Consider the following 48,985-nt stretch of genomic DNA (forward strand, 5'->3'; position numbering starts at 1 on the left):
GATTTCCACTCACCCGGCTGCCCTTCCAGGCGCTCGTTCGTAGTGGCCGTATCTCTCAGCGACTTGTATTATAATACAGGATAGTGCTGCGTTTGTCAACACCTTTTTGTAAAAAACTCGATTCCCAGTCAACAAGTTCTCATGCGTCTTTGCGGATCGAACAGCAAGTCGGAATAAGCAAAAAGCCATCAACCGGAATAAAAAATCCAAGTTGATGGCTTTACGATGTCATATGGTGGCGGCACAGAGATTTGAACTCCGGACACTGCGGGTATGAACCGCATGCTCTAGCCAACTGAGCTATGCCGCCAAAATGGTGGGCAGGGATGGATTCGAACCATCGTAATCCGAAGATGACAGATTTACAGTCTGTTCCCTTTAACCACTCGGGCACCTACCCATTTCTTAACAAGCGCGTTAAGAACAGTATTTATTATAGCTGTACTTCACGCACTTGTCAACTACTTTTTAAAAATTATTTGCGGCGCATCCAGACAGGGATGTCAATAAAGCTGTCCGAACCGACCGTGCTGCCGACAGGTTTGTCGGCGGACTGCTGCGCAGATGGCTGCTGGTCCTGTGCTGCCTGCTGATCCTGGACACCGACTGGTTCTTCCGGGGCATCAAAGCCCGTCGCGATAACCGTGACGCGCACCGTGTCCCCCATGGAATTGTCAATGGATGCGCCCCAGATGATGTTCGCCTGCGAATCCGCAGCCTTCTCGATGGCTTCAGAAGCTTCCGTGACCTCAAACATGCTGAGGTTCTCCTCTGCACCTGTGACATTGAGCAGGACACCACGGGCACCATCGATGCTCGTCTCGAGCAGCGGCGATGCGATGGCCGCCTTGGCCGCCTCGACGGCGGCATTCTCGCCTGAAGCCTCGCCAATGCCCATGAGAGCAGACCCCGCATTGCTCATGATGCTCTTGACATCCGCAAAGTCGAGGTTGATGAGGCCCGGCAGGGCGATGAGATCCGAAATACCTTTGACACCCTGACGCAGGACATCATCAGCGATGCTGAAGGCCTGCGTAATTGGCGTTTTCTTGTCAACCACCTGCATGAGACGGTCATTCGGAATCGTAATGATGGTATCGACATGCTTCTTGAGGTTCTCGATACCGGATTCCGCATTGCGGCGGCGCTTCATGCCCTCAAAGGAAAAGGGGCGCGTCACAACGCCAACTGTCAGTGCACCAATCTCACGGGCACATTCCGCCACGACGGGCGCTGCGCCTGTACCCGTGCCACCGCCCATGCCGGCCGTGACAAAGACCATATCGGCACCACGCAGCGTATCGAGGATATCGTCACGGCTTTCCTCTGCCGCTTTCTGACCGATTTCCGGCTGTGCACCGGCGCCCAGTCCGCGCGTCAGTTTCTCACCGATCTGCATGCGCTTCGGTGCCAGCGACTTCAGCAATGCCTGTGCATCCGTATTGACAGCAATGAACTCCACACCCTGCAGGCCGAGATTGATCATGCGGTTTACAGCGTTGCTGCCGCCGCCGCCCACACCGATTACTTTGATTTTGGCCAGTTGATCTAACCCATTGTCATCCAATTCAAACACAGCGTTAACCCCCATCACGAAATATCTGGTAATGCCTGCAAAACTCCTCAGGCAATCGTCCTTTTTTTGCAAAAATACTATACCTCTACCAGTTTACCATCATTTTATCCCGAATGCCATAGCGAACAACAATTTTAATTCCCTGACAAAACAAATTTTTTATTGCGGGGTACTATTCTTCTCTTTTTTCTTGAGGATATGACGACGCAGGACCGCCATATTCTTGAAGATCCGAAAGCCGAATGCCAGGAGCGCTACGTAATAGAGGTCGATTCCCAGGCGGTCGCCAATGTAGACCAGGAAGGCCGCCATCAGGGCATTCGTGAAGAAACCGCTGATGAACACCGCCTGATCGAATGTATCGGCCGCCACGGCGCGCAGGCCGCCAAAGACGGCATCAAGCGCAGCCAGCAGGGCCACCGAGAAAAGCTTTGCATAAGCAAAGGGAATCAGCACGGGGCAGAGATAGCCCAGAATCAGGCCTGCGAGCAAGCCCAGGATTGGCAGGATCATTTTTCTCCCTCCCTCTCAGCAGTCTCGTGTGCATAGGTGTGCTTAAAGGAACCCTTGTATGGCGGCACGTAGACCGCATCACTCGTCTCCACTTCGAGTTTGATGCCCCATACCTTCAGTGTTTCTGCTACGCCGCCGCGCATCTTAAGCGAATTCTCAAGCGTCCCCTTGTCACCGATGGCCCGGATCTCAAATGGCGGTGCTGAACGCACATTGTTGACGGAGAGTGTCGGACCGGCACAGCGGATCTCAGAGGTACCGATCAGGCGCTGTCCATTGACGGATATGGCTTCTGCCCCTGCCGCCCGCAGTTCGTTGATGACGCGCAGCAGATCATCGTCATGGATGAGATACAGGTTGGGATTGTCCCCCGCCTTTGAAGCAGCCGTGCTGTCGTCAAGGCGCACGATGACGCCTTCTCCTTCCATCGCAGTCGTGCCCGAGAGGACGCGCAGTTCTTCCTGCTGCGCATCGGCAGGATTCCCCTGCCCGGACTGCAGCCGCTGCACTTCTTCCTTGAGTGCATCCCGTTCCTTCTCAGTCGCCAGCAGGCGTTCTGAAACGTCTTCGACGCGCTGGTAGGGCACGGAAGCCTTCATATCCTGGGTCGTGCGGAACTGTACGGCCAGCATGAAGCCGAGCACCATACAGACGCAGGCGATGGACCAGCTGCCCTTGCGGATCTTGATCATGGTTTGTCTCCTTCGTTGTCAGTATCAGCAGGCATATCCTTCATGCGGATAAAGGGGGCTTCATAACTGAAGTCAACGTACTCGATGATGTGACGGCTCGTCTTGAGATCGCTGACAAAATCATCGGTCAGGCTGGCTTTCTCATCGAGACGGTCCAGCTGTCCCAGGCGGATTTCCACAGAACCGTTCGTATAAGCCACGACAGCATCAGGCCGCGCAATATTGACTTCTGAGATCTGGTTCAGCGTATCCGCATTGAGATGATTGAGGAAGTACAGAACCTTCCTGACATATTCATCCGTCACATCATCCCCGATGTAGAGATTCGTGAGCTCCATACCCGTGATCAGAGGAATCGGGACATTGTGCAGATTCTTGTAGACCGACAGTACCTTGCCGTTGCGGTCGATATCGAGATATCCGTAATCGCAGGCCATGGTTGCCACAGGCTTGCGTTCCGTCACCTCGATTTCCACGGTATCCGGCAGGCGGCGGCGTACAACAGCGGATTCCACGCGCAGATCATGCAGGAGATTCTGCGTCACGACGTCCGTCTGCAGTTGAAAAAGAGGCTCCCCTTTGTGGATGCGGCCGATGTCCGTAATCTGTTCTTCCGTCAGGTATGTATTGCCGTGGAGCTCCACATGCTTCAAGGTGAAAAGCGGCGTGTAGATGACGATTGCCATGATACCGCCGCAGACAGCCAGGAACAGAAGCCCCCTCAGAAGCCGTCTGAAGCTCCGATGTTTCTTGTGTTCTTGTTCCACCAACTTCTGTTCCCCCCTTTATCCAAAAAAACGCCGGACAAAGCAAAACGTCCGGCGTCCGTTGATTGCCGTCAGGCAATCAGTTCTTGAACCCTGCCATTTCCAGGATGCGTTCGCAAAGCTCCGGGAACTCGATGCCCATCGCCCGGCCTGCATCGGGAACGAGGGAGAGCTCCGTCATGCCCGGTACCGAATTGACTTCGATGACGTACGGCTTTTCCTCTTCACTGAGCATCATGTCAACGCGTGCCACGCCCTTGCAGCCGCAGGCCGTAAAGGTCTTGACAGCCAGATCCTGTATCTCCTTCGTCTTTTCCGGCGATACGCGTGCCGGAATGATGTGCGTCGAAGCGCCCTTCGTGTACTTGCTCTCGTAATCGTAACGGCCCGACGTCGTCGTGATCTCGATGATGGGGAATGCTTCTTTCTGTTCCTCATTGCCCCAGACGGCAACCGTCAGCTCCCGGCCGCGGATGAATTCTTCGACGAGCACTTCATCGTTGTACGTGAATGCCTCCTGCAGCGCCTCCTGCAGCTTGTCCTTCGTTTCAACGATGTAGACGCCGATGCTCGAGCCCTGCGAAGCAGCCTTGACCACGACCGGCAGAGAGAAGTCACGCTCAATCTCACCGGCGAGATCGCGCTTCATCTCATAGCGGTGATATGTATGCGAACGCGGCGTCGAGATGCCCTCGGCCACAAAGACGCGTTTGGAAGCAGCCTTGTCCATCGTGACGGCTGCGGCGAGCACGCCCGAGCCCGTATAAGGGATGCCGAGCATATCAAGCGTTCCCTGCAGGACGCCGTCTTCGCCGAATTTGCCATGCAGTGCATTGAACACGATGGCACAGCCGCTCTTCTTGATGTCTTCAGCAAACGTCGGCGGATTGAGCTCCATGCCCTCAGCATTGTAGCCTTTGGACTGCAGGGCCTTGAGAATGGCCGTACCGGTCTGGCGGGAAATCTCTGCTTCCGTGGAAGGGCCGCCCATGACGACGACGATTTTTTTCTGATTCATCTCGTATAAACTCCTTTTCGATTCTTATTTCTGCAGCAGTGCGACAAGTTCTTCACCCGTCTGATAGATGTTGCCGGCGCCCATGGTGATGACGAGATCGCCCGGCTGTACAAAATCCTTCAGCTGGGCCGCGATGGCCGTGCGATCCTCGATGTAGCGGACGGACTGGCCGGACTGACGGCAGACTTCATCGACGATGGTCTTGCCGCTGATGCCCGGGATCGGCGCTTCGCCGGCCGCATAGACATCCGTCACGAAAAGTTCGTCGGCCGAAACGAACGCCTTGCCGAACTCCTCATGCAGCAGCTGCGTGCGGGAATAACGGTGCGGCTGAAAGACACAAATCAGGCGCTTCGGAGCCGTCTCTTTTGCGGCCTTGAGCGTGGCTGCGATCTCCGTCGGATGATGGGCATAATCGTCGACCACCCATACCCCGTTCACGCGGCCCTTCGTCTGGAAACGGCGCTTGGCGCCATGGAAGACAGCCAGGCCAGCCGCCATCTTCTCGAAGCTCACGCCGATGGAAAGGCCCGTGACAATGCAGGCCATGGCATCGAGGACATTGTGGCGGCCGGGGATGTTGAGATCGACATGGCCGAGCTCTTCCGCCCCATGGAAGACGTCGAAGGAAATGCCGGTACCGCTGTGCGTGATGTTCTTTGCCCGATAATCAGCCTCATGGTCGATTGCATACGAGATGTATCTGTGCTCGAGCGTCTTTGACATGCGGCGGAGGTTCTCATTGTCGAAGCAGATGACGGCATAACCGTTTTCCTTGTCGACATTCCGGATGAACTGCGTGAAGGCTTTGATGATGTTCTCCATCGTGCCGTAATGGTCCATATGGTCATCTTCGACATTCGTGACCACTGCGATATGAGGATGGAGCTTGAGGAACGAACCGTCGCTTTCATCGGCTTCTGAAACGAGATATTCGCTTTCACCGAGCTCTGCATTCGTGCCAAGATCCGGCACCTCGCCGCCCACGACGACCGAGGGAGAGACCCCGGCATGTGTCAGCGCGACGCCGAGCATCGAGGTCGTCGTCGTCTTGCCGTGCGCACCGGCCACGGCAATGCCCTTGTACTCATTGACGAGTGCCGCGTTGATGTCGGAACGATGAAGCTTCGTGATGCCGAGGTCTTTGGCTGCCAGGACCTCCGGGTTGTCAAACGGGATGGCCGTCGAGACGACGATGGCATCGGCGCCGCGCACGTTTTCCGCCTTCTGGCCGCCGAGGAAAATCTTCGCGCCCATCTCGCGCAGCTTCTCAATGATGCCCGAATCCTCGCGGTCGGAACCGGATACCTCGTAGCCAAGTTCAATCATCATCTTGGCCAGCGGGCTCATGCCTGCGCCGCCAATTCCTACGAAATGAATCTTCTTGATGCCTTTAAGCTCTTTCAGCTCTTTATGCACGCCAATCACCTTTGTCCTTTTCTAGCTATTTCGAGTACGAGATTTGCAATGTCAGCCGCAGCCTGCGGTCTTCCCATTTTCTTGCTGGCCAGAGCCATGTCGCGGAGTTTCTGCGGCTCGCTCAAGAGTTCCGTCAGGACGGCACTGAGCGTTTCAGAAGTCAGGTCCTTGTTGAGGATCATCCTCGCAGCACCTGCTTCCTCCAGAGCCCGGGCATTGTGCTCCTGATGATTCTCCGCTGCATACGGATAGGGAATCAGTATGGACGGAATGCCGCGGGCCGTGAGTTCCGCAAGGCCGGTGGCTCCGGCACGGAATACGGCGAGATCCGCTGCCGCCATGGCCTGCGGCATGTTGTAAAGATACGGCTTGACCAGGATGTGCGGGTATTTTGCGAGATCCACACCGGCTTTCTGCAGACGGGAACATACATCCTCGTACTCGTTCTTGCCCGTCACATGGAGGAACTGCACCTCAGGATGCGGGGCAGCGTGGGAGAGCACGCCGATCATGGCCCGGTTGATGGCGCGGGCACCGCGGCTGCCGCCCGAAACGAGCACCGTCAGCTTGGCAGGGTCCAGGCCAAAAGCAGACGCGCCCTCCTCGCGCTGAGCTGAGAGTACCTCGCTGCGGATAGGGTTGCCCGTGAAGACGACCTTTTCCTGCGGGAAATGACGCATGGCCTCTTTCGTGCCAGCCGCAATCTTCGTCACGAATTTGGCCAGGATCTTGTTCGTGATGCCCGGCACGACATTCTGTTCCTGGATGAGCGTCGGGATGTGCATGAGGCTCGCAGCCAGCAGGATTGGCCCGCAGACGTAGCCGCCGGTACCGATGACGACATCGGGATGAAAGCGACGCACGATGCGCGCAGCCCTGGCGACACCGACCATGGCACGGCCGGCACGCAGCAGGTTTTCCGGCGTCAGATGGCGCTCAAAGCCCTGGATATCCACCGTCGTGAACGGCAGCCCTTCCTTGGGGATGATATCCGCTTCGAGGCCGCGTTTCGTGCCGACGTAAAGGAATCTGGCATCCGGCACGCGCTGCTGTATCGTGCGTATGATGGTGATGGCCGGGTAGATATGTCCGCCCGTGCCACCGCCGGAAACGATGATGTTCAAGATGATCCCCTCCGGTCAATTCTGTTCGTAAAGATGAACGAGGCGTTTGAAATCGCGGCCGCGTTCCGCCATGCCATGGTACATGTCGAAGCTTGCACAGGCCGGGGAAAGCAGCACGACATCCGGCTCCTTCGCCAGTGCATGTGCGAGCTCCACGGCCTTTTCCATCGAATAACCCGCCGCATAGATGTGGGCCTCCGGAAAACCGTTTGCAACGGCCGCATCATAGAACCTTGCTGCGGCCCTGCCAATGAGAATGAGCTCATCGACGCGCTCGCAGACGAGCTTCATGAAATCCGTGAGGTCCGTCATCTTGTCGTCGCCGCCTGCGAGCAGGATGATGTGACCATCAAATGTCTCGAGCGCCTTGATGGCAGAGTCCGTATTCGTCGCCTTTGAATCATTGTAATACGGTACGCCGTCGATCGTCGTCACATACTCGATGCGATGCTCGACGCCCCTGAACGACTTGAGCACCGGCACCATCGCCGCAGGCTCACAGCCGGCAAAGAACGCCGAAGCGACGGCTGCCAGGGCATTCTCGACATTATGCGCGCCCTTGATGCCGAGCTCATTCGTATGGCAGAGCTCGTATTCCCCGTCATTCCAGCGGATGACGATCAGGCCGTCACGCACATCACCGCGTACAAAGACGCCTTCCGGCAGCTCCTGATGGCGGCTGAAATAGCAGACCCGGCCCTTTGCGCGGTCCTTCATGCCGCAAGTGCGTTCATCGTCGTAATTGAGCACAAGGTAATCTTCCGGTGTCTGCTCCGCAAACATGCGCTCCTTCATAGCCTGATAGACTTCCATGGAACCATGACGCACGATATGATCCGGCGTCACATTGAGAACAGCCGCGACATGCGGGTGAAAATGCTCCGTGGCTTCCATCTGGTAGCTGGAGATCTCAGCAGCCAGGCAGCCGCCCCTGCCCGTCTCAAGCGCCACCTCAGAAAGCGGTACGCCGATATTGCCGCCGACGCCGACCTTCTCATAATGCGTCTTGAGCAGCAGGCCGAGAAGCGTTGTCGTCGTCGTCTTGCCGTTCGTGCCCGTTACGGCACAAATCGGCGACTCCGCGATATCATAAGCGAGCTCAACTTCGCTCATGACCTTGATGTGCCGTGCATAGGCGGCCTGAAGCAGCGGAATGCGGACGGGTACGGCAGGCGAAACAATGACGAGATCAACGCCTTCCAGCATCGATTCCTGCTGTGGCCCGAAAACAAGCGTTACGCCAAGTTCACGAAGCTTGGAAAAATCATCTCCGAGTTTCTCGAGCTCCGCTTCTGATTTCGCATCGCTCAGCGTGACCTCTGCACCAAAGCGGCGCGCGAGGCGGGCAGCGGCAAACCCGCTGATGCCCGCACCAATGACCAATACATGCTTCTGCTTCCAATCCAATTCCATGACGAATCCCCCCGGATATTACAAGATGCGATTTGACTGCCGGACTGCTTACGGCATCATCAAGAGACCGACGACGCTCGCGGCGAAGCCCACCATCCAGAAAACAAAGACGACCTTCGTCTCCTTCCAGCCGCCGAGCTCAAAGTGATGGTGGATTGGGCTCATGCGGAACACGCGCTTGCCCGTCGTCTTGAACGAAATGACCTGGATGATGACAGACAGAGCTTCACAGACAAAGACGAAGCCGATAACAGCCAGCAGCACCTCCGTATGCGTGAGGATGCCAGCTGCCGCGATGGCACCGCCCAGTGCCAGAGAGCCCGTATCGCCCATGAAGACTTTGGCCGGATTGGCATTGAAGCGCAGGAATGCCAAGCAAGCCGCTGCCATGGCGACACAGAAGAGGGAGAGATCCGGATGGCCCGTCAGATAGCAGACGATGGCATACGCGCCGGCCGCAATGGCCACCGTGCCGGAGGCCAGGCCGTCGAGGCCATCCGTCAGATTGACGGCATTGCTCGTGCCGACCAGCACGAAAAGGACGAGGAAGTAGTAGCCGATGCCGATATCCAGATTGACATCCGCCACAGGAATCCAGATGCTCGTATCAATGCCGAGGACCCTCGTGCCGACCACCATCGTCACGATGGCGATGATGATCTGGCCGAGGAGCTTCTGTTTGGCTTTGAGACCCAGGTTGCGCTTCTTGACGACCTTGATGTAATCGTCGAGGAAGCCCAGCAGGAAATGACCGAGCGTGATGAAGAGTGCCAGCAGCACGGCAGGCGAAAGCGGCGCAGCCACGAGCGTCCCGAGCGTGAGGCCCAGGATGATCATGATGCCGCCCATCGTCGGCGTACCGCTCTTGGCCTGATGACTCTTTGGTCCTTCCTCGCGGATACTCTGGCCAAATTTCAGTTTATGCAGTTCCGGTATAAAAAACGGCCCCGTCAGCAGGACGAACCCGGCGGCAATGGCAGCCGCAATGATGATGCTTTCCAACTTATAACGTCTCCACTCTCTTATTTTGCATTCTCATCGACGGCAAGACTCAAAGCAGGTCGATGATCTTTTCCATCTGCATGCCGCGGGAGCCCTTGAAGAGCAGGGTATCCCCGGGCTGCAGGATCTCGTGCAGGCACTTGCCCGCTTCCTCATGCGAATCACAGGGGAACACGGCTTCGATGCCGCCCTCCCTGGCTCCCTCGGCGATGAATTTCCCCATCTCTCCGCGCGTCACGACAGCGGCAAAGCCGTGTTCGGCAAGTTCATGGCCGACTTTCTTGTGCGCTTCTTCCGAAACGCGTCCGAGTTCCAGCATATCGCCCATGACGGCGATCTTGCGCCCCGGAGCGAGTTCGGAAAGCGTGCTGATGGCGGCCGTCATCGACATCGGGCTCGCATTGTAAGCGTCGTTGACGACATGGTAGCCCTTGATCTCCTCCACCTCAAAGCGCATCTTCGTCGCCTCGAGGTTCTTGAGGCCTGCCGCCGTTTCCTCCGGTGACAAGCCGAGTGCAAAGCCTGCGGCAATGGCGGCCAGGGCATTGTAAACGTTATGACGCCCCACCATGGCAATCGTGTAATCGTACGTGCGGTCCTTCCAGATGACATGGAAGGATGTCGTATGGCCATCGACCGTCTTGATATCCGCACCGCGGACATCGGCCGGCTGCTCGATGCCGAACGTCAGCACGCGCACACCGGGCGCAGCCTTTTCCCGCATGGCGGCCACATAGGGATTATCGGCGTTGAGAACGACCGATCCGCCCTCTGGGATGGCCTCGACGAGTTCCGCCTTGGCCCTGGCGATATTCTCGATGGAGCCCAGGAGCTCCATATGCGTCTCACCGACATTCGTCACAATGCCGACTGAAGGCGCAGCAATCGGTGCCATGGCCTCAATCTGATGCAGGCCGCGCATGCCGATCTCGACGACGGCGGCCGTATGCTCCTTGCGCAGGCCCAGAAGCGTCAGCGGCAGGCCGATCTCATTGTTGAAATTGGCCTGTGTCTTGAGGACCGGGCCGCGGGCAGAGAGGACGGCTGCCGTGAGGTCCTTCGTCGTCGTCTTGCCATTGGAACCCGTAATGGCCAGGACGGGAAGCGTGAATTCCATGCGCCAAGCATGCGCAAGCTCCTGATAAGCCTTGAGCGTATCCTCTACGACGAGCACCGTGGCCTTGAGGCCGGCCAGGATCTCGCGTGGGCAGGCCGCGCTGACCATGACGCCGTTGGCACCCTTCTCGATGGCATCGCGTACAAAATCTTCTCCGTTGAAGCGTTCGCCCTTGAAGGCCAGGAACAGGACTCCCGGCGTGATCTTGCGCGTATCCGTCACGATATCCGTAAACGACTCGGCTTCTTCCCGATAGACGCTGGCACCCGTGGCCTCGCGCACTTCATCAAGCGTAAATGCTGGCATCAGTGTTCTCCCTTCTTGGCGGCCACCGCGTCGCGGGCCACTTCCTTATCATCGAAATGGATGGTCTTGTCCTTGAGGATCTGATAATTCTCATGGCCCTTGCCGAGGATGACGACGATATCATCCTTCTCGGCCAGTTCAACCGCGCGGAAGATGGCCTGGCGGCGGTCCGTGATCTTCTCATGGTGCTTCGTGCCGATGGCTTCCTTCACGCCCTCTTCGACCTGGCTCAGGATGAAGTCCGGGTCCTCGGTGCGCGGGTTGTCCGAAGTCGCAATGACGACATCGGCAAGTTCTGCGGCCAGACGGCCCATGATGGGGCGTTTCGTGCGGTCGCGGTCGCCGCCGCAGCCGAAGACGGCGATGATGCGTTTCTTGGCGATCTTGCGCGCCGTCTTGAGTACATTCTCCACGCCGTCCGGCGTATGTGCGTAATCGACGATGATGGAGAAATCCTGTCCGGCCTTGACGAGTTCAAAGCGGCCCGGCACGCTCGTGAAGGCCGTGAGCGCCGTTTTGATATGCTGCGGCTCGATGTGCTCGGCCAGCGCGGCTCCAACGGCCGACATGACATTGTAGACATTGAAGATGCCCGTGATATGAAGCTTCAGGGGCATCTTGCCAAAGCTTGCATGGTTCAGCGTGAATTCGGCACCGTTCGCATGGACGAGGATGTCCGTTGCGCGCAGATCCGCTTCCTTCTCAATGGCATAAGTCAAATGTGCGCACTTCGCATGCGCGAGCATCGTTTCGCTGGCAGCATCGTCGATATTGACGACAGCCGTTTTGCCCTGCTTCGTGCCAGGCTCCGATACGTGGTCAAAGAGCTTTGCCTTGGCCAGTTTGTAATTCTCCAGCGTCTTGTGATAATCGAGATGGTCCTGCGTCAGATTCGTGAAGACGGCCGTATCGAATTCAATGCCGGCCACGCGGTTCTGATCGAGTGCATGGGAGGAAACCTCCATGACGACGTAATCCATGCCCTTGTCCCGCATCATGGCCAGCGTGTGCTGAAGCTCCACGACATCCGGCGTCGTATTGTGGATGAGCAGCACCTCATCCTCGATCATGATCTGGATGGTGCCGATGAGGCCGACCTTGTAACCGGCCTCGCGCAGGATGGCGCGCGTGATATAGCTCGTCGTCGTTTTGCCGTTCGTGCCCGTGATGCCGATAACGCGCATCGTGCGGGCCGGATAATCATGGAAGAACGGCACGATCGTATCGAGTGCCGGCTGGAGCTCCGGTACCTGCAGGACGGCGATGCTCTCCGGCACCTCGATATCGCTGCGCGTCGTCAGGATTGCCTGTGCGCCCGCCGCCACAGCCTGCGGAATGAATTTATGTCCATCGACATGCACGCCGGGAATGCAGACAAAGAGCGTTCCCTTCCCGACCTTGCGCGAATCATGCTCGATGCCTGTGATTTCCGTATCTGGATTTCCCGTTACGACAGAGCCCGTCACGAGTTCTGCCAGCTGACCGATTGTTTTCATCTGATTTCCTCCTCAAAGCCCCTTCTAAGCAGTGCGGGCCGTACACTATTATAAACCGTATCTTAAAAATTTTATAGGCTTTTTTTGCGGAACGAAAAGAAGCTGCTTGCCAGGCAGCCTCTCTATGGGATGGAGCGGAACATATCGTACCTCTCTTATTCACTTTCATGTGCAAAATACGTCTTTTTCGGGACCTGCATGTTGAGCTGGCTCTCCGCAATCGACTTGATGCGCTGCGGGTTCTTGAGCTTGGCGATGTCCACGTTCAGCCGCTCATTCTCCTGCTCCAGCTGCTCGGCTTTCTGCTGTGTTTCCACGAGCTTGTAGCCGCGGCTCGCGGCGACGCCGCTGCCGATGGTGACGAGCATGGCCAGCACGGCAATGACCAGGAAGAGGACCTGGCAGTGCGAGCGCAGCGACGTATTGAGGACCTTGCGGATCACAGGAGCCTTGGGCGCGCGCGGCGCCGGCGAAGGAGCGCCTGCATACAGGCTGTGTTCCTGACGGTCATACTCATCTTCCTGTCTTGCCAGCATGGTCCTTCGCCTCCTTCTCTTCGTCAGCCTCTGCCACAGGCAGCTTTTCAGCCAGCCGCAGCTTGGCGCTCTTCGCGCGTGAATTGTGCACCAGTTCCTCACTCGTGGCCTTGATGGGCTTGCCGAGCAGCCGGATCTCCGGCTTGTGATGGCAAACGCAGACCGGCAGTTCCGGCGGACAGATGCAGCCCCGTGCCATCTCCTTCAATGTCCGCTTCGCAATGCGGTCCTCGAGAGAATGGAACGTGATGATGGCCAGCCGTCCGCCCGGTTTCAGATGGCGGACGGCCGCGCGAAACGCCTGCTCCAGGATGCCGAGCTCATCGTTGACCTCGATGCGGATGGCCTGGAAGATGCGCTTGGCCGGGTGGCCGCCTGCCGACTGGCGCACGGCCTTCGGCACAGCCTTGCAGATGATGTCGACGAGCTCACCGGTCGTCTCCACGGGCTTTTCCATGCGTGCCTTGACGATGAACTGCGCGATGCGGCGGCCCCATCGTTCCTCACCGTAATCGTGGAAGATGCGGTCAAGTTCCTGCTCGCTGTACGTGTTGACGACATCGTAGGCCGAGAATGATGCCTCGGGGTCCATGCGCATGTCAAGCGGCGCATCGTGCATGTAGGAAAAGCCGCGCTCCGCGGTATCAATCTGATGCGATGAAACGCCGAGATCAAAGACGACGCCATCGACCAATGGTGCATCTTCCTGCTGCAGGATCTCTTCGAGATGCGAGAAATTGCTGTGCACGATGTCCACATGACACGCGACATCCTGCAAGCGCTCGCGCGCGGCCGCAATGGCCTCCTCATCCTGATCGATGCCGATGATGCGCCCCGCCGGCGACAGGAGCTCTGCGATACGGTGCGAGTGACCGGCCCCTCCCAGGGTACAATCCACATAGATTCCCTCTGGATTTGTCACCAGTCCTCTGACCGTCTCTTCCAGCATGACGCTGATATGATGAAACTCCACGCTCCTGCCTCCATCTGCTACTACGAATCCTAATCAGAAAAGCTCAAACGGCTTATATGCCCAGTCCCGACAGCGAGGCTGCAATCGCCGTCACATCGGGCTCCACTTCAGCATTGTAACGGGTCCACTGTTCCTTGCTCCAGACTTCAATGCGGTTATCGGCACCTGTCAGCACCACATTCTGGCGCAGGGCAATGCCGGCATACGTCCGCAGATTCGCCGGCACGAGGAAACGTCCCTGCTTGTCACATTCCAGCGTCCTCGCGCCGGAAAAGAAGAATCGCACAATGGCTCTCGCCTCGGGTTTCGCCAGCGGCAGTGCTCGCAGCTTGGCCGCCAGCTCCTCCCATGCCTGCTGGCCGTAGAGGAACAGGCAGCAGTCCAGCCCCTTCGTGATAATGAAGGAAACGCCGAGTTCCTGGCGGAAATCAGCCGGCAGGATGACGCGCCCTTTGGCGTCAATCGTATGGGCATATTCTCCCAAAAACATCCTGCGCTTCCACCTTTCTGTCCATCTGTGACACGTTTCCCCACAATTCACCACTTTATCTATTCTTTTTTATAACAGATAATTCCTGCTTTGGCAAGCGAAAAATCCTCCTGATCAGCAAAATTCCCCTGAAACGCAAAAAACAGCCACCTGATCTGAGGTGACTGCTCTCTGCTTTCCTCAATGCTTGGTCCAGCCGAAATTTGCGAAAAGCGGTGTATAGCGGATGCGCTCGAGGAAGGAACGGTTCGTATTCTCCGTATGGAAAATGGGCACGCGTTCGAGTGCGTAGATATTGCTGCCCTTGTTCACACTGCCGTACTTGATCGTGAAGGCCGCCTTGTAGCCGGCCTCACGCACGAGCTGGGCAATGTGCAGGTTGTACGCACCGGTCGGATACGCCATGTAATCGACCGCATGGCCGAGCTCGGCCTCCGCTTTCTTCTTCGATTCGACGAGCTCTGCCCGCAGCTGGTCATCGGTGAGATCCGTCATGGACCTGTGGTCGACGGTGTGAGACTCGATGGTCATGCCATTCTGTTCCATTTCCCGGCATTCATCCCAGGTCAGATATCCCTTGCGCGTGCCCACGAAGCTCGTAACCACGAAAATCGTGCCCTTGAAGCCGTATTTCTTGAGGATGGGATACGCATTGTCGTAGTTGTCCTGATAGCCGTCATCAAAGGTGATCAACACGGGATTCTCCGGCAATTTCCCATTGCCCTCGAACGCGGCATAAAGCTCATCCGGCGTGATCGTATGATAGCCGTGGTCGCGCAAATAGCGCATCTGGTAGTCAAAATCAGCCGGGGCAATGGCCAGTGAAAGGAATTCGTCACTGACCTTATGATAGTTGAGCACCATGACATGGGGCCCGTTCTCCGCCGCCTGCGTTTCTGTCTCTGCCATTTCTGCCCGATGATTCCCCGACGGCCACAAAAACACCGCCAAAACGAGGCTCATCATGGTCAAAACCGCTGCCAGGCACTGGCCCAGCTGTTTATGCTTCCCGTTCATCCTGCACACTCCTTGCCTTGCAACTGCCAAAGCCTGCGCTTCGGCTGCATATGCTCCTTATTTTAGCGCGATTTCCTGGAAAAAGCCACCCTCCTCTAGTGCAAGCGCACAAAATGTGTTATAATTCCTGTGATGGATATACCCCATCTACGTATATTGTGATTTCATTACTCACAGGAGGTTTTCTTATTATGGCAATCACGAAAGATATGAGCATTCTCGAAGTCGTCCAGAAGTATCCGGATACGGTTGACGTATTCGTCAACGCCGGCATGGGCTGCCTCGGCTGCGCTGCCGCACACTTCGAGAACATCGAGCAGGGCGCTATGGCTCACGGCATCGATGTCGATCAGCTCGTCAAGGATCTCAACACGGTCGTTGGCGCCTGAGATTCACAACGGCAAATAAAAAGGCTGCACCAGCTGGTGCAGCTTTTTTATTTGCCGTTTCCTGATCAGAGGTCCTTGAGAAGCTCCTGAACTTTCTCGAGGTAGTCAGCACGACTGAAGTTGTAGACTTCGCCGGTCTTGCGGACCTTGACCTCGATGATGCCCTCATCGACAGCTTTCGGGCCGATGGTCACGCGGACCGGATAACCGATGAGATCGCAGTCCTTGAACTTGACGCCGGCGCGCTCCTTGCGGTCGTCGAGCAGGACATCGAGGCCGGCCTTGCGGCACTCCTCATAGATGCCCTCTGCGTACGCCAGCTGCTCTTCCTTCTTGGCATTGACGGCGACGACGACGACTTCAAACGGCGCAATGGCGCGCGGCCAGACGATACCCTGGTCGTCGTTGTTCTGCTCGATGGCGGCGGCCATCGTGCGGCCGACACCGATGCCGTAGCAGCCCATGACGAGCGGCTGCTCCTTGCCGTTCTCGTCGAGGAACGTCGCGCCCATGGCCTTGCTGTACTTCGTGCCGAGCGTGAAAACCTGGCCGGCCTCAATGCCGCGCGTCATCTTGAGCGGTGCACCGCAGTGCGGGCACGGGTCGCCTTCCTTGACCATGCGCAGGTCGGTGACGACAATGGCTTCCTTGTCGAAGTCGCGCTGCGGGTTTACGTTCTTGAGGTGGAAGTCTGCCTCATTGGCACCCGTGACGGCGTTGTGCATATTCATAACCGTCGCATCGACGAGTACGTGCGTGCCCTGCTTGATGCCGATTGGCCCCATGAAGCCCGGGCAACCGCCGGCGGCACGGATGGCTTCGTCATCCGCCATGCGCAGGTCGAGTGCGCCCTCGATCTGGTTGATGACCTTGACCTCATTGACATCGTGGTCACCGCGGATAAAGGCGAGCACGAGCTCATCCTTGTCCGTCTGGTAGGCAACGGCCTTGATGGTCTTGTCAGCCGGCACGTTGAGGAAGGCGCAGAGCGCCTCAATCGTGTTCGTGCCCGGCGTGCTGACCTTCTCGAGCGGCAGCTCTTCTTCAGCCGGAGCGCCAATTGGCTTGAGCTCGGCCTTCTCGTCACTCGCGGCGTAGTCGCATTTCGTGCAGACGGCGATATTCGATTCGCCGGCATCAGCGAGAACCGTGAACTCGTGGGAGTGACCGCCGCCGATTGCGCCGTTGTCGGCCTCTACCGGGCGGAACTCGAGGCCCATGCGCGTGAAGATGTTCGTGTAGGCGTCGTACATCTTCTTGTAGGACTCGTTCATGCCCTCGACGTCCTTGTCGAAGGAGTAAAGATCCTTCATGATGAATTCGCGGCTGCGCATGAGGCCGAAGCGCGGGCGGCGCTCATCACGGAACTTGTCCTGGATCTGATAGAGCATCAGCGGTAGCTGCTTATAGGAGCGCACTTCGTCGCGCACGAGTGCCGTGATCATCTCTTCATGCGTCGGTCCAAGGCAGAAATCGCGGCCATGGCGGTCTTTGATGCGCATCATCTCATCGCCGTAAGCGCCCCAGCGGCCGCTCTCCTGCCAGAATTCAGCCGGCTGCAGGATTGGCATCATGATTTCCTGGCCGCCGGCTGCATCCATCTCCTCGCGGATGATCTGCTCAATCTTGCGGATCGTGCGCCAGGCGAGCGGCAGGAAAGTGTACATGCCGCCGGCTGTCTTGCGGATCATACCGGCACGGTACATGAGCTGGTGGCTGGCTATCTCAGCTTCAGCCGGTGTATTTCTAAGGGTGGGTGCGTAAAGATTACTTGCTCGCATGCTTGCGTTCCTCCAATATTGCATCGATTTCTTTGAATAATTCTGGGACGAGGTCGGCTTCGGGAACCTTGCGGATGATCTCGCCCTTGCGGAAGACGAGTCCTTCCCCGTTGCCGCCGGCAATGCCGACATCAGCGCCGCGCGCTTCGCCCGGACCGTTGACGACACAGCCCATGACGGCTACCTCGATGGGCTCCTCGATGCCCCTGAGCTTCTCCTCGACCTGCGCCGCAATGGCCGGCAGATCGATGCTCGTGCGGCCGCAGGTTGGGCAGGCCACGAGCGTCGGACCGTACTCCTTGAGTCCGAGCGACTTCAAGATCTCATTGGCGACGCGGACCTCGACGACGGGATCGCCCGTCAGCGAGATGCGGAAGGTATCGCCGATGCCCTCAGCGAGCAGCGCGCCGATGCCGACAGCCGACTTGATGATACCCGTGTTGACCGTGCCGGCCTCGGTGATGCCGAGGTGCAGCGGATAGTCGACCGTCTGGCTCATGAGCCGGTAGGCGGCAATCGTCAGCGGCACATCGTGCGCCTTGAGGGAAATCTTCATGTCATGGAAGTCGAGCGCCTCGAGAATGCGCACATGTTCCATGGCGGACTCGACCAGAGCCTCCGGCGTGACACCGCCGTATTTCCTGAGGATCTTCTTATCCAGCGAACCGGCGTTGACGCCGATGCGGATGGGAATATGCGCCTCCTTGGCTGCACGCACGACGGCCTTGACCTTCTCCTCCCCGCCAATGTTTCCGGGGTTGAGGCGCAGCGCATGGATGCCCTGCCGGATGGCCTCCAGGGCCAGCTTGTAGTCAAAATGGATATCGGCTACGAGCGGCACCGTCACCTGGCGGATGATGTTGCCGAGATTCTCGGCTGCCGCCCTATCGGGCACGGCCAGCCGCACGATATCGCAGCCCGCGGCCTGCAGTGCGCGGATCTGCGCAACGGTCGCCTCAGTATCCGTCGTCTTCGTATTCGTCATGGACTGGACGGAAATCGGCGCACCGCCGCCAATGGCCACGGGTCCGATATGGATCTGTCTCGTCATCTTTCGTTTGAACAAATCATACACTTCCTTCTAAACACTCAGCCGCCCATAAAGACGCGCACGAGATCGTTCTTCGTCGCCAGCACCATGAGCAGGATCAAGAGGATGATGCCGACGCTCTGCGTGTACTGCAGGGCCTTCGGACTAAGCGGCTTGCCGCGCACCGCCTCGACGCAGAGCGTCAGGAAATGGCCGCCGTCAAGGGCCGGGATCGGGAACAGGTTGATGATGCCGAGATTGAGACTCAAGAATGCCGCAAAATTCAACAGCGGCACGAAGCCCATCTGTGCGACCTCACCGGCCATCTGCGCGACACCGATGGGCCCGGCAAGCTCTGCCCCCGAGAGCTCCATCAGGATCTTGCAGAGCGCAGCAATCATTGCATAGATGATGGCACCGGTCTGATGGAACGCCAGGGAGACGGATTCCACGAATCCCGGATACCGCGTATTGACCGTTCCCATGACGCCAACCATCGCGCGCTTCGCGCTGTTGTCGTACGACGGCGTCACCGTGACGGCAAGCTGCTCGCCCTGACGTTCCACCGTAAGGGCCACGGGCTCGCCGCCCTCATCCTTGACGCCATTGACAAAATCGGACCAGGTCGCAACCGGCTGGCCATTCACCGTCAGCACGCGGTCGCCGCTTTCAAGACCGGCCTCCGCAGCCGGCTTGCCCGCCAGCACCGTGCCGAGTATCGGCTCCGTGCTGGGCGTGTTGATGCCGGCAAAAAAGAAGATGCCGAAAAACAAGATGACCGGCAGGACGAAATTCATGAAGGACCCCGCAAGAATCACGATCATGCGCGAGCCCACCGGCTTGGCACAATAGCCTCGGCTGCCCGCATCATTCTGCTCGGGATCCATGCCGGCGATGTCATTGAAGCCGCCCAGCGGGATTGCCCGGATGGAATAGCGCGTTTCACCACGCTGAACGCTCACGAGCTTCGGGCCGAAGCCGATGGCAAATTCATCGACGCGCATCCCCGTCATCTTGGCCGTGATGAAGTGGCCGAGCTCATGCACGAGTACGAGCAGGCCAAAGACAAAAATTGCAGCTGCAATTGTCAGAACCATTGATTCACCATCCTTCTCGAAAAAGAGATTCGTCGAGCGTCGCCGCTCATTTCTTCAAAAGGGAAGCCGCATACGTGCGGGCCCACGCATCCTCCTCAAAGAGCTCTTCCAGCGTTGGCTCAATCACGCATTCGCGTTTGAGCATCGTCTGCTCGATGATATCGTAGATGTCGAGGAAGTGAATCTCCCCCTTGAGGAAGGCACCGGCAGCCACTTCATTGGCCGCATTGAACACGCACGGCATCGAGCCGCCCATCCTGCCGGCCTCATAGGCAAAGCGCAGGCCCTTGAACGTCTCCGTATCCGGCTCTTCAAATGTCAGGTCTTTGAGCTTCCAGAAATCCAGTCGTTCAAAATTCGAAGGCTGGCGCGTCGGATACGTCAGCGCGTACTGGATCGGCAGCTTCATGTCGGGGCAGCCGAGCTGCGCGATGACCGAGCCGTCGCAGAACTGGACCATGGAATGAATGATGCTCTGTGGATGGACGACCACCTGGATCTGGTCGTAATCGACGCCATAAAGCCACTTGGCCTCAATGACCTCAAGCCCCTTGTTGACAAGAGATGCCGAATCGACGGTGATCTTCTGCCCCATGTTCCAGGTCGGATGAGCGAGAACCTGCGCCTTCGTCGCACCGATGAGCTCCTCCCGCTTCCTGCCGCGGAACGGGCCGCCCGAACAGGTCAGCAGGAGTTTCTCGATTGTCTCCCGCTTCTCGCCCTGCAGGCACTGGAAGAAGGCACAATGCTCGCTGTCGACGGGCAGGATGGAAACACCCTGCTCAGCCGCACGGCGCATGACGATCTCACCCGCCACCACGAGTGTCTCCTTGTTTGCGAGTGCAATGTCCTTCCTGGCATCAAGCGCTTTCATCGTCGGCTCGAGTCCGGCAAAGCCCATCATCGAGGTGACGACCGTATCGGCCTCCGGGAAAGCGGCTGCGTCCACAAAGGCCTGACGGCCGCCCATGAGCTTCGTCGGACCGCTGTAGCGGGCCTTGAGCCGCTTGTAAGCCGCTTCATCCGACAACACGGCAAGTTCCGGTGAAAATTCGCGGATCTGCTTTTCCAGGAGCTCATCGCTTGCATTGGCTGCAAGCACGGAAATATGGAACATATCCTTATGGCCGCGGACGACCTCAAGCGTCTGCGTGCCGATTGAACCAGTGGCCCCCAAGACTGCAATATTCTTCATATCCTGCCCTCCATCACTTCAGGCCCAGGCCCGAAAGCAGCACAAAGTAATACACGAGCGGTGCCGTGAAGAGCACGCTGTCAAAGCGGTCCCAGACACCGCCATGTCCCGGGATGATGTTTCCGGAATCCTTGATGCCCGTATAGCGCTTGGCCACGGATTCCACGAGATCGCCGAGCGTTGCCAGGATGGAAATGCAGAATCCGAGCACTGCCATCTCGAGGAGCGGCAGGGAAAAGAAGACGCCGAGCCCCGCTCCGACGGCTGTCGTGCCTACCACAGACCCCAGGAAGCCTTCGATGGTCTTGTTGGGGCTTATCGTGCGACAGAGCTTGTGGCGGCCGATGGCCGAGCCCGTGAAATACGCAAAGGTATCGGATGCCCAGGTACAGAGAAACATCACCCAAATCATCGCGCAGCCAAAGGCCATCGGGCCGACGGGCGTCGCGAGCATCTGCTCGGGATAGAGAAACCGCAGCATGACCATATGGCCGAACGGATACCCGAAGTAAAGGATACCGCCGACTGAGAGACAGGCTGCAGGGAAGGAAACGCGCCCATGCAGCAGCACGGCCATGAGCAGGACGACGAGGACAATGCCCGTGCTGACAGCCACCGTCTCATCCGCATTGCCGAGCCAGGCACAGCCCCAGAGCAACACCAGGCCGACAATACCAAGAAGAAACGTCAGCCGTTCCCCCTTTCTGGCGAAGGCCCGCGTGTATTCAAACCAGGCCAGGAGAGAAAGCAGCAGGGCAAAGCCGGCAAACAGGGCTCCGCCCATCTGGATGACGGCCGCGGCCAGCACAATGCCGATCACGCCCGTGATGATTCTAGTAAGCAACGCAATACGCTCCTCTTCATGTAATCAGGTATTTTTCAGGCCGCCGAAGCGCCGGTCCCGCCCGGCAAACTCCACCATCGCATCCACGAAGCATGCGGGAGTGAAGTCCGGCCAATTCGTATCGGTAAAGTAAAACTCAGCATAGGCCGACTGCCACAAAAGGAAGTTCGAGAGGCGCTGATCGCCGCTCGTGCGGATAACGAGATCCACCGGCGGGTCTCCTGCCGTATCGAGCGAAGCTTCCATGAGCTCCTCATCGATATCCGCTGCTGAAAGTTCTCCGGCGGCCACACGCTGCGCGAGGCTGCGTGCAGCGCGCAGCAATTCGTCCTGGCCGCCATAATTCGCCGCCACATTGAAGCGGATGCCCGTATTGTCCTTCATGAGCTCCTCCGCTGCCGTCATCTGGCGCTGCAGGCTTTCCGGCATGCCATCCTTGCGGCCGATGAAGCGGATGCGCACGTTGTAGTCGTTCATCTCTTCAAGCTCCTTGATGAGATAATCCGAAAAGAGCTTCATGAGAAAATCGACTTCCGGGCGCGGACGCTTCCAGTTCTCCGTCGAGAACGCATAGACCGTCAGTGCTTCGAGGCGCAGGTCGATAGCCGTCTTGAGGACATTCTTGAGCGTCTTGACGCCGGCCTTATGACCGGCCGTGCGCACGAGGCCGCGTCCCTGGGCCCAGCGCCCGTTGCCATCCATGATGATGGCCACATGGCGCGGTAGACGTTCCCAGTTGATTCTATCGAACAGCGGGTTGGCGAGTTCCTCCTTGGTTGGCTGTGCCTTGCCGCCAAATATCTTTTTCCACATCTTTGCTTGTCCTCCATCCTGAGGATATCTACACAATAAGGAAAAGCCCCTCTCGACTTTCATAAGAGGGGCCGCTCATCATGCATCAAGGAGCTTCGATTGCGGATACCGGGCAGCCGGCAGCGCAAGCACCGCACTCAACGCATTTGTCTGCATCGATCTCGTAGTGCTCAGCACCCTCGCTGATTGCCTCAACCGGGCAAGTAGCAGCGCAGGAACCGCAAGAAATGCAATCATCCGTGATTTTGTATGCCATAACTCATTTCGCCTCCTTTCTCTGCTTAGCCGCAAGGGTAAGCATGATACTGCCCTGCGGCAGAGTCTTCTGCCGCACGACATAGAGACAGTGTTCATCTGTCTTGAAAAAATCACGCACAGGGCGTGTAATTTCCGTCTGCCAGGCACAGCCCGCCTGCGCGAGCAAATGCTCGGCCTCGTCAAGGGGTCTTCCCAGTACGTCTGGTATCATATCAGACTTCCATGACCTCTTTTTCCTTGACGGCCTTGGCGCTGTCGGCCAGTTTCACGTACTTGTCAACAAGTTTTTGCATGGCTTCCTGGCCGCGCTTCGACTCATCCTCCGTGATTTCCTTGGCCTTCTCGAGCTTCTTGAACTCTTCGTTGCCATCGCGGCGCACATTGCGCAGCGCAACCTTCGCCTCTTCCGTCTTCTTGTTGACGGCCTTGACGAGCTCCTGGCGGCGTTCCTGCGTGAGAGCAGGGATGGCCAGGCGAATGGCCGTGCCATCGGAGTTCGGGTTCAGGCCGAGATCCGATTTCATGATGGCCACTTCAATATCATGCAGAATGGATTTCTCCCACGGCTGAATCAGGATCATGCGCGGTTCCGGAACGGAAACCTTCGCAATCTGATTGACCGGCGTCGGCGCACCGTAGTAATCCACCATGACCTTATCGAGCAGGGACGGCGTAGCACGGCCTGCACGCAGGGAAGCGAATTCATGCTTGAGCGCTTCAATGCTCTTTTTCATGCGTTCCTCATGGGACGCGAGAATCTCATTGGTCATCTGTCATTTCCTCCTACCGTCGTGCCGATTTCCTCACCGAGGGCAGCGCGCACGATATTTTCATGATCGTCGATGTTGAATACAAGCAAGGGAATCTTGTTGTCCATGCAGAGGCTCGTAGCCGTCGTATCCATGACCTGCAGGCCCTTGTTGATGATCTCGATGTACGTCAGAGAATCGAACTTCTTGGCATCTGCATTCTTGTTTGGATCGCAGTCGTAAATGCCGTCCGTACCCTTCTTGGCCATCAGGATGACATCGGCTTCGATTTCGGCGGCACGCAGTGCAGCCGTCGTATCCGTGGAGAAATACGGATTGCCCGTGCCAGCGCCGAAGATGACGACGCGGCCCTTCTCCATATGACGAATGGCCTTGCGGCGGATGTAGGGCTCAGCGACCTGACGCATCTCGATAGCCGTCTGCACGCGCGTATCGACATCCATCTTCTCGAGTGCATCCTGCAGAGCCAGGGCATTCATGACCGTGGCCATCATGCCCATGTAGTCGGCCGTAGCGCGTTCCATGCCCTTGGCGGAACCGGCCAGTCCGCGCCAGATGTTGCCGCCGCCGACGACGACAGCGACATCGACACCGTGTTCGCGCACCTTCTTGATCTGCTTGGCGATATCCTCAACCACAGACGGATTGATGCCGAAGCCCTGCTCACCTGCCAGGGACTCACCACTGAGCTTCAGGACGACTCGTTTATATTTCGCTGTATCCAAAATGCTTACCTCCATCAACGCCAATGCGCCACTCGATACACTACTGCATCTTCCCTTATTATAACCTTTAAAAAAAGAGAACACAATCCATTATGTGTTCTCTTTCTTTCACCGTTTCCAGTCGATTATTTCATCTGAGCAGCAACTTCAGCAGCAAAGTTCTCCTGCTTCTTCTCGATGCCTTCACCGAGCTGATAGCGCGTGAATGCCGTTACCTTGACATCTCCGAGGATATCCTTGACCGTCTTGTCGGAATCCTTGACGAAAATCTGCTCGTTGAGGCAGACTTCCTTGTAGTACTTGTTGATGCGGCCTTCGACCATGCGCTCAACAATCTTCTCCGGCTTGCCCTCTTCGAGAGCCTGCTTGCGGAGAACTTCCTTCTCGTGCTCGAGAGCTGCTGCATCGACGCCGCTGCGGTCGATGGCTGCCGGAGCAGCTGCAGCGATCTGCATGGCAACATCCTTGCCGAGCTCTTCGTCGCCGCCCGTCAGGTCAACGAGGACACCAATCTTGCCGCCCATGTGGATGTAGCTTGCCACACGGCCTTCGCTCTGATAACGGACGAAGCGGCGCAGGGAAATCTTCTCGCCGATCGTAGCCGTAGCTTCCGTGATGAGGGCAGCAACCGTCTTGCCATCGAGCTCGCTGTTGTTCAGCGCATCGAGGTCAGCCGGATTCGTGTCAGCGATGTGCTTGGCAATCTTGGCGACGAGAGCGCGGAACTGCTCGTTGCCGGCAGCGAAGTCCGTCTCGCAGTTGACTTCGACGAGAACGCCGACCTTGGCATCATCGCTGATGTAAGCTGCGACAGCACCCTCTGCAGCGATGCGGTCAGCCTTCTTCTCAGCCTTCGAAATGCCCTTTTCACGGAGCCAGTCGATTGCCTTGGCCTTGTCGCCGTCCGTAGCCGTCAGGGCCTTCTTGCAGTCCATCATGCCTGCGCCAGTGGTCTCGCGCAGCTCTTTTACCATTGCAGCCGTAATCTTTGCCATTGGTTTTATTCCTCCTATTAAAAAAGAGGAGCAAGGGATAACTCCCTTACCCCTCCCGGTCTATTCTCGATATGGATTACTCAGCAGCCGGAGCTTCTGCAGCTTCCGCCTCGCCGTCTTCACCCTGACGACCCTCGAGGACAGCATCAGCCATGCGGCCCGTGAGGAGCTTGACAGCGCGGATTGCGTCGTCATTGCCCGGGATGACGTAATCGATTTCATCCGGATCGCAGTTCGTATCAACGATGGCAACGATAGGAATGTTGAGCTTGCGAGCCTCAGCAACGGCGATGCGCTCCTTGCGCGGATCGACGATGAAGAGTGCGCCCGGCAGCTTGTTCATGTCCTTGATACCGCCGAGGTACTTCTCGAGCTTCTCCATCTCATGACGGAGGCCCTGGACCTCTTTCTTCGTGAGGACTTCAAACGTGCCATCTGCTTCCATGGCCTCGAGTTCCTTCAGACGAGCGATGCGCTTCTGGATTGTCTGGAAGTTCGTCATCATGCCGCCGAGCCAGCGCTCATTGACATAGAACTGGCCTGCACGCGTAGCCTCTTCCTTGATGGCTTCCTGTGCCTGCTTCTTCGTGCCGACGAAGAGAACGCTCTTGCCTTCCTGAGCAACGCTGCGCAGGAATGCATAAGCCTCGTCAACCTTCTTGACCGTCTTCTGCAGGTCGATGATGTAGATGCCGTTGCGCTCCGTGAAGATGTACTTTGCCATCTTCGGGTTCCAACGACGCGTCTGATGTCCGAAGTGGACACCTGCTTCAAGTAACTGTTTCATGGAAATAACTGCCATGTTGGTGCACCTCCTGTTTTTTTCTTCCGCGATCTTCATTTCTCCGCACCACCCGCTTGGGGCACAGGGCGGCGATCGAATCGCGTGCTATTTTTACACCGTCAACGATTATATCATAATCTTGGAAGGAAGACAATCCACTTGAAAAATTATTTTTCATCCCATCCATCCTCTTTTCCTTATTATTATATATTATATTATAATTTATCATGCTCTTCTATGAAGCTTTGATGTATTTTTATGTATACCGTATACTTGCGTGCAGTTCGTGGACAAAACACAGGGTTTTCTCTATAATTGAAGATATAGACGGGGAAATGTTATCATAAATTATATTAATGTATTAAAAAGGAGTGATTACTATGAACCTCTCTATCAAAATCTTTATATCCCTGATCTTATCTGTCATCGTAGGTCTCATCGTGGGTGAATCCGCCCTGCCATTCATCAACTGGTGGATTGCACCAATCGGCACGATCTTCATCAACCTCATCAAGATGATGATCGTCCCCGTTGTCTTCTGCTCCCTCGTCGTCGGCATGACGAGCCTGGGTGACACGAAGAAACTCGGCCGCATCGGTCTCAAGACGATTGGCCTCTATCTCGTCACCACGGCCATCGCCATCGTCATCGGCTTTGGCATCGCCGGCCTCGTCCATCCAGGCGTCGGCCTCCAGATGACGTCGGATGCTGTCGTCAAAGTCAAGGAAGCACCGTCCATCATGCAGGTCTTCGTAGCCATGATCCCGGCAAACCCGGTCGCATCCATGGCTAAGGCGGATATCCTGCCGGTCATCGTCTTCTCGCTGTTTGTCGGCGTCGGCATCCTCAAGGTCGGCGGCGAACGCGCCGAGTTCCTCGTCAAGTTCTTCGATGCCTGCGCAGAAGTTTCCTACAAGATTATCGGCATCGTCATGCAGTTCGCTCCGTACGGCGTCTTTGCCCTGTTGCTGCCGGTCGTTGCCAAGAACGGCCCGGCTGTCCTGCTGCCGCTGATCTCCGTCATTGCCTGCGTCGCTGTCGGTTGTATCATCCATGCCGTCTGTGTTTATTCCTCGCTTGCCCAGATCTGGGGTAATCATACGCCGCTGCAGTTCTTCCGCGGCATGAGTGAAGCCATGCTGATTGCTTTCACGACCTGCTCGAGTGCCGCTGCCCTGCCAGTCAACATGAAAAACTGCCAGGAAAAACTCGGTGTATCCCGTGACGTATCTTCCTTTGTCCTGCCGCTCGGCGCAACCATCAACATGGATGGTACAGCCCTTTACATGGGCGTCTGCTCGCTCTTCGTCGCCAACGTCTTCGGCATTGACCTGACGATGGGCCAGATGGCCATGATTGTCCTCACGGGTACGCTTGCCTCCATCGGTACGGCTGGTGTGCCGGGTGCCGGCCTCATCATGCTCGCGATGGTCCTGCAGAGCGTCAACCTCCCGATGGAAGGTCTCGCACTCGTCGCCGGCATCGACCGTGTCCTCGACATGTTCCGTACCTGCCTGAACATCACGGGCGACGGTGCCGTTGCCATCGTCATGGATCAGGAAGAGAAAAAGCATGCCGCCAAGGTTGCACGCAACGGCTGATCAAATCCCCAAAACCATGCATAACAAAAGGAAGTATCCGCGCGGATACTTCCTTTTTTGTATCGTTCGTATAAGATGGTCTGTGCTTACAGCAGGGTGATCATGACCACAAACGCGGCCGCGATGGTAGGAATGGCATTGCGTTTTGCCAGTTCCATCGGATTGACACCGGCCATCTTTGCCAAGATAATGCCGGCACCAGCAACCGGGCTCATGCAGCGTCCAAGGCCTGCACCAATCTGAGCCATGGATCCAAGTTCCGCAATGCCATAGCCGAATTCATTGGCAAAAGGCGTGACCGCACCATTGAAGGCCAGCGCTGCTGCGTTGCCAGACCCCGAGATTGCACCAATCAGGAACGGGCCATACGCAGCTGCTACCTGTGCAATCTGCTGTGAACTCTTCATGGCCTCGATGAGTGCATCCGTAAGGCCGATGACTTTCATGCCGGCCGTAAAGCAGGCAGCTGCCGCAATCAAGCCCACGACATCACACATGCCATCGCCAACACCGCGGAAGAACTTGCAAGTCGTCTCCTTGATATTCGGACGCACGAGGAGCATGCCAAGCGCCACACCGACCAGCATGGCCACCGGCACCGAGATTTCCGGGATCACAGCCACCTGCTTGCTGCCAAGGACCAGCAGCACAAGCGGTACGACCGGCATGACGGCCTTTAAATAATTGACGTGAAAGTCCTCGCTGTCCTCAATATCCTTCGGTGCCACATAGCCTTTGTTTTCTTTGCGCACCCAGGCAATGACCGTCAGGAGTACCGCCGCAATCACGGCCGCAAACAGTACCTGGCGGGAAAAGAGCGCGATGACACTCATGACATCCATTCCCGCCAGCTGAGCGACCTGCGGATTGAACATGAGCCCCGGGCTCATCGTACTGCCCCAGGTTCCCAGGAATACGGCCGATGCCGCCATGGCCGGATGCACGCCCGTGCGGATCAGCGCCGGAATCAGGAGTGCGCCGACGGCCGCCGCACAGCCGGCTGCACTCGGCAGGGCGATGTTCACGAGGAAGGTGACGATGACAGCACCTGGTATGATGATGATCGGGACCCGCTTCAGTGCCGAGGAAATGCAGTAGACCATGTGGGCGGAACAGCTCGTATATTCCATGACATAGCTGAAACCGAGCACGGTGCAGATGGTCGGCACCAGGCCGGCGTTGGTGAATTCCTTGATGAACGCCGTCGTGCCGGCTGACAGCATGCCGCCGATCAGGCACATCAGCATGCCGGAAATAAACAGCACAAAGCGTGTTTCATATTTCTTGACGATCAGGACGAAGGTCGCAATGACGATGACGATACCTGCAATAATCATAAAAATCCTCCTCTTATCGGATCATGCCTCTCATTCCATCGACTTGCCCAGGAGCAGACCGGCTGCCGAGCTGGCAAGCATTTTCAGAGAATACACCAGAGCTGTTTCATCGAAGTCGAAATGTGCATCATGATGACCGGAAGCCAGATTTGCACCAATCATCATGTACGCGGCCTGGCCGCCATGAGACTGCACGCGTTCCATGAAGTACGAATAATCCTCACTGGCTCCGAACGGGCATTCATCCACGATCTTGTGGAAGATGCCGAGTGTTTTGGCCTGACGCATCAGATAAGCGGCCAGCTTTGGTGAATTGCTGCCGCCAGCTGCGCCGCCGACCTGCTCAATCTTGTACTGTACATCGTACATGGCGGCAGCTGCCTTGATGATGCGCAGGGCCTCCTCTTCCATATAGTGGTTGATGGCACTGGAGCCGCCGCGCGTCTCCAGCTTGATGAGGCCGGTATCGCCGATGATGTTGCGGCCGCTGCCGGCCTCAAGATGTCCTACATTGATGCGGGTAATGCCCTGCGAATGACGGGAAATGGCATGCAGGTTCAGCGTTGCGCAGGCGGCGGCCAGCAGGGCATTCTTCCCCTTTTCCGGTGCCGCTCCCGCATGAGCCGGTTTGCCGATATAATGGGCATCGTATTTGCTCGTGGCCAGGAACCCTGTTACATTGCAGGCAATGCTGCCCGTTTCCTTCATCTTGAAGCCGAAATGTGCGCCCAGCATGAAATCCACATCGTCGACCACGCCGCGTTCCACCATGGCACGGGCACCGCGCACGCCCTCCTCCGCCGGCTGGAAGACCAGCTTGATGGTTCCCGCCAGCTCATCCTTCAGCGAGGCCAGGACCTTGGCGACCCCGAGCCCCACCGTCGTATGGCCATCGTGGCCGCAGGCGTGCATGGCACCGGGATGCAGACTGGCAAAACCTTCGACATTCGGGCGATGCTTCTCATCCTGCGTTTCCGATACGTCGTTGCAGTCCATGTCAAAGCGCATGCCCACAACGGGCCCGGGGCGCTTGAAATGCATGATGCCCACGACGCCGGTCATGCCTCCCCGCATGCGTTTCACCCAGGCAGGATCCGCGCCCTCGCGGATTGCGCGGGCCTGTGACTGCTCCAGGACCTCGGCAGACGGCACCCCCATCATGTATTCTTTGGCCACGGCCTGTTCGCCCGCCAGCACCTCGTAACCGAGATCATGCAGCTGCTCCGCCACGAGTGCCGCCGTGCGGAATTCGGTCCACGCCGGCTCCGGATGCATGTGCAGATCACGGCGCTGCGTCACGAGCTCATCTTTCATGCCATCTGCCATCTTCATGATTGTTTCCTGGATATCCAATGTCATCTTCTCCTCTCTAAAACTATTTATATTTGTTATCATTTCATAACTCATATATTCATTATAATGAGAATTTCAGACGATATAATAAATAGATTGAATCACATCATAGAAGATGGCAATAGTACAAGGTATCATAAATGAGTGAAGTCTATATTATAAGCCGTTCTGCTGTTATACTAATAACATCATAACAAAACCATTACCGGAGGATTGGTCATGGAACTGAAACAATTAGAATATTTTTTAGCGGTCAGCAACACCGGGAGTTTTACGCGCGCCGCAGAACAGCTCTACGTTTCCCAGCCGTCCGTCACGACAGCCATCAAGAAACTGGAGGATGAACTCGGACTGGTCCTGTTTGACCGCAATAAAAAGCAGGCCATCCTGACGAGCGAAGGCAAGATCTTCTATCAGCACGCGGGCACCGTCATGAAAGATATTTCACTGGCCGCTCAGAAAGCTGCAGAACTCAAGAATTTATCCAGCGGCATCATCCAGATCGGACTTTCACCGCTGACCGGCTTATCCGTGAGTTCGTTTCTGCTGGCAAAATTCCACAATATGTATCCCACGCTGCGTTTCCGTTTTCTGGAGGCCAATACCAAGGAGTTGCGCCATGCACTGGAAGAAGACCAGATTGATCTCGCCTTTCTTCCTCTCCTGACGCAGGAACTGGATGCGGAACCCTCACTGGAATGCGCAGGCATCCACCAGGAGCATCTCTCCGCCTATCTTCCCCAGTTCCATCTGCTTGCGCACAAGCAGGAACTTCACTTCAAGGATTTGAGGCAGGAATTGCTCCTGCTGCCCCCTGAATCCTGCGGTTACCGGCAGATCATCGATCACTGCTTCCAGCAGCAAAATCTGACGGAACGCCCGATATTTGAAACGACATATCCTCAGATGATTGCCAGTCTCATCATTTCAGGCAGCGGCATTGGCATCCTGCCGTCCGGTGCCATCCAGAACAAAATGGTCAGGGAAGTGCCGCTGGCTGACAGTCCGGTCATCGTATTGACCATTGCACGCAAACAAAAACGGACGATTGCCCATGCCGCTGAAAAGTTATATGCATTTTTACAGGAATCCTATGATGGTTGAGAGAGGAAGGATCCACATGACAACTCGCATCATTGCTGCCGGCAGCAACGAACTCAACGCCGCAGAAGTATTGCACGTCGTACGCCGGATTGTCGGCGGCTCCGTCTACATACGTAGTATGGTCAGTGCGAATATCACCGGTCACGAAGACACGGATCTCTATGTATGCGCACTGACCCAACGGGAGAAAATGCTTTCACTCATCCCGCCCGAATCTCTCGTTGTCCTCGATTTGAGGCCTACAGCAGAGTTCTTCATCGCCCTTTCGCACATTCCTGCCGGTGAACGCGTCTACATTTTCAACTCCCATGATCGCTCGGCCAGGCTCATGGTAAAGATGTGCCGCGATTACCATATCAACGACATTGATTTCGAAACCATCGCCTATGAGGACATGCCGGCCAAACAGGTCATCCAGAAACTGAGGCAGGCCCGATACATTGTAGGTGTCGGTCACCTCGTCGATAAAGGTGTCCTGCTCTCGCCCCAATACAGTTCCTATCTGCGTAATGATGTCACGATCATCGGTTGCATGCGCATGGCCACGATGGTGTCAGCCTGCGAGCTGATTGAAAAGACGGCTTCCATTGAAGGCGATTCCTTGGACGGCAACCGCCTCCAGCGGCAGCTGCTAAATTCCCTGGCCGGCCAGTTTTCCGATACGCTCCATGCCGTCAACGGCTTCGATGCCAGCAAGAACAAACAGGCTCTGACCTCCATGCTCGAGAATCTTGAGACGATCATCAAGCAGGCTGCCCATAAAGAAAGCCATTAAAAAAAAGCCATTGCCCGGCATAATCAGGCAATGGCTTTTTTATTCAGTGGATACCGTATTTGGCATTGAAGCGGCGATTGATCTCGCGAATCTCCAGCTTGCCCTCGATGTACGGCTTGTACATCTCGAAAGGATCACCCGCTCCCAGTGCGCAGCCGGAGCAATTCTCACAGCCCGACTCACAGGAGAGCGTCCTGCGTACGATTTCCTCGCGCTCCTCACGCGTCGTATCCTTGATCAAAATACTCATGAAGATTTCTCCCTTCCAAATAGCTCAGCCCTGCTGAAGGATGGTATAGTTTTCCGGATGCATGCCCGGCTTGACCGTTACCTTGATATCCGTGCCGAACTCAGCCGCCAGATTCATCATGAGCTGATTCTGGCGCAGTTCTTCGGCCACGCTTTCGTGGACTTCGATCTCGTAGCCCTCCCTGGCGTGCGATGTGCGCTCCATGCGGCGGATATCACGGCTGATGCGAATGGATACCGTTTCCGGCGATTCCACGCGGCCACGGCCGTGACAGGTCGGACACTCACTGTAGACGATGCTGTCGATATTCTGGCGGGACTTCTTGCGCGTGATTTCGACGAGTCCGAGACTCGTGATGTCGACGATATTCGTCTTCGTGCGGTCATGCCTGACCTGTTCGCGCATATAGGTCAGCAGCTGCTCCTTCTGTTCCTCCTTCTCCATATCAATGAAATCGATGACGATGATGCCGCCGATGTCGCGCAGGCGGATTTGCTTGAGGATTTCCGCCGCGGCCTCGAGATTCGTGCGGTAAACCGTCTCGGCAAGATTCGATTTGCCGACGTATTTGCCCGTGTTGACATCGATGACGGTCAGTGCCTCCGTCTTGTCGATGACCAGGAAGCCTCCCGAGGGCAGCTCCACCTCCCGGTCTCCGAGTTTCTCGATTTCTTCTTCGATATGATAGGCCTTGAAAATCGGCTGCTTTTTGTCGTAGCAGTGCACGCGGTCCACGAGCTCAGGCGAAAGCCCTGCAACGAGGTTGCGTACCCGCTGGCAGGCCTCGGCGTTATCGATGACGAGTTCATCGATGTCCGCCGTAAAATTGTCCCGCACGAGCCGGATCAGGAGGTCCGCATCGCGGTAGAGCAAAGAAGAGCTCTTCAGTTTGTAGCGCGAAAGGATGGATTCCCAGAGCCGCACGAGATACTGCACGTCACGCCGCAGGCTTTCCTCTCTGTGACCGGCTGCCACCGTGCGGATGATGAGCCCCATGCCCTCCGGGCAGATGCGTTCTGCTATCGCATGCAGGCGCTGGCGTTCCGCTTCATCCTCGATGCGGCGCGACATGCCGATGTAAGCGGCAGTCGGCATCAGGACGACCGTACGACCCGGCAGGGAGATATGCATGGTCGCCCGCGGCCCCTTTGTCCCGATGGCATCCTTAACAATCTGGATGGGCAGACTCTGGCCGATGTGGATGCGCGTGTGCGGCGGCATGGCTTCGATTGTCTCATGGGGAAGGCCATCACCGATGTAGAGGAAGGCGTTCTTCTCCATGCCGATATCGATGAAGGCTGCCTGCATACCGGGCAGGACATTCTGCACCCGCCCCTTATAGATGTTGCCGACGAGATGGGAATGCGAGGCACGTTCCATCTCTACCGCTTCGAGTTCGCCATCCTCCAGGATGGCCATACGCGTTTCCTCCGGTACAATATTCACGATGATGGATTTCATCTTTTCACTTCCAATCACGAAATCCTGCTCAAACCAGATCGATGAGCTTGCGCCCCTTGCTCCAGATGCCCTGGCGTTCAATCAGGGCTTCTGCGGGCTTGACGGCAAGCCTGTAATCCTGTTGCAGGAGGGTCAGGATTTCCAGAGGCTTGACGCTGCCCGATGGCGTAATCGCGATGTCCATCGTCAGGTCCAGAGCCCCATCCGTCCATACGGCAGTCACTGGTTTCTTCATGTACTGCTTCGTCTCGATATCGCGCGTCTTCTTCGGCGTCACGCGGTGCCAGACGGCTTCGGGTGCGGCGTTATAGGCGGCAAGCACCCGCAGTGCCTCCTTCTCCGTTCCCGCATACGGAACATGGAGCGTGTAGATGGCTTCATCGGCTTCCGACATCAGTGCCTTGTGCCGGCCCTTGATTTCCCGGAGTTTCAAGAGGCGCACGCCCGGCGGCAGTTCCGCCTGCAGGCGGTCGAAGATTTCCGGCTGGCAAAGCGGCTTCGTCAGCTCAAAATCCATATACTCCGAAGCGCTCGTCACGCCGAGAGAAAGCGCCGAGGCAAACGATACCTTCATATGCGGATTGAAGCCTTCGGAATAAGCCATCGGCAGCTTCGCGCGGTCAAAGGCGCGCAGGAAGATATTGGCATAGTCGAGATGCGAAACGTAACGAAGCTCCTCGCCCTTGGTGATCTCTGCACGCCAGGCAAAGAGCTGGCGCGGTCGGCCCGGCCCTCTCGGATCACGCTGCTGCGTCTCCGCATCGACGGCTGGTTCCGTATGCACCGGTTCAGATTCAGCCTCATTTCCTTTTTTCTCTGCCAGGCGCGCCATTTCCTGCCTCTGATAATCGATGACGTGAACGCCGAGGTTCGGGCAGATGCCGCAGGCGCTGCACTTGCCGCGGCGGCAGTCCTCGGTGAGCGCCGCGGCCATCGCATGATGCCATTCGCGCAGCAGGAATTCCTGATTGACGCCCGGCGAGGTGATCAGCCACGGCAGCGGCTCCTGGAAGCTGCGCGTGCGCAGATTGTAATAGCCCATGTCCACGCCGCATTTGCGGAATGCTTCATGCCAGATCTCATCCTTGTAATGATCAGACCAGCCGTCAAACTTTGCGCCATCCTGCCATGCCTGGTAAAGGACTCTGGCAAGCCGGCGGTCGCCGCGTGCGAAGACGCCTTCGATCACCGAAAGGCGGGCATCGTGGTAATTGAACGTGATGGCGCGGTCAGTGATGTGTTCCTTCAAGAGCTGCTGGCGGCGCTGGAACTCCTCGATGGGCAGCTGGCCGAACCACTGGAACGGCGTATAGGGTTTCGGCACGAAGCAGGCCACGGAGATCGTGACCTTGCAGCCGCGCCTGCCCTTGATTTCCGTATAGAGGTCGACGACCTTCTTGGCGAGCTTGGCAATGCCGATGACATCTTCATCCGTTTCCGTCGGCAGACCCATCATGAAATAGAGCTTGACCTGCTTCCAGCCCTGACGGAAGGCCGCGCCGCATGCCTGCATGAGGTTTTCCTCCGTGACGCCCTTGTTGATGACATCGCGCAGGCGCTGCGTGCCAGCCTCCGGCGCGAACGTCAGACCCGATTTCCGGACCTGCTGCATCTTGTGCGCCAGCTCGATGGAGAAGCTGTCAATGCGCAGGGACGGCAGGGAAAAGCTGACCTTTTCATCCTGGAAATCCGTCATGAGATCATCGACGAGGCGGCCAAGGCAGGAATAATCCGCCGAGGAGAGCGAGGTCAGGCTCATCTCATCGTAGCCCGTGGCATCGACAAGGCCGCGGGCCATCCTGCGCAGATTCTTTTCCGTGCGCTCGCGGGCCGGACGATAGCAGATGCCGGCCTGGCAAAAGCGGCAGCCGCGCGAGCAGCCGCGGAAGAGCTCCAGCATGATGCGGTTGTGGACGATATCCATGTACGGCACGACGGGATGCTCCACCGAGATCGCATCATCCATATCCTTGACCACACGCTTGTAGATGACGGGCTTCGCCTGCTCTGCCAGCGGGCGCATCTCCTGATAATTCCCCTTGTCGTCGTAAACGGGCTCATAGAAAGACGGCACGTAGATGCCATCGACGTCGAGCAGGCGCTGCAGGAAGCCGCGGCGGCCACCCGGCCGTCCTTCCTTCTTCCAGGCCATCAGCGCATCCGATACCTCGACGATGACCTCCTCGCCTTCCCCGATGATGAAGAAATCAAAGAAATCCGCCACAGGCTCCACATTGTAGACGCAGGGGCCGCCACCGACCACGAACGGCATATCCTCGCCGCGATCCTTCGCCCAGACCGGTATGCCGGAAAGATCCAGCATGTTGAGTACATTGCTGTAAATCATCTCGTACTGCAGGGAAAAGCCCAGGAAGTCAAAGGCGGCGATCTCCGTCTTCGTCTCCAGCGAGAAGAGAGGGATATGACGCTTGCGCATCTCATCTTCCATGTCGACCCACGGCGCATAGACACGCTCGGCTGCAATGTCCGGCCGGCGGTTCAGGATCTCATAAAGGATGGCCAGGCCGAGGTTGCTCATGCCGACCTCATAGACATCGGGCAGCGCCAGGGCCCATGTGCAAGCCACGTCCGCATGGTCCTTCCTGACTGCATTCCACTCCCCGCCCGTATAGCGGGAAGGCTTCAATACCGACTGGAGCACTTCATGTTCGAGTCGTACCATTCGTTCATTCCTCCGTTAATCTGTTTGCTCATATGTATTCATTCCGTAAAAAAGCCCTCCCCGATCCACACGATGGAGCCGGGAACGGCGGACGCAGCCGCCAGCAGATCCCGTTGCGGGGAAGGCTTTGCCGTGACGCCTGCCGCAATCGGTCAGACGTGCACTAGAACACCAATTTCTGTCTTCGCCTCTGGATGTTCAGCAGGATGGCGATGGACATGATATTTGTCGTCAGCGAGCTGACGCCGTAACTCATCAGAGGCAGCGGGATACCCGTGACCGGCATGATGCCCATGGTCATGCCGACGTTGACCAGCACGTGGAAGGCCAGCATCGAAGTGATGCCGACGGCCAGCAGGCGGCCAAAGGTATCGCCGGCATCACGGGCTGTCACGATGCCGCGCCAAAGGACCAGCAGGTACAGCAGCAGCAGAAACGTCACGCCGATGAAGCCCAGTTCCTCGCCGACTACGGCAAAGATGAAGTCCGTATGGTTCTCCGGCAGGAAGTTCAGCTGGCTCTGCGTGCCATGGAAGAGGCCCTTGCCAAAGAGCATGCCCGAACCGATGGCGATCTTGGACTGGATGATGTGGTAACCGGAACCAAGCGGATCGACATTCGGATTCATGAAGACCGTCAGACGCATCTTCTGGTAGTCCTTGAGGAAATGCCAGAGAATCGGGCAGGCGGCCACGCCCGCGGCAAAGATGCCGCCCAGCAGGCGCAGGTTGATGCCCGCCGCAAAGACCATACCGAAGAAAATGGCCATGAAGACGAGTGACGTGCCAAGATCCGGCTGCTTGAGGACCAGCAGGAACGGGATGCCCACGTAAATGGCCACGGGCAGGAGATCGCGCAGCGTATTGAGTTTTCCGACCTTGTCGTCGAGCATCGTCGCCAGCGAGATGATCATGATGAGCTTGGAGAACTCCGACGGCTGTATGCTGATTGGGCCGATCATAATCCAGCGCTGTGCGCCGAGAGCCGACTGGCCGACGAGCATAACGGCAACCAGCAGGATCAGGTTGAACACGTAAAGCTTGTTGCCGTAACCTTGCAGGACCTTGTAGTCAAAATTCATGAGAAAAGCCGCCAGAGCCACATTGACCAGGGCAAAGATGCCCTGCCGCTGCACAAACCAGTAACGTTCCTCACTTGGTGTATTGATATGCGTCGCACTGCCGATGATGACCAGGCTCATGATGATGATGCCTGCCGTGGCAGCGATGAGAATGAAATCGGTACGACGCCAATAGCGTTTCTTCATCATTTATGCTGCACTCACTTCTTGCCCGCATCATGCTTCATGCGGTTTACCGGGATATTGGCCACGAGGGCAACAGAGTCCTCATCGTTCTCGAGGGCGATATCCATATCCTGCTGATTGATCTCCATGTAATTCGAGATCACCTGAATGATGTCATTCTTGAGATTTTCCATGACTTCCGGAGAAATATTGGCGCGGTCGTGGATCAGGACGACCTTGAGGCGGTCATGCGCAATGCGGCCCGATTTCTCCTTCTTGCCAAAGATCTTCTGCATCAAGTTGTCAAGCATGCCTGTCTCTCCTCCTTAATCTCCGAATACACGGCGCTTGAGGCGCTGGAAGAACGTTTCCTTCGGGAATTCCATAAACGGAATTTCCTCGCCGCAGATGCGGCCCACGATATTGCGGTAGGCCTGGCCTGCCTGGGAATTTTCCATCGTGATGCAGGGCTCGCCCTTGTTCGTGCTCGTGACGACCATCTCGTCGTCCGGCACCTGGCCGATGCAGTCGATGGACAGGATGTCGTTGATGTCATTCATGTCAAGCATGTCGCCGCTCTCGACCATCTGCGGGCGAATGCGGTTGACGATGAGCTTGATGTCTTCCTTTTCTGCACGCGCGAGCTCACCGATGATCTTGTCAGCATCGCGCACGGCCGAGATTTCCGGCATGGTCACGACGATGGCCGTATCGGCGGCGGCAATGGCCGTCTTGAAGCCCTGCTCAATGCCAGCCGGGCAGTCGATGAGGATGTAGTCAAACTCCTTGCGCAAATCCTCGCAGAGCTTCACGAGCTGCTCTGGATTGACGCTCGTCTTGTCCTTGACCTGCGAAGTCGGCAGGAGGAAGAGCGTCTCATACTTCTTGTGGCGCACAAGGGCTTTCTTGTAATTCACGCGGCCCTCGGCCACATCGATGAGGTCGTACATGATGCGGTTCTCGAGGCCCAGCAGCAGGTCGAGGTTCCGGAGGCCCGTATCCGTATCGACGAGAACAACCTTCTTGCCACGCATGGCAAGGCCAACGCCGAGATTTGCCGTGGTCGTCGTCTTGCCGACGCCTCCCTTGCCCGAAGTGATTACATAAATTTTGCTCATACCCCTTGTCCTACCTTTCTATCGGTTCGATAACAATCTGGCCATCCTTGATGGAAGCGCGCTCCGCGCGCTCAGTCATCTCCATGTGATCGGGCGATCTGGCGATGAGATTCGCAATGCGGATCTGTGTCGGCATCAGGTGATCGGCGATGATAAAGGAACTCGTATCTCCCGCCGCACCGGCATGCACGAGACCGCGGCAGGTGCCGCGGATGTCAATGCTGCCGCCCGCAATGATCTGCGCGCCCGGATTCACATTGCCGCAGACAAGCACCGAGCTGTCCGTGCGGATCTCCTGTCCACCGCGCAGCGTGCGGTTGACGACCACCATCTCCTGTACCTGTTCCGCCGCCTGTTTGGAAGCTGCGGCCTTGCGGGCAGCTGCCGGCTTCTTCGCAGCCGGTGCCTGCTGCTCTTCCTGCGGAACTGCAGTCCGGCAAATCAGGCCATGTGCATGGAACAGCTTCTGGAGCTTTTCGAGTTCCTCGTGCAGAAAACGCTCACGCGGCACCAGCACCAGGGTGCCGCGCAGGAAAAAACCGGAACCGGACTCGAGCTTTTCCTCGATATGTGCCCGGATATCCTCAAATGATGCATCCTCTGCAAAACTCAGCTGCAGTCCCCGTTTTCCGCCTTTGATCTTCACAATCTCATCTTGCATGACGATTCGACGACTCCCCTCTCCCTTACCTCAAGGATCTTCTCTGCTTATTTCTTTTCATCGCCGTTGTCCTGGTTGAAACCGAATGCAGCCTCGAGAATCTTGCGGCCAATCGGTACAGCCGACTGGGATCCGTAACCGCCATTCTCGACGATGACGGCGACGACGATATTCGGATTGTCAAACGGGCCATATGCCACGAACCAGCCGTGGTCGCGGCCCTGCGAGTTCTCAGCCGTACCGGTCTTGCCGGCGATATCGACGGTAAATCCGCGGAAGCTCGAAGCGGCCGTACCGTACTTCGTGACATCGTGCAGGCCATCCTGCACCAGCTTGATATCTTCTTCCGGCACGTCGAGTTGCGACAGCAGCTCTGGCTGGAACTCCTTGACGACACTGCCGTCTGGTGCCAGAATGCGGTTGACGACATGCGGCTTATAGCGCTTGCCGTCGGCTGCAATCTCGCCCATGACCATCGCGGCCTGCAATGGTGTCACAAGGTTGAAGCCCTGGCCGATGGCCGCATCGAACGTCTCGGACAGATACCACTCACCGTCATCGAAGTTCTTTTCCTTATATCGGCGGTTGGCGACAAGACCCGTGGCCTCATAGGGAAGATCGATGCCCGTCTTCTGGCCGAGCCCGAACATGCGCGCGTACTTCTCGAGGCGGTCGATGCCGAGGCGGTTGCCCATTTCATAGAAATAAACGTTATCGGAGTGTGCAAGAGCCGTGCGGAAATTCAGCCAGCCGAGCGCTTCGCCGTCGGCGTTGCCCTTCGGGATGATCCAGTGGTGACCCGAGTCAAAAATCTGTTCATCCGGCGTCACGACGCCCTCGGTCAGAGCCGCTGTGCCCGTGACGATCTTGAATGTGGACCCTGGCGGATATTCGCCCGTGATGGTCTTGTTGTCCATCGGATGGTACGGATTGTTGTTGAGCTGATTCCAGTCCTTCGACGAGATGCCGTGTGCAAAGAGATTTGGATCAAAGGCCGGACGGCTGACCATCGCGAGGATCTCGCCAGTCTGCGGGTTCATAACGACAGCAGCCGCCGCATGAGCGCCGATCTGCGTCAGCTGATCGTCGACAGCCTTCTCCGCAGCCTGCTGCAGTTTGATGTCAATCGTAAGCTCGAGATCATCACCCGGCACAGGCTCCTTGCGGCCAAGGATCTGCACGGGTTTGCCCGAAACGTCGACCTCGACCTGCTGGCCGCCGTTCTCGCCGCGCAGCTCCTTGTCGTAGACCTTTTCGAGGCCGAACTTGCCGATGATATCGCCGGATTTATATCCCTGGTCCTTCATCTTCTCAAGCTCGGTGTCATTGATCTCACTGACGTAGCCGAAGGTATGCGCCCCCTCCTGCTTGAGAATATAGTCGCGGATTGGCGTGACCTCGATGACGACGCCGGGGTACGAGCTCTTCTGTTCCTCGATGATCGAAACGATATCCGGCGTGACATCCGTCTTGATGCGGATGGGATCAAAGCCGCTGTGTCCGGCTATCTTCTTCTTGATATCCTCGGCCGGTACCTTGAGCAGGCTGGAAAGGCGCTCAATGACATCATCCGAGATTGGTGCCGTCAGCGGCAGCAGCGACACGGAAAAACCCGGACGATTCGTGACGAGGAGTTCGCCATTGCGGTCGTAGAAGGTGCCGCGCGGTGCCATGGCCGGCACGATACGGATGCGGTTGCCGTCGGCAAGGCCCGCATAATACTCACCCTGATAGATCTGCAGGTAGGCGGCTCGTCCGATAAGCACGGCGATGACCAGGACCGACACGATCATCAGAGTCCTCAATCTGCTGTTGAAATCGTCTTTATCACCCAAAATAGTACCTCTTCCATAACGAAAGGCACCCCGCAAGGTGCCTTAATCATTGCCAAAAACCGTTGCCGCCCGCAAGGGCCGCCATCACGCCTTTTTCCGGTATCGCTTGTCAAGCTCATAGGCCAGACGATGGACCGGATAAGCAAAGGCCAGCTGATAAGCGAGCATCGGCAGCAAGGTATACTGCAGATGTGCCATCAGATTAAAGCGATACCCTAATAATAGCATAAGTAACGCCAAAATAAAATAGTTCGCGAGCGTCACAAAAATCGATGCGAATACCGGCAGAAAAAACTGCTCTTTAAAGACCTGATCGGAGAACTTGCCTATGAGATAACCGAGCAGGAGGCGCGTAAACGCATTCATGCCGAGAAACGTACCACTTGCCAGATCCTGCAGCAGGCCGACAGAGAAACCGGCCAGCGCGCCAAAGCGCGAGCCCTTGAGAAACGCCGTCGACGTCACGAACAGCAGCATGAAATCTGCCGTCACGCCATGGTAAGCGATGCGTGGCATCAGAGAGGTCTGAAGCGCATAAAGAACGATGACGAGCAGCGCCGTCATGCCAAACTTCTTCATTGTGCCGTTCCCTCCCCGGCTGCCGTACTGCTGCTGTCTGCGGACGCATCCGCCGCCGTATCCGAACTGCTGTCATCGCTGCCTTCCGCAGCCGCCTGCGCAGCTGCGGCCTGTGCTGCCGGATCCGTTTCTGTTCCCGGCGTCTGCGGCGGCGTCTTCAGCGGTGCCGGCGGTGCTTCACGCGAAGCCGTGATGACCATGACATCTTCCAGGCGCTGGAAGTCGACGGCCGGCTCCAGGATGGCAATCTTCAGCAGACCGCCCTCATCGTTGCGCATCTCCGAGACCGTGCCCACCATGAGCCCTTTCGGATAAACACCGCCGAAGCCGGACGTGACGATGATATCGCCTTCGTCCACATCAGCCGTCTTCGGGATGTTGACCATGCGCGGCATCGTCGGATTGTTCATATCGCCTTCCACGATGCCGGCCACGCGCGAATCCGCGCGCTGCACGAGCGTGCCGACCGACGAACGCGGGTCGAGGATCAGCTCGACCTTCGAGGAGGTCGGTCCGGCCTCGATGATGTGACCGACAAGGCCCTTATCCGTCACGACAGCCATGTCGACATCAACGCCGTCGCGCGTGCCGCGGTTGATCTCGATGACACTCGACCAGGTTGCCGATTCACGGCCGATGACCCTGGCAGCCACGAGGTCAAACTGCGTCGCCGACTGCTTGTAGCCGAGCAAAGCCCGCAGGCGCTGGTTCTCCGCATCGTATTCACTGGCGTGAAGATTCTGGATGCGCAGCTGCTCGACCTCATTGCGCAGCATCTTGTTCTGCTGGTGCACGGTGACAATCTCCCAGATGTTGCTCGTCACATAATTGAGCTGGCTTCCCACCCAGGAGATGGCACTCTGGAAAGGCGTCACAATGACGGAGACTGCCTGATTGAGCACGGGGGCCTGGAACCTGCCGCGTGCCGAAAAGAAGATAATGCAGAACAGGCTGATGAGGACAACGATCAGGATGCCGATTTTCTTGCCCGTGCCTCTGTTTTTCCGATACTTGCCACTCATTGTCTCAGCTTCTTCGAAGTCATGACCACGCGTTTCAGGAGCTCGATGTTCTCGAGCGATTTGCCCGTACCTTCACCGACGCAGGACAAAGCATCCTCGGCCACGAGGACCGGCATGCCCGTCTCATGGGCCAGCAGCTGGTCGAGGTTCGTCAGCAGCGCACCGCCGCCCGTCATCATGATGCCATGGTCCATGACATCAGCAGCGAGCTCCGGCGGCGTCTTCTCGAGCGTGGCCTTGACCGCATCGACAATCTTGTAGATTGGCTCGCTCAGGGCCTCGCGGATCTCCTTTGCCTGGATCGTCAGCGTTTTCGGCAGGCCGCTGACGAGATCGCGGCCGCGGATTTCCATGGAAACGTCCGTCTCCGGCGTCACGATGGCCGTGCCGATGTTGATCTTGATCTCCTCAGCCGTGCGCTCGCCGATCATGAGGTTGTACATGCGCTTGATATACTGGACGATGGCAGAATCCATCTCATCGCCGCCGATGCGGATGGAGCGGCTCGTCACGATGCCGCCGAGCGAAATGACAGCAATCTCCGTCGTACCGCCGCCGATATCCACGACCATGTTGCCCGTTGCCTCCTCGACAGGGAGTCCGGCACCAATGGCTGCTGCCATCGGCTCCTCGATGAGATACGCCTCGCGCGCACCAGCCTGCTGGGCAGCATCGATGACCGCGCGCTTCTCTACTTCCGTGACACCTGAAGGAACACCGACCACGACGCGGGGACGGACAAAGGACTTCGTATCCATGGCCTTGCGGATAAAATATTTAAGCATGGCCTGCGTGACATCGAAATCGGCAATGACGCCGTCCTTCATCGGACGGATGGCAACGATATTGCCAGGCGTGCGGCCAATCATCTGTTTGGCCTCTTCACCAACGGCCAAGACATCCCCCGTATCACTCTTTATGGCGACAACAGAAGGCTCACGCAGGACAATCCCCCTGCCTTTCACATGGACGAGCGTATTGGCCGTGCCAAGGTCAATACCCATATCGTGAGATAAACCACCAAAAAGACTCCACATTGTACTGATAAACTCCCTTCAGATTTCCTATCGAAACAATACATACTATTGTAACACATCTCATAGATGAATGTAATGGGAAAGACCTGGAATTGTCAAGAATTATTTAAGAAAGCATGCCTTTTTCTTTTAAACTCAGGAACCGGTCATCCCCCAGGATGATGTGGTCGAGGACCGGGATATCCATGATGCGTCCGGCCTTGACGAGACGGTTCGTCACGGCCAGGTCTTCCCGGCTCGGGCTCGGATCGCCGCTCGGGTGATTGTGCACGAGGATCATCGCCGCAGCCGCGTAGCGGATGGCCATCTGGAACACCTCGCGCGGATGCACGATGGAGGCCGACAGGCTGCCGACCGATACATCCCGCAGGCCAAGCACATGATTCTTCGTGTTGAGCAGCAGGACGGCGAAATGCTCCTTTCGCTCATAACGCAGATGCGGCATCGCCACACGGGCCGCGTCCTCCGGGCCATGGATGGCCTCCACCTGACGGGCCGCGCGCGTGGCCAGCCGCCGTCCCAGCTCCACGGCGGCCAAGATGGTCGCCGCCTTGGCAAGGCCGATGCCCTTGACCTCCGTCAGCTCCTGCGGCGACATGTGGACGATGGCCGGCAGCCCGAGGTCCTGGTATTTCGCCAGGACACCTTCAGCCAGATGCAGGACGGACGCTTCCTGCGTGCCCGTCCGCAGCAGGATGGCCAGGAGCTCCGCATTGCTCAGGGCCGAGGCACCGTAAGCCAGCAGTTTCTCACGCGGGCGTTCCTCCCGCGGTAGGTCTTTCACCATGATGGTCATAGAGATCGATACCTGCCTTTCTGGCCAGCCGGCAGACATCAAAGAGAGGCAGTCCGACGACATTGGAGAAGGAACCTTCGATCGACTCGATGAACGCCGCCGCCCGGCCCTGCACGGCATAGGCCCCGGCCTTGTCCATCGGCTCGCCCGTCCGGATGTACGCATCGATGTCCGCATCGCTCAGCGTGCCGAAGAAGACACGGGTCGTCACGACTTCCGTGAGGACGTCGCTGCCATTCACCCAGGCAAAGCCCGTCGCTACCTCGTGCTCGCGCCCCGACAGCGTGCGCAGCATGTCTCTTGCCTCCGCTTCATTCTGCGGCTTGCCGAATACCCGGCCGTCCAGGAAGACCACCGTGTCAGCACCGAGCACCGGCAGCCCCGGATGCTCATGTGCCACGGCCTCAGCCTTGCGGACGGCGTTTTCCTTCACCAGTTCCCCGGGCGGCAGCGAAGCGCCGGAAAGCTCTTCGGCCTCGCTCACCACCACCTCAAAACTGGCGCCGATCTGCTGCAGGAGTTCCCTGCGGCGAGGAGAACCAGATGCCAAGATAAACAATGTAATCCTTCCCTTCCTCAACTTCAGCAATATTTCCGATACAGGACGACGGCCACGATGATGCCGAGCATGCTCATGATATTGGGCGTGAACGACAGGGCCAGCGTCAGGCGAATGACATAGAGGTCAATCGTCACGGGTGATTCCATAGCAAAAATCGGGAAGGATGCCGTAAGAGACGGCATGACGCCAGACAAAGCCGAAACGCTTTTCAAAAGCTCTCCGAGCATGCCGCCGAGGACTGCACCAATTACGACGAAAAGGATACACATGCCGTATCCACGCCCACCAAACCTAGACAAATAGAACCCCTCCAAACATATCATACTGTATCATTATATTCTTGTCACGCCTGTAAAATCCTGCCAATACGGCAAAAACTTATCACAATCCGCCACTCCCTGTCATTCCCTGCCATTTTCGCCATTCCCCGTCATATTCGAGGATGGAAAAAGGCCTGCATGATGCAGGCCTCAAGGGCACGTTTCTCAGATAAGATAACGCAGATAAACGTAAATGGTCGAGAGGACGATTGTCAGGATCATGATGGGGAAACTGATCTTGAAGTAATTCAGGAACGAGATCTTGATGCCCCGGTCAGCTGCCATGCCGGCCACGATGAGATTGGCCGATGCACCGACCAGCGTGCCGTTGCCGCCCAGGCAGGCGCCAAGCGAAAGGCTCCACCATACAGGTTCGAGGTTATCAACACCCATTGCCCCCATGTTCTGGATCAGGGGAATCATCGTCGCCACGAACGGGATGTTGTCGAGGACGGATGAAACGAGTGCCGAGAGCCAGAGCACGAGCAGCGAGGTCTTCGTCACATCGCCTTCGGTCAGCGCCACAGCCTGCGTCGCGAGATCACGGATGATGCCCGTCTCGCTGAGGCCGCCGACCGCCACGAAGAGTCCGACGAAGAAGAAGATCGTCGCCCATTCCACCTTGCGCATCGAGAAGTCCACATCGTGCTGGCTGCCGCCGGCGAGCAGCAGCAGCAGGAACGCGCCGAACAGGGCGACGACCGACGATTCGATATGCGTAAAGGAATGCGTGAAGAAGCCCAGGATGGTCAGGCCGAGCACGAAGAGCGAGCGCGCCAGGAGCTTCCTGTCCTTCAGCGATTTTTTCTCATCCATCTGCATGATCTCAGCCTGGAGTTCCGGCTTCGTGACCATCTGCTTGCGGTAGAGCACATCCATGACCAGCAGGACGGCGATCATGCAGACGATGACAATCGGCGTGAGGTTCTCAATGAACGCCACGAATGTCAATTCTTTGACAGCACTGCCGATCATGATGTTCGGCGGGTCGCCGATGAGCGTGGCCGTACCGCCGACATTTGAGGCCAGAATCTGCGTGAGCAGGAACGGAACAACGGGGATGTGGAGCTTGCTCGTAATGGCAAAGGTGACCGGCACCATCAGGAGCACCGTCGTCACATTGTCCAGGAAGGCCGAGAAAATCGCCGTGATGAAGCCGAGATAGATGAGCAGGCGGCGCGGCTTGGCTTTGGCCGCCTTGGCCGTCTTGATGGCCACGTAGTCAAAGAGTCCCGTCTTGGCCGTGATGCTCACGAGGATCATCATGCCGATGAGCAGTCCGAGTGTGTTGAAATCAATATGGTGCAGGGCCGTTTCCACCGGCATGATGCCGACGATGATCATGAGGATGGCACCGAGCATGGCGACAATCGTGCGATGAACCTTTTCTGAGACGATCAGCACGTACATCAGCACAAAGATAATGGCTGCTAAAGTTCCCATTCCGAAAAAATTCCTCCTTTGATGGCAAATGACATAAACTTTTCTTCCCCGCATCTGCAAAAATAGACGGAGCCCATGGTTGAACAGACTCCGCCTAAAATTTACCTATGCAATTCTCTTATACCATCATACCATAAAGTCATACTTCATAGCAAGAAAAAGATCCGGCACATACAAAAAAGCCCCGGCTGCGCCGGAGCTGTCGTATACATGGTGCGTCTGGCAAGATTCGAACCCGCGACCCACGGCTTAGAAGGCCGTTGCTCTATCCAGCTGAGCTACAGACGCACAATAGATGGTCGGGATGACAGGATTCGAACCTGCGACATCCTGCTCCCAAAGCAGGCGCGCTACCAAACTGCGCTACATCCCGTTAAGTACCTTACTATTATAACGGGTTCTCATTCGCTTGTCAACGCTTCTATTGGGAAAAGACTGGCATCTTTGCTGCCGTATTTGTCCTTTCCTTATCATATGGCGGGCAGGTCAAAAGCATCTTGTTGACAACGTTACACATGAATGGTAAGGTTAGCAGTAACAGCCCCTGACTTTGAACAGGCAGGAAGAATGGAGGCACAGTATGATTAAAGAAGCGATTGAAAAAATTGTCAGCAAGGAAGACCTCAGCTATGATGAGGCGTATACCGTCATGAACGAAATCATGAATGGCCAGACGACGCAGGTGCAGAATGCCGCCTACCTGGCTGCCCTCTCGACAAAGAGCACCAAGGCGGAGACCATAGACGAGATTTCGGGTTCGGCCATGGCGATGCGCGACCACGCCCTAAAAGTCGAGCACGATATGGATGTGCTCGACATCGTCGGCACCGGCGGCGACCATGCACACAGCATCAACATCTCGACGACAGCCGCCATGATCATCGCCGCGGCCGGCGTCAAGGTCGCCAAGCACGGCAACCGTGCCGCCTCCTCCAAATGCGGCGCCGCCGACTGCCTCGAAGCACTCGGTGTCAACCTCGACCAGCCACCTGCCAAGGTAGTCGAAGAGCTCGATAAAATCGGCATCTGCTTCATGTTCGCTCAGAAATACCACGCATCCATGAAGTACGTCGGTGCCATCCGCAAGGAACTCGGCATACGCACGGTCTTCAACATCCTGGGTCCCCTGACTAACCCGGCCCATCCGACGCGCATGGTGCTCGGCGTTTACGATGAATACCTGCTCGAGCCGCTGGCCAAGGTTCTCTTGAACCTCGGCGTCAAGAACGGCATGGTCATCTACGGCCAGGACTGCCTCGATGAACTCTCTTTGAGTGCACCGACGAGCATCTGCGAGTTCCGCGACGGCTGGTACCGTCGCTACACGATCAAGCCGGAGGACTTCGGCTTTAAGCGCTGCACCAAGGATGATATCAGGGGCGGCGACCCCGCTGAGAATGCACAGGTCACGCTCGATATCCTCAAGGGCGCCCAAAGCCCCAAGACCGACATCGTCCTGCTCAATGCCGGCGCCGCTATCTACGTCGGCGGCAAAGCCCGGGACATCGCCGAAGGCATCGAGATTGCCCGCCAGATGATTGCATCCGGCGCCGCCCTGCAGAAGCTCGAAGAATTCAAGCAGCTCTCGCATGAGGCCTGACCACATACGAAAGCCGGATATACAATCAAAACCACCAGTTAAACTGGTGGTTTGCTCTGGCC

50 protein-coding genes and 4 tRNA genes are annotated in these 48,985 nt (G+C 57.1%); 5 read left to right on the top strand and 49 right to left on the bottom strand.

Translation table 11 applies throughout. From position 1 onward, the window contains the following. Positions 1–233: 233 nt before the first annotated feature. From DWX75_RS07835 to DWX75_RS07910, 17 genes are all read right to left on the bottom strand, one after another. A tRNA-Met gene (locus DWX75_RS07835) sits at positions 234–310 on the bottom strand. Between the two features lie 4 nt (positions 311–314). Continuing rightward, positions 315–400: transfer RNA gene (locus tag DWX75_RS07840), tRNA-Tyr, on the bottom strand. A 75-nt stretch (positions 401–475) separates the two neighbouring features. Next, on the bottom strand, positions 476–1,576 hold the full coding sequence (gene ftsZ, locus DWX75_RS07845; RefSeq protein ID WP_233519522.1) for a cell division protein FtsZ: 1,101 nt from the start codon (positions 1,574–1,576) through the stop codon (positions 476–478). A gap of 159 nt (positions 1,577–1,735) precedes the next feature. Next, positions 1,736–2,089 carry a small basic family protein gene (locus DWX75_RS07850; protein ID WP_118015787.1) on the bottom strand — a complete coding sequence of 118 codons (354 nt, stop codon included), beginning with the start codon at positions 2,087–2,089 and terminating at the stop codon, positions 1,736–1,738. Then, on the bottom strand, positions 2,086–2,781 hold the full coding sequence (locus tag DWX75_RS07855; RefSeq protein WP_118015788.1) for a DUF881 domain-containing protein: 696 nt from the start codon (positions 2,779–2,781) through the stop codon (positions 2,086–2,088). Before DWX75_RS07855 ends, DWX75_RS07850 begins: the two co-directional genes overlap by 4 nt. Continuing rightward, complete coding sequence (locus DWX75_RS07860) at positions 2,778–3,551, bottom strand: cell division protein FtsQ/DivIB (RefSeq protein ID WP_233519523.1); 774 nt, start codon at positions 3,549–3,551, stop codon at positions 2,778–2,780. Before DWX75_RS07860 ends, DWX75_RS07855 begins: the two co-directional genes overlap by 4 nt. Before the next feature lie 76 nt (positions 3,552–3,627). Then, positions 3,628–4,566 carry a D-alanine--D-alanine ligase gene (locus tag DWX75_RS12355; protein ID WP_369974342.1) on the bottom strand — a complete coding sequence of 313 codons (939 nt, stop codon included), beginning with the start codon at positions 4,564–4,566 and terminating at the stop codon, positions 3,628–3,630. 24 nt (positions 4,567–4,590) lie between these two features. Beyond that, positions 4,591–5,994: a UDP-N-acetylmuramate--L-alanine ligase gene (murC, locus tag DWX75_RS12360; protein ID WP_369974343.1), complete on the bottom strand. Its 1,404-nt coding sequence runs from the start codon at positions 5,992–5,994 to the stop codon at positions 4,591–4,593. Next, positions 5,991–7,109 (bottom strand): undecaprenyldiphospho-muramoylpentapeptide beta-N-acetylglucosaminyltransferase, encoded by a 1,119-nt coding sequence (gene murG / locus DWX75_RS07870; protein ID WP_118015790.1) that lies wholly within the window; start codon positions 7,107–7,109, stop codon positions 5,991–5,993. Before murG ends, murC begins: the two co-directional genes overlap by 4 nt. Positions 7,110–7,124: 15 nt before the next feature. Continuing rightward, the gene (gene murD / locus DWX75_RS07875) at positions 7,125–8,516 is read right to left on the bottom strand and encodes a UDP-N-acetylmuramoyl-L-alanine--D-glutamate ligase (RefSeq protein WP_118015828.1); all 1,392 of its coding nucleotides are present in this window, start codon (positions 8,514–8,516) and stop codon (positions 7,125–7,127) included. A 54-nt stretch (positions 8,517–8,570) separates the two neighbouring features. Continuing rightward, the gene (gene mraY, locus DWX75_RS07880; RefSeq protein ID WP_118015791.1) at positions 8,571–9,524 is read right to left on the bottom strand and encodes a phospho-N-acetylmuramoyl-pentapeptide-transferase; all 954 of its coding nucleotides are present in this window, start codon (positions 9,522–9,524) and stop codon (positions 8,571–8,573) included. Positions 9,525–9,573: 49 nt separating this feature from the next. Further along, positions 9,574–10,947, bottom strand: a complete 1,374-nt coding sequence (murF, locus tag DWX75_RS07885; RefSeq protein WP_118015792.1) for a UDP-N-acetylmuramoyl-tripeptide--D-alanyl-D-alanine ligase — start codon at positions 10,945–10,947, stop codon at positions 9,574–9,576. Then, complete coding sequence (locus DWX75_RS07890) at positions 10,947–12,443, bottom strand: UDP-N-acetylmuramoyl-L-alanyl-D-glutamate--2,6-diaminopimelate ligase (protein WP_118015793.1); 1,497 nt, start codon at positions 12,441–12,443, stop codon at positions 10,947–10,949. The genes murF and DWX75_RS07890 overlap by 1 nt, the downstream gene beginning before the upstream one ends. A 155-nt stretch (positions 12,444–12,598) precedes the next feature. Continuing rightward, positions 12,599–12,979, bottom strand: coding sequence for a cell division protein FtsL (locus DWX75_RS07895; protein ID WP_118015794.1), 381 nt, complete (start codon positions 12,977–12,979; stop codon positions 12,599–12,601). Continuing rightward, positions 12,957–13,952, bottom strand: a complete 996-nt coding sequence (rsmH, locus tag DWX75_RS07900) for a 16S rRNA (cytosine(1402)-N(4))-methyltransferase RsmH (RefSeq protein ID WP_118015795.1) — start codon at positions 13,950–13,952, stop codon at positions 12,957–12,959. The genes DWX75_RS07895 and rsmH overlap by 23 nt, the downstream gene beginning before the upstream one ends. 52 nt (positions 13,953–14,004) lie before the next feature. Beyond that, entirely contained in the window at positions 14,005–14,442 is a 438-nt protein-coding gene (gene mraZ / locus DWX75_RS07905) for a division/cell wall cluster transcriptional repressor MraZ (protein WP_118015796.1), read from the bottom strand. Between the two features lie 180 nt (positions 14,443–14,622). Next, positions 14,623–15,459, bottom strand: a complete 837-nt coding sequence (locus tag DWX75_RS07910) for a polysaccharide deacetylase family protein (protein WP_199497554.1) — start codon at positions 15,457–15,459, stop codon at positions 14,623–14,625. Positions 15,460–15,650: 191 nt separating this feature from the next. Between DWX75_RS07910 and DWX75_RS07915 the strand changes: the two genes are divergently transcribed. Next, complete coding sequence (locus DWX75_RS07915) at positions 15,651–15,848, top strand: DUF1858 domain-containing protein (protein ID WP_036378940.1); 198 nt, start codon at positions 15,651–15,653, stop codon at positions 15,846–15,848. A gap of 65 nt (positions 15,849–15,913) precedes the next feature. Here DWX75_RS07915 and DWX75_RS07920 read toward each other — a convergent pair whose 3' ends face one another. The 13 genes from DWX75_RS07920 to DWX75_RS12000 all read right to left on the bottom strand — a co-directional run bounded on the left by DWX75_RS07920 (position 15,914) and on the right by DWX75_RS12000 (position 26,327). Then, on the bottom strand, positions 15,914–17,629 hold the full coding sequence (locus tag DWX75_RS07920; RefSeq protein WP_118015797.1) for a proline--tRNA ligase: 1,716 nt from the start codon (positions 17,627–17,629) through the stop codon (positions 15,914–15,916). After that, complete coding sequence (gene ispG, locus DWX75_RS07925; RefSeq protein ID WP_255424266.1) at positions 17,616–18,695, bottom strand: flavodoxin-dependent (E)-4-hydroxy-3-methylbut-2-enyl-diphosphate synthase; 1,080 nt, start codon at positions 18,693–18,695, stop codon at positions 17,616–17,618. The genes DWX75_RS07920 and ispG overlap by 14 nt, the downstream gene beginning before the upstream one ends. Before the next feature lie 23 nt (positions 18,696–18,718). After that, on the bottom strand, positions 18,719–19,756 hold the full coding sequence (rseP, locus tag DWX75_RS07930) for an RIP metalloprotease RseP (RefSeq protein WP_118015798.1): 1,038 nt from the start codon (positions 19,754–19,756) through the stop codon (positions 18,719–18,721). Between the two features lie 46 nt (positions 19,757–19,802). Further along, a complete protein-coding gene (locus DWX75_RS07935; protein ID WP_118015799.1) occupies positions 19,803–20,951 on the bottom strand; it encodes a 1-deoxy-D-xylulose-5-phosphate reductoisomerase in 1,149 nt (382 codons plus the stop codon). Positions 20,952–20,964: 13 nt separating this feature from the next. Next, on the bottom strand, positions 20,965–21,795 hold the full coding sequence (locus tag DWX75_RS07940) for a phosphatidate cytidylyltransferase (RefSeq protein ID WP_118015800.1): 831 nt from the start codon (positions 21,793–21,795) through the stop codon (positions 20,965–20,967). A gap of 24 nt (positions 21,796–21,819) precedes the next feature. Then, a complete protein-coding gene (locus DWX75_RS07945) occupies positions 21,820–22,608 on the bottom strand; it encodes an isoprenyl transferase (protein ID WP_118015801.1) in 789 nt (262 codons plus the stop codon). 85 nt (positions 22,609–22,693) lie between these two features. Further along, the gene (locus DWX75_RS07950) at positions 22,694–22,864 is read right to left on the bottom strand and encodes a DUF362 domain-containing protein (RefSeq protein ID WP_036378266.1); all 171 of its coding nucleotides are present in this window, start codon (positions 22,862–22,864) and stop codon (positions 22,694–22,696) included. 3 nt (positions 22,865–22,867) lie between these two features. Continuing rightward, on the bottom strand, positions 22,868–23,077 hold the full coding sequence (locus tag DWX75_RS07955) for an RNA-3-phosphate cyclase (protein WP_118015802.1): 210 nt from the start codon (positions 23,075–23,077) through the stop codon (positions 22,868–22,870). Between the two features lies 1 nt (position 23,078). Next, on the bottom strand, positions 23,079–23,636 hold the full coding sequence (gene frr / locus DWX75_RS07960; protein WP_118015803.1) for a ribosome recycling factor: 558 nt from the start codon (positions 23,634–23,636) through the stop codon (positions 23,079–23,081). Then, positions 23,633–24,376, bottom strand: a complete 744-nt coding sequence (gene pyrH, locus DWX75_RS07965) for a UMP kinase (RefSeq protein ID WP_233519524.1) — start codon at positions 24,374–24,376, stop codon at positions 23,633–23,635. The genes frr and pyrH overlap by 4 nt, the downstream gene beginning before the upstream one ends. A gap of 110 nt (positions 24,377–24,486) precedes the next feature. Continuing rightward, positions 24,487–25,356: a translation elongation factor Ts gene (gene tsf / locus DWX75_RS07970; RefSeq protein ID WP_118015805.1), complete on the bottom strand. Its 870-nt coding sequence runs from the start codon at positions 25,354–25,356 to the stop codon at positions 24,487–24,489. A 76-nt stretch (positions 25,357–25,432) separates the two neighbouring features. Continuing rightward, a complete protein-coding gene (gene rpsB / locus DWX75_RS07975; protein WP_118015806.1) occupies positions 25,433–26,158 on the bottom strand; it encodes a 30S ribosomal protein S2 in 726 nt (241 codons plus the stop codon). Beyond that, entirely contained in the window at positions 26,127–26,327 is a 201-nt protein-coding gene (locus DWX75_RS12000; protein WP_147671562.1) for a hypothetical protein, read from the bottom strand. Before DWX75_RS12000 ends, rpsB begins: the two co-directional genes overlap by 32 nt. A 193-nt stretch (positions 26,328–26,520) precedes the next feature. On the opposite strand from DWX75_RS12000, the gene DWX75_RS07980 reads away from it, so the two are divergent. Continuing rightward, a complete protein-coding gene (locus tag DWX75_RS07980) occupies positions 26,521–27,741 on the top strand; it encodes a dicarboxylate/amino acid:cation symporter (RefSeq protein WP_199497555.1) in 1,221 nt (406 codons plus the stop codon). A gap of 86 nt (positions 27,742–27,827) precedes the next feature. On the opposite strand, the gene dcuC is transcribed toward DWX75_RS07980, so the two are convergent. Continuing rightward, complete coding sequence (dcuC, locus tag DWX75_RS07985) at positions 27,828–29,078, bottom strand: C4-dicarboxylate transporter DcuC (RefSeq protein WP_118015808.1); 1,251 nt, start codon at positions 29,076–29,078, stop codon at positions 27,828–27,830. Between the two features lie 30 nt (positions 29,079–29,108). Next, a complete protein-coding gene (locus tag DWX75_RS07990; protein WP_118015809.1) occupies positions 29,109–30,437 on the bottom strand; it encodes an amidohydrolase in 1,329 nt (442 codons plus the stop codon). Between the two features lie 213 nt (positions 30,438–30,650). Here DWX75_RS07990 and DWX75_RS07995 point away from each other — a divergent pair, with 213 nt between their 5' ends. Together DWX75_RS07995 and DWX75_RS08000 are read left to right on the top strand one after the other, a co-directional pair. Further along, positions 30,651–31,535 carry a LysR family transcriptional regulator gene (locus DWX75_RS07995; RefSeq protein ID WP_118015810.1) on the top strand — a complete coding sequence of 295 codons (885 nt, stop codon included), beginning with the start codon at positions 30,651–30,653 and terminating at the stop codon, positions 31,533–31,535. 16 nt (positions 31,536–31,551) lie between these two features. Next, positions 31,552–32,310: a hypothetical protein gene (locus DWX75_RS08000; protein WP_118015811.1), complete on the top strand. Its 759-nt coding sequence runs from the start codon at positions 31,552–31,554 to the stop codon at positions 32,308–32,310. 43 nt (positions 32,311–32,353) lie between these two features. Here the strand turns inward: DWX75_RS08000 and DWX75_RS08005 are convergent, their stop codons facing one another. The 17 genes from DWX75_RS08005 to DWX75_RS08085 all read right to left on the bottom strand — a co-directional run bounded on the left by DWX75_RS08005 (position 32,354) and on the right by DWX75_RS08085 (position 47,696). Further along, positions 32,354–32,560: a hypothetical protein gene (locus DWX75_RS08005; protein ID WP_118015812.1), complete on the bottom strand. Its 207-nt coding sequence runs from the start codon at positions 32,558–32,560 to the stop codon at positions 32,354–32,356. 24 nt (positions 32,561–32,584) lie between these two features. Continuing rightward, entirely contained in the window at positions 32,585–34,021 is a 1,437-nt protein-coding gene (locus DWX75_RS08010) for an Rne/Rng family ribonuclease (protein ID WP_118015813.1), read from the bottom strand. Positions 34,022–34,049: 28 nt separating this feature from the next. Continuing rightward, positions 34,050–36,704: a TIGR03960 family B12-binding radical SAM protein gene (locus DWX75_RS08015; protein WP_118015814.1), complete on the bottom strand. Its 2,655-nt coding sequence runs from the start codon at positions 36,702–36,704 to the stop codon at positions 34,050–34,052. A gap of 163 nt (positions 36,705–36,867) precedes the next feature. Then, positions 36,868–37,971, bottom strand: coding sequence for a rod shape-determining protein RodA (gene rodA, locus DWX75_RS08020; protein ID WP_369974344.1), 1,104 nt, complete (start codon positions 37,969–37,971; stop codon positions 36,868–36,870). A 14-nt stretch (positions 37,972–37,985) separates the two neighbouring features. Beyond that, complete coding sequence (gene minE / locus DWX75_RS08025; RefSeq protein ID WP_118015816.1) at positions 37,986–38,261, bottom strand: cell division topological specificity factor MinE; 276 nt, start codon at positions 38,259–38,261, stop codon at positions 37,986–37,988. Between the two features lie 15 nt (positions 38,262–38,276). Next, the gene (minD, locus tag DWX75_RS08030) at positions 38,277–39,068 is read right to left on the bottom strand and encodes a septum site-determining protein MinD (RefSeq protein WP_118015817.1); all 792 of its coding nucleotides are present in this window, start codon (positions 39,066–39,068) and stop codon (positions 38,277–38,279) included. A 10-nt stretch (positions 39,069–39,078) separates the two neighbouring features. After that, positions 39,079–39,729, bottom strand: a complete 651-nt coding sequence (gene minC / locus DWX75_RS08035; protein WP_118015818.1) for a septum site-determining protein MinC — start codon at positions 39,727–39,729, stop codon at positions 39,079–39,081. A 47-nt stretch (positions 39,730–39,776) separates the two neighbouring features. After that, positions 39,777–41,564, bottom strand: coding sequence for a penicillin-binding protein 2 (gene mrdA / locus DWX75_RS08040; protein ID WP_118015819.1), 1,788 nt, complete (start codon positions 41,562–41,564; stop codon positions 39,777–39,779). Between the two features lie 84 nt (positions 41,565–41,648). After that, positions 41,649–42,143, bottom strand: coding sequence for a rod shape-determining protein MreD (gene mreD, locus DWX75_RS08045; RefSeq protein WP_118015820.1), 495 nt, complete (start codon positions 42,141–42,143; stop codon positions 41,649–41,651). Continuing rightward, complete coding sequence (gene mreC / locus DWX75_RS08050) at positions 42,140–43,165, bottom strand: rod shape-determining protein MreC (protein ID WP_118015821.1); 1,026 nt, start codon at positions 43,163–43,165, stop codon at positions 42,140–42,142. Before mreC ends, mreD begins: the two co-directional genes overlap by 4 nt. Further along, entirely contained in the window at positions 43,162–44,202 is a 1,041-nt protein-coding gene (locus tag DWX75_RS08055; RefSeq protein WP_118015822.1) for a rod shape-determining protein, read from the bottom strand. The genes mreC and DWX75_RS08055 overlap by 4 nt, the downstream gene beginning before the upstream one ends. 106 nt (positions 44,203–44,308) lie before the next feature. Further along, positions 44,309–44,998 (bottom strand): DNA repair protein RadC, encoded by a 690-nt coding sequence (gene radC / locus DWX75_RS08060; protein ID WP_118015823.1) that lies wholly within the window; start codon positions 44,996–44,998, stop codon positions 44,309–44,311. Further along, the gene (locus DWX75_RS08065; RefSeq protein WP_118015824.1) at positions 44,952–45,557 is read right to left on the bottom strand and encodes a nucleoside triphosphate pyrophosphatase; all 606 of its coding nucleotides are present in this window, start codon (positions 45,555–45,557) and stop codon (positions 44,952–44,954) included. Before DWX75_RS08065 ends, radC begins: the two co-directional genes overlap by 47 nt. 23 nt (positions 45,558–45,580) lie before the next feature. Next, a complete protein-coding gene (locus DWX75_RS08070) occupies positions 45,581–45,859 on the bottom strand; it encodes a DUF4321 domain-containing protein (RefSeq protein WP_233519525.1) in 279 nt (92 codons plus the stop codon). A gap of 186 nt (positions 45,860–46,045) precedes the next feature. Further along, a complete protein-coding gene (locus DWX75_RS08075; protein WP_118015826.1) occupies positions 46,046–47,323 on the bottom strand; it encodes a sodium:proton antiporter in 1,278 nt (425 codons plus the stop codon). Positions 47,324–47,534: 211 nt separating this feature from the next. Beyond that, a tRNA-Arg gene (locus DWX75_RS08080) sits at positions 47,535–47,611 on the bottom strand. A gap of 8 nt (positions 47,612–47,619) precedes the next feature. Next, positions 47,620–47,696, bottom strand: a tRNA-Pro gene (locus DWX75_RS08085). Between the two features lie 207 nt (positions 47,697–47,903). Here DWX75_RS08085 and trpD point away from each other — a divergent pair. Next, the gene (gene trpD / locus DWX75_RS08090; protein WP_118015827.1) at positions 47,904–48,923 is read left to right on the top strand and encodes an anthranilate phosphoribosyltransferase; all 1,020 of its coding nucleotides are present in this window, start codon (positions 47,904–47,906) and stop codon (positions 48,921–48,923) included. The last annotated feature ends 62 nt before the right edge of the window (positions 48,924–48,985 follow it).

The sequence above is a fragment of the Mitsuokella sp. AF21-1AC genome (assembly GCF_003458855.1).
Taxonomy (GTDB): domain Bacteria; phylum Bacillota; class Negativicutes; order Selenomonadales; family Selenomonadaceae; genus Mitsuokella.

Coding starts and splice junctions, on each gene's coding strand:
- pyrH (WP_233519524.1), bottom strand. CDS start 24,376: ATGGAGGTAAGCATTTTGGATACAGCGAAATATAAACGAGTCGTCCTG.
- trpD (WP_118015827.1), top strand. CDS start 47,904: ATGATTAAAGAAGCGATTGAAAAAATTGTCAGCAAGGAAGACCTCAGC.
- radC (WP_118015823.1), bottom strand. CDS start 44,998: ATGACCATCATGGTGAAAGACCTACCGCGGGAGGAACGCCCGCGTGAG.
- dcuC (WP_118015808.1), bottom strand. CDS start 29,078: ATGATTATTGCAGGTATCGTCATCGTCATTGCGACCTTCGTCCTGATC.
- DWX75_RS07950 (WP_036378266.1), bottom strand. CDS start 22,864: ATGGCATACAAAATCACGGATGATTGCATTTCTTGCGGTTCCTGCGCT.
- DWX75_RS12355 (WP_369974342.1), bottom strand. CDS start 4,566: ATGAATCAGAAAAAAATCGTCGTCGTCATGGGCGGCCCTTCCACGGAA.
- DWX75_RS07995 (WP_118015810.1), top strand. CDS start 30,651: ATGGAACTGAAACAATTAGAATATTTTTTAGCGGTCAGCAACACCGGG.
- mraZ (WP_118015796.1), bottom strand. CDS start 14,442: ATGTTTTTGGGAGAATATGCCCATACGATTGACGCCAAAGGGCGCGTC.
- DWX75_RS07855 (WP_118015788.1), bottom strand. CDS start 2,781: ATGATCAAGATCCGCAAGGGCAGCTGGTCCATCGCCTGCGTCTGTATG.
- rseP (WP_118015798.1), bottom strand. CDS start 19,756: ATGGTTCTGACAATTGCAGCTGCAATTTTTGTCTTTGGCCTGCTCGTA.
- DWX75_RS07915 (WP_036378940.1), top strand. CDS start 15,651: ATGGCAATCACGAAAGATATGAGCATTCTCGAAGTCGTCCAGAAGTAT.
- DWX75_RS07980 (WP_199497555.1), top strand. CDS start 26,521: ATGAACCTCTCTATCAAAATCTTTATATCCCTGATCTTATCTGTCATC.
- frr (WP_118015803.1), bottom strand. CDS start 23,636: ATGACCAATGAGATTCTCGCGTCCCATGAGGAACGCATGAAAAAGAGC.
- DWX75_RS07850 (WP_118015787.1), bottom strand. CDS start 2,089: ATGATCCTGCCAATCCTGGGCTTGCTCGCAGGCCTGATTCTGGGCTAT.
- DWX75_RS07955 (WP_118015802.1), bottom strand. CDS start 23,077: ATGATACCAGACGTACTGGGAAGACCCCTTGACGAGGCCGAGCATTTG.
- DWX75_RS07945 (WP_118015801.1), bottom strand. CDS start 22,608: ATGTGGAAAAAGATATTTGGCGGCAAGGCACAGCCAACCAAGGAGGAA.
- minE (WP_118015816.1), bottom strand. CDS start 38,261: ATGCTTGACAACTTGATGCAGAAGATCTTTGGCAAGAAGGAGAAATCG.
- rodA (WP_369974344.1), bottom strand. CDS start 37,971: ATGAAGAAACGCTATTGGCGTCGTACCGATTTCATTCTCATCGCTGCC.
- DWX75_RS08000 (WP_118015811.1), top strand. CDS start 31,552: ATGACAACTCGCATCATTGCTGCCGGCAGCAACGAACTCAACGCCGCA.
- DWX75_RS08010 (WP_118015813.1), bottom strand. CDS start 34,021: ATGAAATCCATCATCGTGAATATTGTACCGGAGGAAACGCGTATGGCC.
- DWX75_RS08015 (WP_118015814.1), bottom strand. CDS start 36,704: ATGGTACGACTCGAACATGAAGTGCTCCAGTCGGTATTGAAGCCTTCC.
- tsf (WP_118015805.1), bottom strand. CDS start 25,356: ATGGCAAAGATTACGGCTGCAATGGTAAAAGAGCTGCGCGAGACCACT.
- DWX75_RS07910 (WP_199497554.1), bottom strand. CDS start 15,459: ATGAACGGGAAGCATAAACAGCTGGGCCAGTGCCTGGCAGCGGTTTTG.
- DWX75_RS08005 (WP_118015812.1), bottom strand. CDS start 32,560: ATGAGTATTTTGATCAAGGATACGACGCGTGAGGAGCGCGAGGAAATC.
- DWX75_RS07890 (WP_118015793.1), bottom strand. CDS start 12,443: ATGAAAACAATCGGTCAGCTGGCAGAACTCGTGACGGGCTCTGTCGTA.
- murF (WP_118015792.1), bottom strand. CDS start 10,947: ATGCCAGCATTTACGCTTGATGAAGTGCGCGAGGCCACGGGTGCCAGC.
- DWX75_RS07990 (WP_118015809.1), bottom strand. CDS start 30,437: ATGACATTGGATATCCAGGAAACAATCATGAAGATGGCAGATGGCATG.
- minD (WP_118015817.1), bottom strand. CDS start 39,068: ATGAGCAAAATTTATGTAATCACTTCGGGCAAGGGAGGCGTCGGCAAG.
- DWX75_RS08075 (WP_118015826.1), bottom strand. CDS start 47,323: ATGGGAACTTTAGCAGCCATTATCTTTGTGCTGATGTACGTGCTGATC.
- DWX75_RS07920 (WP_118015797.1), bottom strand. CDS start 17,629: ATGCGAGCAAGTAATCTTTACGCACCCACCCTTAGAAATACACCGGCT.
- rpsB (WP_118015806.1), bottom strand. CDS start 26,158: ATGGCAGTTATTTCCATGAAACAGTTACTTGAAGCAGGTGTCCACTTC.
- DWX75_RS12000 (WP_147671562.1), bottom strand. CDS start 26,327: ATGGATGGGATGAAAAATAATTTTTCAAGTGGATTGTCTTCCTTCCAA.
- DWX75_RS07935 (WP_118015799.1), bottom strand. CDS start 20,951: ATGAAGAATATTGCAGTCTTGGGGGCCACTGGTTCAATCGGCACGCAG.
- mreC (WP_118015821.1), bottom strand. CDS start 43,165: ATGAGTGGCAAGTATCGGAAAAACAGAGGCACGGGCAAGAAAATCGGC.
- mreD (WP_118015820.1), bottom strand. CDS start 42,143: ATGAAGAAGTTTGGCATGACGGCGCTGCTCGTCATCGTTCTTTATGCG.
- DWX75_RS08055 (WP_118015822.1), bottom strand. CDS start 44,202: ATGTGGAGTCTTTTTGGTGGTTTATCTCACGATATGGGTATTGACCTT.
- DWX75_RS07895 (WP_118015794.1), bottom strand. CDS start 12,979: ATGCTGGCAAGACAGGAAGATGAGTATGACCGTCAGGAACACAGCCTG.
- minC (WP_118015818.1), bottom strand. CDS start 39,729: ATGCAAGATGAGATTGTGAAGATCAAAGGCGGAAAACGGGGACTGCAG.